The organism is Gluconobacter sp. Dm-44 (genome assembly GCF_018256175.1).
GTDB lineage: Bacteria > Pseudomonadota > Alphaproteobacteria > Acetobacterales > Acetobacteraceae > Gluconobacter > Gluconobacter cadivus.
On sequence record NZ_JAERLZ010000012.1, the window covers coordinates 1 to 57,671 of the forward strand.

Genomic DNA, 57,671 nt, shown 5'->3' on the forward strand with positions numbered 1-57,671 from the left:
AGGCCTACCCTCCATCGGTAAGCCTGTGAATCACAACCTCTCGCTCAGTTCAATAAATTAATAGGTCCTGAGCCTAGTGGAGAACGCATTGCCAGTGCCGACACTGAACACCGGCGCGTCAGCTTTGGGGGTGGATTGCAGTCTGTCTGCTTTGCAGGACACATATTCAGAAGCGGACCCGTCTAACAATCTCGACGCGGTTCAGCCTCGTATCGGCGGCAGGAAGCAACAATGGGCCGGTTAGATGGCAAAATTGGAAACGGGTTACCAGTGATTAGATTGCGCCTACTCCCGCCGTTCCCAGTCTTGGCTCAGGCGCTCCGGAGCGGACATTGCCAATACAGGAAAGTTTTGAGTTGAGCGAAGCGCCGCTGCGCTCCTTTTGGTAGTCGTTGCTCTCCTCCGAATACTGCCTGTTTTTTATTGACCGTAACGTCATTACACCGTACCGTCATTACGGTGAAACGCGCTTACGGAGGCTTATTGCCATGGCTGATCAAACAGTTGTCGCCCGTTTGAAGCGACAGCGCGAGTTGCGCGCCGCTGAAGGGTGGCGCGAAGTGAAAGTTTGGGTGCCTACCGAACAAGATGCTGAAGACATTCGTAAACTCGCCGAGGAGCGTCGTGCCAAAGCCGAAGCACTTCATGGCCTTTCTAAAGAGGTTCCCACTGTGACTCCCGAACTAGAAGACCGCATCGCCAAAGCAATTGCAGAACACGGTTCCGCTGCGTACACGACCTCGACCGGGGCAGTCCTTGATCTTATGACCCATTTGGCTGAAGAAAATGATCTACTTGGTTTTTCGCGGGCCGTCATCGTCTTGGCCCGCGCCAAACCTGCTAATGCCCATTTCGTAACAGAGGCCGTTCCAGGAAAAATCACCAACTTCCTCATAAGTCACCGTCACGTTGACCCCTCACGCCTAGTGAGTTGGACCACTCAAAATCGGGGATGGGCAGATAGTTTGAAGAGCGCCGTGCGCGAACCGGAACGGTTCGCACAAGTTGTCGAGACAATGGCGGTTTCTATCAATGAGCCCGAAGATTGATTCTTGGTGATATCAGACAGCGGACGTACACCGCTCACGGCCACTAGTAAGAAGAATATGATGAAATCTGAAGTGATCGTGCAAGGAAAGATAAAGATCCATTTTAGATCACTTCGCACTCCACAAAAAGATTTCTGAGAAAATATAGAGGTTAATTTTCGTATCGATCCTACGAACAGGCACGTTCCTAGCACCCTAAAAGGCTGGGGATTTCTTGCTTAATTGAACCTAAATTCTTAGCTGACCTCTCGTGAGCAGGAGCATCAACTCCACCTGCCGACATGAAAGTCATGTTTGATGCTGAGTGGTTCGCTGTTTGGTTCTTTGTAATCGACGATGCTACGTGTAAATTTTGAATTTTAACAAGCGATAAGCGAATAGGATAGGTAGAATGGCTTTCGACGGAACACGAAAAGCACTTAAACGTCTGGCAAATACTAACCCTATTGACCTTGGTGCGAGTCACATAGTTAGTAATCTGAAAAATGAAAGCGACAGAAGTGTCATTGTTCTCCTCGGAAGTATAATTGAGGATTGTCTTAAGAGAAGAATAGAGGAAAAACTAACTGGTCTAGCAGGAGAAAAAGACTCATTTTTTGATTTTAACGGTGTTGCCGGCACGTTTTCATCCAAAATAATGCTAGCTAAGGCTCTGGAGATTATCGACCCTAATACAAGAAATCGGCTCGATCTTCTAAGAGAGATGCGTAATTGTAGCGCCCATGCTACAGAAAATGTGACCTTTTCGAAGCAAGAAATGCTTGATGCGGCAATCCTATTCGCGCCAGACGAAGCTCAAAACGCTATGAAGGGAATGGAAACACAAAATTTACGTAATAGCTTTATTTTGATATGCACAGCCATGATCGCCCAAATCGATGGTGATGGTGGCACCGATGCAATGGAACAAGCAATTTCGATGATTAAGGTGGCTGGAACGCCATGAATTTCATGCATATCCGTGTTTCTTATGTCAGCTATGTGAAAAGCGATTAAACATCAAGAATGTCCAATATGAAGGCGAAGGCGGCAGGTCCGCTTACGCCTTCATCCCAGACATCCGCTCAGCCATAGCCCGTTCCGCAAAGCAGACATGGAAACAGGCCGCTCAGGAATAGGTCCCTGCCAATCCCGGGGTGGCTCAAGCATTAGTACGTGATGTTAGGGAGTGAGCCCGCCCCGGTAGTGGCTACTGCACCGATCGAAGCTGTTGTCTCGGCGGAGGCTGGCGCGCAAGATGCAGTATGATTACTCATCGACATCCCGGAACAGATCGGCGGAATTAGTTGTAGGCGCTTTCGGCGAGCTAGAGGAATATGACGTGCTTTCCGGCTCCTCGTATTCCTGCTCCATCGCTCGAACGGCTCTACGCACGAACGTGTTTAATGCAAGTAAAGGGGCTGGCTCCTTTTCGCCTGGGGCAATTAGCTCACAAAGAGTTCTCATGGAGCTTTCCAGTTCGGCAAACTGGTCGTCTGGCGCTAGCTCTCCATCCCACGCCGAACGTACCTGATCCACATATTCATCAATACGGGGGATAACCTCTTCGAAGGCAAGGAGTATGTAGTTCTCCATTTCTTGTAGTGTCAGAACCTCCCGCAGGTAGGCAACTTCCAAGAACGTTGCATCGGCATGCTCGACCAGAGCCTCCCTGACGGAGTTTACGAAGTTCAAGCGCAGCTCTTCGGGAAGTATTTTTTGTCGGTGCAATGCTGCAAATAATGTGGAATCGGAATCTCCCTTTATCGGAGCACAGAAATGGCTCATTCCTGACAGCAGGTCCGGACGCTGATCCAGTATAATTTTGCTGAACACTGCATTGGATCGGTAGGATAGGAAGAGTTTCAGCTGATGCCGATCCATTTTGACGATCCTGCTCGCGAGCAAATCATTGAAGGTGGTGCAAACGACGAGCGAGCCTTGGATTGTCACTCCAGCACAAACCACTTCGTAAACTATCGATTCCGGCCGTGCGCCGCGCAGGTAGAGTTCGACCAACTCGGGACTGGTAGCAAGATATTTTGAGAATGCATCGCTGACGGTGGGGTGCTTGTAGGACCAGTAAGGCCCGTTCTCATCCTGCGCGAGCAGGAGCAGGCTGCCGTCAAGGGCGTCGAGTTGATCGCGGACCAACGAAGGTGCGACCCCGAATGCATCAGCGCCAGATGATAGCTCCTTGGCCGATACGGGTGATCTGATCTTGCCGCCGTTGAGAAAAACGACCGCGATGGCAGCGCGACATTCGGGTGCCAATCCTGTGATGATGCCCTGCATAAAGGCGAGCGGTTCAGCGAAAAACTTGTGCAGGATATTCGGCTCTGGTGATAGTTCGGCTGCGAAAAAAATCGATCCCAAGCGCCTCGCTGTTTCGGGCAAGAAATCTTTGCGCTCAGCGAGCGCTGGTAAAAACGGTTTGATCTTGCCGCGAAATTTGGCGGGTTGATCACCCATTTTGATGTGGTTGTATAAGATTTGCGCACGCTCTGAGGCAGATATTTTTTGAACGTCGATCACCACCTGGCTTTTATTCAGCACGGGGAGAGCACTCAATTTGAGATCGTTTTTGGCGGCTCGCCATATGTAGTCACGCGAGGTGATAAGGAACCTCGTTCCCTTCTTCATTGCGCTATGCATGAAGGGGAATATCTGATTCCACTCTTCAGCAGTTTGCTTTTGATATTGGGTGTTTCCCCAAGCGTCATCGATCCAGAAGAACTGATCGCCTTTGGGACTAAGATGCTTTTGAATATCGGTGGGTGATGTCGCTCTGATCGTATTACACTGCCAACGATCGGCTGCGCCGACGGCAATGCTAGCCCCGATGGTAGACTTTCCGGCGGCGGGAGCGCCAAGTAAGAGGACCAGATTATGTTCGCTGATCGCGCGAACGCTTTTTGTGTGTGGAGCCGTCACAACAAGGCGCTGTAGGTCATCACCCATGGCGCTGAGTATCAACTGTGCCTGTTCGTAGGCGCGGCCATCTAGCAGATCGTGAAGATCGCCCATCCCATAGAGGCGGGGGACGAGCATACGTAGTTTTGCAGATGCTCGAATTTGGCCGGTAATCCAATCCGCGCCGAACACACGACAACAGCCCACACCAGCCTTCTCAAATGCCGCTTTTATCTGAAGTTCGCTCTGCCCTGTGACGGGATGATTGGTCAGGATGATGTAATCTTGGGCGAGACCCTTTGCCGCCAAAAACGTCGCCTTCGTCAGTTCGTCCCTAAGTGAAGATACCGTGAGGTTCGACGATGGCTTGGAAGTGAATTTGCACTGGATCGTCGATTGCCCTGATTGCGGACTACCATCCTCCCAACGTCCTACAAAAGCGCCGTCACGGCCTGCGTCGTTGGTCGGCAGGAAGCTTTGAACGGGGCGTTGCAAGCAAACCTCGGCCACGCTGACACATAGGTCCTGAAACGCCTTCCACCCTAATAGATGGAGCGGATAAGGGGCGAGTGCTTCGATCAACGTTTGTGTTTGTGCAGTCAATTCGTTCACTCGGTAACATTACCAGAACAAAAAAAATGAGGAAGCCTTCGCTATCTTGCGATCCAGCGGTCGTCATTCATCGAACTGACCGAGTGCGACAGGAAGCGCGTCGAGCTGAAGTCACAATTCGGAACACCGAACATAATGGAATGGTTTACCATGTTTTCACCGTCAAACTTTTCGCACAGTAATATTCGAGATGAGTTTCCACGGTTGTCTGATATAGGTGCAGGCCCTCTGGGCGAGGACGCTGACATGTATGGCGACACCCTGAATGAAGCTATCCAGGAGGGACCAAACCGGCATGACCTGCGGTTCAACCTAGAGGCGATCCAGGAACTGCAAAATCTCCTGTCGTTTACTGACGAGCAGATCGACCGTATTACCCAAACTTGGGTCTTGCTCTCGATCGACCCGATCGCAGATGATTCCGAGGCGACATTCAAAGGTCGGTATCCGACATACCGGGCGTTTTGGGAGGCAGTCCTGCATGCTTTCAAGAACGATCCCAGAGTTCAGGAGCATATGGGAACCTAACCTCAGTCCATGATCAAGCGATGTCGGCTAACCAAATTCAAAATTCCGAAACCAGACATTCTGCTTTCCCTTACTAATTCGCCTGTCTGCTCAAGGGAATCAGAGCAGACAGGCCGCAGCCGCCTTCATTTCAGACATTCAATCGAGCTTCATTGCATTCTAAAATCAGACATAGCCTGAAGGCATCCTACCCAATCTGTTTGGAAGATCACGCTAGCATGGCGAACGAAGCACTCTACCGGCAGGTCGATCACGTGGTTCCATCCACATTTTCAACGATTGGTATGAGAATATCGAGATACTATCGGACTGGGTCTACAAGGCGATAGTCGACGGAAGTGAAGAAGCTTATCGCGGATTGCCCTTTGGAAATGTTCCGATCATCAAAGCCTCTCTTAGTGCTACGAGCGACCACGAATGTCGTCTGCCATGTTGTCAAACAAGGGCCCGGTGTTTGACAACTGTAATGCAGCATCTCAACATCTGAGCCCAATCCAAGACGGGAAGCGAGCTATGGGCGAATTCAATCCGATGACCATCGTGGCTGCAGCGGAGGTGATATCGGACACCCATTCCCACAGCGACATCAATGTCTTGGAGGTGCAATGGGCCATCTCCGATCGGGGAGGCGGCAGCAGCAAGTCGGCTCGGGTATCGAATTTGGCAAAGGCTGCTTTAAGCGGCGGACCTCCTGTTCATACCGAGGCGGGTCTTGTAACCCTCGAACGCGCGCTGGTGGAAACTGCACTTTCGTATTCATCACGGGTTCAGAACGAGACCTCTTGGCGAAGACTGAAGGCCGGCCTCCGCCAAGACGGATTCGAGGTCCTCGAACGCCCCATGGATGAGAACCACAGCGGATGGGTGCTACAGACGAAACAACCAGATGTTACACTGATCAGAATGCTACCTTCCGATGTCCCCGGGCTGGATATGAGGGAAGCGGAAAGTGAAGTCGTTCAGTTGCTGCGAAAGCATGGTCTGGTTGTAGCGGACGGCCACTTATCCCGCGCCGTTTCTGCGTTCCAGCGCGGAGAATGGTCCGGTGCAAACGGCGAGCTCCGGAATTTTCTCGAAAGCTACCTGAACGAGATCGCGATCAAATTTGGCTGCGATCAAATGGCGGACAGTCGACAGAAGCGGGACTTCCTAGGCTCGGGCGTAAAACCGCCTTTTCTGCTTACTGAATACAACGAGTGGAATGCGGGCGGTCAGAAAACCCCCTTCGTACAGGCCTTGTTGAGTCGACTTCATCCGCACGGGGGACATCCCGGATTGTCGGAGGAGGAGGACGCCACTTTCAGGCTTCAGATTAATCTGGTCACAGCCAGACTGTTTCTGCGACGTCTAGACCGTGGTTCTTACTGACGAGGATACCCCATGCGACCCGCCGCCAAAATTCGCCGTAGAATGAAGTGCCAATTGAATTCGGGGGCCGACTGATTGCGGTCCGTGCCCTGCTGCCCGGAAACGTTCAGGCAGCAATCGCCCTCATGCAAGATATGCGACATCACGATTTGATACCCGCATAGTGGATAATAGGGGAATGTTGAGAAACCGGTACTTTCCCTAACCACGTCGCAAAAGCGCATCAGAGACTATCCGAAGTCCATTCGTCGAGTTATCATTCACGTCAAGTTTTCAACGTCCCGGTTGTGTCAATGAAACAGCAGATCGGCTACGAATGGGACTTCACGGAGGACCCGCATCTGGACTTGCCGCGCGATACGCTTCAGGAGGCGGATGGCATGCATGTCATCTACGAAGAACGCAGCGTGTGCGAGAAGCTGCTCGAGCGGCTCCAAACCCAAGTTACGGGAAAAGCACCATGATACGGTGTATCTCGCACAACGTTTTGCAATATCGGGTTCGTAACTCCGAGTTTCTTGTAAGCTTTCGTGCTTTTTTCTCGGGATTTCGGGGATTTTGATGACGTATTTCCGCGTCCTGCCAGTTGGTACACGACCATCCGCTCAAGCGCGAAATCGCGCCTATTTGCTGACGGATGACTGGGACGATTGGTTTAAATTTTCTACCCTCTATACGCTCGTTATCTATGATGAGGATGGCGAGCGCCACAGCATCGGTGGAGTAAAGATCGGCCAGTTCGCAATGGCGGATGACCAGCGTCGTCCGAATATTCCCAATGATTTCGACGAGCTTGATGATCGTTTTTTTTCACTCGGCCAAGATGACAGCTACTATGACGCGCTCAATAAAATTGGATCAGAAATTCGCGATCGCGTTCTTAGTGGGCTTCGGGATGTCGCAAATGACCCTGCCTTGTTTGATCGTGCGCTCGGTGAAAAAGTTACCGGAACATCTTTGCTGCGATCAGTTGATCGATCTACCGTAACTGGTCAATTCCATCGGATCGCACAAGGCGGTGCCCGGCTAACTAACTATGAGTTTAGTTATACAGCTCGGAGACGGTCACGCCGCATCGGGCCAATGAGCCTCGCTTTTACGGTCGCACCGGAATCTTATCCTCCCACCAACGTGCATGTCTTGATCGGACGTAACGGAGTGGGTAAGACTACATTGCTTAACGATATGACACGGGCGATCGTTGACCGAGATGCAGAGGCGAATGAAGTCGGTGCTTTTACTACTGATCTTAACGAAGAACTATTCACCAGTCTCGTCTCTGTAACGTTTAGTGCTTTCGATCCGTTTGAACCTCTCCCCAATCGGCAGGATAAGTCTCAGGGCGTCCGATATGCTTATATTGGGCTGAAACTGATAGGGAAAGATAAGGAGGGCAAGCCGAAACCTCCCAAAAATCCTGATGCACTATCTGTCGATTTCGTCAGCAGCGTGCTGATTTGTCGGCAAAGTGGGAAAGTCTCTCGCTGGGAACGAGCACTCAATATGTTGCAGGCTGATCCGATTTTTCGTGACGCGAATGTTTCGGCTCTCGCACGTTCAGATATGGACGCAGACGAACTAAAATCCGCAGCACGTAAGCTTTTCAGGAATCTCAGCTCAGGTCACAAGATCGTTCTTTTAACAATCACACGTTTGGTTGAGACCGTTGAAGAAAAGACTCTTGTTCTGCTGGATGAGCCTGAAGCGCATTTACATCCGCCGTTGCTTTCAGCTTTTGTAAGAGCATTATCAGATTTGTTAATAAACCGGAACGGAGTTGCTATTATCGCTACACACTCGCCGGTAGTGCTGCAGGAAGTGCCGACTAGTTGTGTTTGGATGGTGCGCCGGACAGGCTTGCGCTCGGTGGCCGAGAGACCCGAGATCCAAACGTTCGGTGAAAACGTTGGTCTGCTAACGCGCGAGGTATTCGGGCTGGAAGTTACTCAGTCAGGTTTTCATAAGATGCTTCGGGAGGCGGTGGCCGAACTCCCCAACTATAACAGTGTGGTGCGCCGTTTCGACGGCGAACTTGGAGACGAAGCGCGGGCAATTGTGCAGGGGCTTTTGGCGGCACGCGGCGATCTTGAGGACGATGATTTCTAATGTGGTCACTGAAGCGCCCGGCTTTATCGGCCCTGTCTACCTTCAGTACTTGCATAAGCAGAGTGCGCAATCCGGGACTTGCCGACCGTCTTGCTCTTGCTAAGCCTGCAATTGTAGTCGCCTCGACACAATTCGATAAAGCCGCACGCGTTCATGCGCTTCATAGTATCGCTACCCATGATGTCGTCGCACCAGACATCACTGTAAGCGAAATGGAGAAGGTCTACACGCAGCGTATGGCAAAGAACGGCTCACCCGGACGCGACACCTACGACGAGATACTTGCTTCGGCACCGGGCGGGCGTTGCCCGTTATGCATGCAGCGCTCTGCGGCAACGCTCGATCATCATTTGCCAAAAGCACACTATCCCGCATTGGCGGTTGCCCCGCTCAACCTGATCCCGGCCTGCTCCGACTGCAATAAGGCAAAGTTAGACGCCGTGCCAGTTATGGCTGAGGATGTACCACTTCATCCGTATTATGATGACCTTGGGAAGGAGGTTTGGCTTACCGCGACAGTAGTTGAACGGCAGCCGACCGCCCTGAAATTTGCTATTGCTCGGTCGAATGCGTGGGACGATACGCTGTATGCGCGGGTTAACAATCATTTCCGCTCACTCGGTCTAGCTGCACTCTTCGCGTCTGAAGCTGCGGAAGAGCTTCTTAATATCCGGCACCAACTTCAGATCTTGCGAGACGCCGAGCCAATGGACGGGGTGCGTGACGAGCTTGAACGGCGTGCCCAAAGCTGCGCGGCTGCTCGGGTCAATAGTTGGAGAACGGCTGCATATCGGGCATGGAGCGATAGTGATTGGTTTTGTGAGGGTGGTTTTTTGCCCGGAGGCTAAAACGAAGTCATCGCGTTTAGATGTAAGCGGTGAATTATCTACCCTATTTGGAGAAAATAAGGGTCGGTTTTGGTCCGTATGAATGTCTGGTAATTTGAGTTCTACGCCAAAACCAGTCCTTCTGCTCTCCTCCCCCCTTAATCGCCGGCCTGCTCAATGAATTTGAAGCAGACGGGCGACAGTCGCCTTCAATAGGCTTCTATTTAACCTTCCGCATAGCGGACTGGATCGACTCAGTGCTTAGTGCCTAAGTGGAGTTCAGGAATCGGACACAGACAGAGTTTTAGTGAGAAATAGACGATTATGCTATGCTGGTCGTGACCAGCGGACACGTTCAAGCGCTCTCTTTCTGCCCGCGACCGTCTTTCACTTTCCAATAGATCCAGTTTAGAAAGGCATCGGTTTCGGAGAAATTTGCTCCCCCAATCCGTCTGCCGAGCGCGTGTATTGTAACGCAGAGCTTCTCGTATCGTGGCGGGGAGATGGCCCGGAAATTTGGGTGCGTCGGGGCTGTGATGCCGAGTGCGTTCAGCGCACCCACGGTGTTCCCGTTATAGACCGCATAGTGGTCGGGCGCGAAGGTACAGAGGATCTCGGTTGCCATGTTGAGGCCGACCCCTGGGATTGGTTCCCCTGCCTTGCGTATGACATCATAGCCATCACGCGGCGGCATGGCGGCTGCTGATCGACCGACGACGAATAAGTCAATGACCTCCTTTGGGTGGTCGAGGGCCTCGCTGCCGCGCCGGTGGATATCGCCAGAACCCCAGAGGTGTCGGCCGCCATTGCTGGTCATAAGGTCGCGGAAGTGCGCTTGGAATGTCGCTTTCGTCGTTGCGTTGAGCCGGGTCCCCGCAAGGGCAGCGATGGCAGTCTGGACGCGAAGCGCGTCGACGCGCCGTTGCTTGCGTTCCGTTAGGTCTGACATCGCCTTAGCATCCGCTCGATAGAGCCGATACCAATTCTCGATGACGCGGAGATCGAATGCGGAAGGGAGTGCGTTGTCCCTCGCTTTCTCATACTTTTTACGCTCACGCGCATCGATTGCGTGACTGGAAGCATATTGCTCAAGAACAAGAGAGTCCAACTCTTGGAATCGCGGTGATTTTCTGTAGCGATCAAAGGTGGCTATCAACTGGGTTGTGAGCGGGTCATCGACGCTATGGTCCACGCACAGCGAAAGCTCCTCGTTGGTGCTGAGCGCACCACCCGTAAGGTTCGCCGAGCCGATCAGGCTACGATACTGGTCGCCCCGTCGCGACACATACGCCTTTGGGTGAAAAGTCGCGGTCGCACGGTCGGCAACACGAATCTTGCAGGCTCGGTGACGGTCTTTCAACGCCAAGAAGCTTTCGAGCGCGGCTGGGTCCGTAAGGAAGAAGTCTGTTCCGATAAAGAGCTCGACGTTCGCGCCCATTGCGAGGCGCTTTTCTAGCAGCGGTGCAATGAGATCAGCGCCTGCGCGCTTCAGGAACGCCACTGCGATGAAAATCTCGTCGGCGTTTTTGATGATGTCCGGGATAAATACTGAGTGATCGGCCTTTCCCGTGTTCGCGACGAGCATTCATTCCCTTTCTTCATAAGCAAGGGATACTAATCGTCGTGCGAACCAATCCCCTACACGGGTTGTAGCGGATTGATCCGTTGTATGGATACCGGAATATTTTGATACCTCGAAAAATGACGACCTTTAAGTCGCAGATATGGCCGAGGTGATGATGTCATAGAATAGTCGGTAGCTTCCATTTTGACCGGACGGTTCTCGGAGCTGAAATGAATAACCGGGCTCGATCGTAAGTCGTCATGAGCGTGAACGCTGCAAATGGCTTGTTTCGGTCATCCCTTCCCAATAACCGACCTTCTGTTCACCCCCTAAACAGTCTATCTGCTCAACGAATGGCAGCGGACAGGCTGTAGTCGCCTTCACCTCGGACATTCGGACGTTCATGGTAATTGCCTGAAAGCGGACATTACTAAACTAAGCTTGATAGACTGAGTTTGAGACAAAGCGGCCATTCCCGCTGAGCTATTCGAACGTCCGGATCTCCCGGAACCGGCCGGTCACAGGATCAGGGACTACGCATCTTGCCGGCCTGATGATCGTCGGCTTGGGGCGCCGGCCCCGACCGGCGCGGTGTGACCGGGGCGAGGTGGGAGCTCCAGAAGGATTAAGGCGGAGCTTCGTCCAGAACCCTGGGAGCCCCGACTGGCCCGCTTGCCGAGTTCAGATCTCTGGAAGGTTATGGTCTGGATGTTGATCCAGCCAAGCCGACACTGCACCGTCGCGATCATCGGGCAGTTCCTTGGCTGTGGTGTTCATCAAGCCAGCGCGCCGCAGATATCGGAATGCGGCTCGACCACCGGGGATCATGTTGAGGCGCCTAGCATCCTTCCAATGCCCTCGCACCATCGCCTCTTCCGACGCGTATAGCGCGTCCACGTCGGTCGTTACGGCCATCACCTTGTGGTGGATGTAGGTAACACGCTTACCTTCCAGCTCCTCTCTCAGCTTACGGTGGAACAGCAAGTTGCTGCCCTTGCGCATTGCTCGCCGATGCTCTGCCCAACGCGTCTTCCAGCTGCGCGTCGTGATGCCGACGTAGAAGTAGCCGTCGACCGGATACGACGCGCCTTCGCCGAAGATGTGCTGGTAGAGCACGAACGACTTTTTCGGCCAGCCGGACGGGAATAGGAGCAAGTGAGCGGGGGCCGAGAACAGTAAGCTAGGCTCGCCGATGGCGGACGAAGGCACGTTGATATCGAACCGTCGGGCAGCGTCCAGGAAAGCCGAATCCGCGACCCAATCGATCCGGATGATCGGTGAGAGGATGAGTTCGTCGGCCTGCGGGGGTTTGCCGGATCGATAGCCTTCGCTCCCGACAGATACGCATCGATGTCCGGGGCGCATCGTCTCCTGCGGGGCGACGAAGCGGGGTCCGTTCCGCATGAACATCATGTGGAAGTCGGGTATCGCCTGTCCAGACTTCACGCGGATCACGCCACCAGGCTCCCGCGCGCTACTCAACCAGTGCGCGCCATATTCCGTCTTGCACCAAGCCCGCAGCCGCCGCTCGACTTCGCTGCGCAGCTTGTGCATCGGCGTCGGCGTCAGATGCTCCCACCAGGCTTTGTCGATCGTGATCTGCGCTTCCGCACCGGCCGACTTCGGTTTCACCGCGCAGGTTGCTCCATCAGAGCGGCGGCCGTCGCGTGTTCGGCGGGAGCCTCGTCATCGTTAACGTCATCTACGCGCATCATCATGCGGTAGTGCGCACCCTGTCCGGTCTTCTCAAACACCTGTTCGAACACACGCAGATATCCCTCCACCGCGTTCTCATCGATGGCGACGTAGATGTCGTCGTGGGCGCTGTGGGAGCCGTCGTTGATCCAGGAGAACAGCGATGCGCAGATCTGAGAATCGCGTCCATCGAACTTCGCGACGATCTCGTCTTGCTTGAGGCCGCCCAGTACGATGAGGTAGTTCTCGACGATCCTGCGCATCGTGTTCTGGATCGTCAGGCTCGCCCGGTTAGGATTTCGGACATCCTCCCACAACAGCTCGTAGGAGGTCTTCACCGGGTTCTGCTCGTAGCGATGGAGTGACGAGACGTTGTCGCGCTTGCGGACGACCCAGAAGGTTTCGAAGGCGCGCACGCCTGTGAGTGGTCGACGACGGTCGTAACTGACCTCCTTGTGGAAGTAGATGTTATGCGTGAGCACGAACACCTGCTTAATGTTTCCACGGTCATCCGAGGTGTCGGAAATCACCCTTCGTATCAGCGCGCTGACGATGAACAGCACATCGGCGTCGAGGCTCGACACCGGATCGTCGAACACGACGATTCGCTCGGCCGTGGTGTTGTTGCTTGAAAGGCTACCGGCCAGGCGATGGTAGAAATACAGGAACGTGATGAACGAGCGCTCACCCTCGCTAAGTGTACGTGCGGCGTCCGTGCCGTCGAGCCGCACGATCCGGTACATGTCGCTACGTTCACCCGCGACCTCGAGCTTGAAGTTCAAGAATCCGAATGAGGCGAGGATGCTGTTGATGGTGTCGACCGTAGGCCGGACGCTGGTGATCGATTCTTCGATCTGCCTGCGTTCCCGGTCCTTCTCAGTCCTGAGAGCCGCCTTATTGGTGATGCTCGCCTGGAGGCCGGTGATCGTACGTTGAATGCCGCTGGTGGCCGTCGTGAAGGTGTCGAGGTCGGTCCGGCGCTCCTCTACCACAAACCGCCAGACTTCTGCGATCAGCCTGCGCTTCGCGTTGCCGAGATCACGAATGGTCTTGTTATATCCCTCTGCCGCCTCATTGGCGGCCGTGATCATCGCAGATATGGCAGCTGACTGTGTAGACGTCGGCTCTAGGTTAACCACATTACTAGGTTCGCGCTGCTTGGCATCGATACGGCTCTGGTTCAGCGCCAGCACCGTCTTCAATGCAGTGTAGTGTTCTTCGAGGACCGAAGCGTCGATGAACCTGCTCGGAGCAGACAGCATGGCATCGATCCGCGCGCAGATCGTATCGACGGCTGCCGTGTAGTCGCGCTTGAGGCCCGCGATCGCCTCCACGTCCCTCAGATACTGCTCGTCGAAGAACTCGTTCAGGTCACGCGTCAGGTCGGGCGGCGTGGGTTGCTGGCAGAAGGGGCATCTCCCGCTCGCTACGTCGAGGTATCCCACGCCCTGCTTCACCCAGTCGCTATTCCCGAGCCGGCGGATCAACTCGGCCACGACGACGTCGTCGCGACCGACCACTTGGCGGGCCAGGATCGCCGCCCCGTCCAACCCCGTCAGTCGATCGAAGGAGATCGCGGGGATCGACGTTTCCACTGGTGCCGCCGACTGGAAGACTGTCTCGGCGTGGGCGATAAGCTCTTCGAGGGTCTTGAGATCAACGCCCTCGACGGCTGCCTCCTGCAATACCTTATCGCAGAAGGCCACTCGACCACCCCGATGGCCCGTGAATGCTGCCTCGAATTTGTCCTTGTGGTCCTGCTGAGATTTCCAACAGGCATGCTCCAGCGCAGTCCGTGCCGCAGCGAGTTCTCCCTGGCGTCCGCTATTGCCATCGTCGCCCTGGAGCTGCACCCGCAGTCCGGCCAACTGGCGGTCGATGGCCTCGATCTCCTGCGACAGGCGCGCGATATCAGCAGCAGCTTGCGTAGACTCTTCGCCCAGCGTGAAGATGCCGGGCATCTGCTCGCCGAAATTGTGCTCGGCGAAGTCCCTGTTGTAGACGAGTGTCTCAAGCGTGCGCCCGTTCGCCCATATCACTTTGAAACCGGCACGGGACGCGGCGTCATTCACAGCCCGCGAGATCGTCGTTTTCCCGCATCCGTTGTGGCCGAACAAATAGTTGACTTTCTTCAGGTCCGTCAGCCGCTCGCCGGCGGCCGGATAGGTCGCCTCGCCGGCGATCTCGATCGCGGTAATCAAGCCTCTTCTCCCAAATTCCCCCTAAAGAAGATAGTATCTCGATCCCGCGATCTTCGCCACAAAATCGGGTCAGTTCCAACCGCTCCGAACCCCTCGCGTCATCGACGTGGTCACCGGTCGAGTGACCGACAACATGCAAACTTTCGGATAATTGCCGTTGTCGTTCGGAGGCTTCGCGCCGAGCAAATGACTGCCTCTTACGGAAGCTGCCAGTCAAAGCTCGATCGGCGAGCGACGCATTCTGGTCGAAAGCTGCAAATGTCAGCATTCAGTTATTTCTTCCCTATAACCGACATTCCACTTACCCCCCCTTGGCGGACATTACATGTTGCTTCTGGTGCGGGTTAAAAGATCAGAGATCCATTCAGATAAAGCTCCTGAAGCCTTTGTCTTAGGACGCCAATGTTGTCATGGGAGCGTCGGCTGTGCGCATGTGAATTCTCCCCTGGGTTTCACAGGGGGGGGAGGAATTGAGGAGGAAGAATCCTCTACCTTCAAGTCTTTACGTCACCTCCCGGGATTTTCCTGAGCAACGAGTGGACAACCAGTCTGCCTGTCCGGTGCAAATTGGCATTGACTTGCGCAATCACATGAGAACAAAATAAGAACATATAGTCTTGAAATTCTGCCAGACAAGGGGCGGCGGACCTGTGCAATGAGTGCTTCTTCCAACACGAAACCAGCGCTGGAGACGTTGCGTGCTGCCATCAGCCGTCTGGAAGGTCATACGAACCGGCGTCGGTCCGTTCTGCCTTTTGGTGTGAGGGAGATCGATAGTCGTCTGCCAGGGGGAGGGCTCGCGCTGGGGGCTCTCCATGAAGTGGCCGGTGGCGGCAATGATGCGCTGCATGGTGCGGCAGCCGGACAGTTCGTTGCCGGGATCGCGGCCCGGACACGCGGCAAAGTGTTGTGGATCGTCACCCGTCAGGATGTGTTTGGTCCCGCGCTCAAACAGGCCGGTTTGTCCGGCCGAAGGGTCATTTATGTCGAGGCCGCCGCGGAGGCTGACGTTCTGGCATGTTTCGAAGAGGGGCTGCGGCATGGCGGTCTCGGGGCCGTGGTCGCAGATGTGGCGCGTCTGTCGATGACGGCGTCCCGTCGCCTGCAACTGGCTGCTGAAACATCCGGTGCGCTTGGCCTCGCGATCCGGCGCTGGCGCCGTCAGACCGAGGCCGCCGATTTTGGTCAGCCGACGGCGAGTGCCACGCGCTGGCGGGTGTCCGTATTGCCCTCGGTTGGGTTGCCGGTGCCGGGAGTGGGTCGACCCCGCTGGTTGCTGGAACTGATCCGAGCCCGTGCGGGCGAATGTGCTGATTTTGAAGTGGAGGCCTGCGATGCCAAAGGGAGGCTCGCCTACAGGAGTTGTCTCGCGGGTGGTCTCGCTTTACCTGCCGCTCTGGCCAACAGACCGGATCAGGAAGCGGTTGGGGCACGACGCGCCAGCGCCTGATCTCCCTCTGGCGCTGGTAGGGCGGGAGGGGCGTCGTCGCGTTGTGCTGTCGGTTGATCTGGCGGCCCGCAGGCTGGGTCTGCGTCCTGGCACACCGGTCGCCAAGGCGCAGGCGCTCTATCCGGATCTGGTCCTCATGGATGCCGATCCCGAAGGCGACCGGCAGGGGCTGGAAAAGCTGGCCTTGTGGTTCCAGCACCGGATTTCCCCTCTCGTCGCAACCGATCCGCCGGATGGCCTGATTCTGAACACCACGGGTGCTGACCATCTTCATGGTGGTGAGTGCACCATGCTCACGGACATGATCCATCGTCTGTCCAGTTCCGGCCTCAGAGCAAAAGTAGCCATAGCCGAAACGTGGGGCGCCGCTCACGCGCTCGCACGTTATGGCCAAGCGTCGCTGACTATCGTGCCGCAGGGGGACGTGGCTTCCGTCCTTTCTGACTTACCCATTGAAGCCCTGCGTCTGCCCCCCAGGAGTATCGAAGGGCTGATAGCGCTAGGGGTGTCGCGGATTGGCCCACTCGCTGCGATGCCGCGGGCCCCGCTGACGCTACGCTTTGGCCCCGACATAGCCCGTAGACTGGATCAGGCCTTCGGTCGCGTGAGTGAGGCCATCATCCCGATCCGGCCTGTTGACCCGGTGCAGGTGGTGCAAAACTTTGCCGAGCCGATAGCTGCGGGGGAGACCATCGCCCGCTATATTGGCAAGCTGGTTCCTGTGCTGTGTAAAAAGCTGGACGAGCGCGGGCAGGGTGTGCGGCGTCTTGATCTACTGCTGCACCGCGTCGACAGCCGCACCGAAGCTGTCCGCGTGGCCACGGCGACGCCGGTGCGGGACGTCAAGCGCCTGACCCGGCTGCTGTGCGAGAAGATCGAGACCATCGATCCCGGTTTCGGCATTGAGCGTATGGTGCTGATTGCCTCGCTGGCCGAGCCGATGGACCGGCGTCAAACCGTCTCCTCCCTGACCGAAGAGGAAGAAAGCGATGTTTCCGACCTGATCGACACGCTGGCCAATCGGGTCGGCACCCATGCGCTTTATCGGTTTGCCGCGGTGGAGAGCGATCTCCCCGAAAGGTCTTTCTGCCGCGTGCCGGCTCTTGCCCCGGAAGAGGCAAAGGATTGGCCCAATCACTGGCCACGTCCGACACGTCTGCTGCCGCGTCCCGAACCGGTGCAGGCCATGGCAGAACTCCCCGACCAGCCGCCGTTGTTCTTCATCTGGCGTGGCGTCCGGCGCAAGGTGAAATGCGCGGATGGCCCCGAACGGGTTTTCGGGGAGTGGTGGAAGGATGACACCGAACTGACCATCGCCCGGGACTATTTCCGGGTGGAGGACACGAGCGGAGAGCGGTTCTGGCTCTACCGCGCGGGGGATGGTGAGCATGGCGAGACCGGATCGCAGGCCTGGTTTCTGCATGGCATTTTCGGGTGACGTCCTCGGTACCTCCTTATGCCGAGTTGCAGGTCACAACGTATTTCTCGTTCCTGCGCGGGGCCTCATCGCCCATCGAGTTGTTCGAGGAGGCGAAAGCGCTTGGGATTGAGGCGCTGGGGATCTGTGACCGCAATTCTCTGGCTGGCATGGTGCAGGCCCATGTTGCGGCGAAAGTGGCCGGAATCCGGCTGGTCGTCGGGTGTCGCCTCGACTTTGCTGATTTTCCGTCGGTGCTGGCCTATCCGACCGACCGCGCCGCTTATGGACGGTTGTGTCGGCTGCTTACCATCGGCAAGGCCCGCGCCGGGAAGGGCAAGTGCCATCTACTCTGGGAAGATCTGGTTCATTGGGGCGAGGGGCTGCTTGTCATCCTGATCCCAGACGTGGCTGATGACGCATGCGCTCTGCATCTGCGAAAGCTGAAAGACATCTTCGCCGATCGCGCTTTCATGGCGCTGACGCTGCTCCGACGTCCCAATGACCAGATGCGGATTTATGAACTGGCGCACCTGGCGCATCAGACAAGAGTGCCAACGGTCGTAACTAATGACGTGCTGTTTCATACCTACGACCGGCGCATCCTGCAGGATGTCGTCACCTGTATCCGGCACAACACCACCATCGACGACGCCGGGTTTGCCCGTGAACGTCATGCGGATCGCTACCTGAAACCGCCTGAAGAAATGGCCCGACTGTTCAGCCGGTATCCGGAAGCCGTGGCGCGGTCCGTCACCATCATGAACCGTTGCAGGTTCAGTCTTGATGATCTGGCCTATCAGTATCCGGATGAAGTTTCGGTCCCGGGTCAGACGCCGCAGCAGGCCCTTGAAGCCCTGACGTGGGAAGGGGCAGACAGTTTCTATCCCGAGGGGATCCCTGACGAGGTTCGCAGGAGCCTCCATCATGAACTCGCCCTGATCGCGCGCATGGATTACGCGCCTTACTTTCTGACAGTGCACAGTATCGTCCGTTACGCCCGTTCCCGAGGTATTCTGTGTCAGGGTCGGGGTTCGGCCGCCAATAGTGCCGTTTGCTACGTGCTGGGTGTCACGGCCATCGATCCGGCCCGGAACAACCTGTTGTTCGAGCGCTTCATCAGTGAGGAGCGACGCGAGCCACCGGATATTGACGTAGACTTTGAACATGCGCGCCGGGAGGAGGTGCTCCAGTGGGTTTACAGTCATTATGGCCGGGACCGCGCAGCCCTGACGGCTGTCGTGACGCGTTATCGCGCCAAGGGTGCATTGCGGGATGTCGGCAAGGTCATGGGATTGCCTGAAGATCTGATCCGTACGCTCTCCGGGCAGATCTGGGGCTGGGGGCGAAAGCTGGAAACAGACACGCTGACGGACACCGGCATCGATCTCTCTGATCGCCGCATTCGTCTGACCTTGGATCTGGCCCGCTGCCTGATGGGCGTGCCACGCCATCTTTCCCAGCATCCCGGTGGCTTCGTGCTGACCCATGACCGGCTGGATGAACTGGTCCCGGTGGAGCCAGCGGCCATGGACAACCGGCAGATCATCGAGTGGGACAAGGATGATATCGACGTCCTGAAATTCATGAAGGTCGACTGTCTGGCGCTGGGGATGCTGACCTGCATGAAGAAAGGGCTCGACCTTCTGGCCGAACACAAAGGCCAGCATTTTACGCTGGCGACCATTCCGGCTGAGGATCCGCGCACATATGGAATGATCCGCAAGGCCGATACGATCGGGGTGTTTCAGATCGAGAGCCGGGCGCAGATGTCCATGCTGCCGCGCCTCAAGCCTCGCGTTTTCTATGATCTGGTCATTGAAGTTGCGATCGTGCGGCCTGGTCCCATTCAAGGGGATATGGTCCATCCTTACCTGAGACGGCGCGAGGGACTTGAACCGGAGGAGTATCCGACACCTGAACTGGAGAAGGTGCTGAAAAAGACCCTTGGCATCCCGCTGTTTCAGGAGCAGGCGATGCAGGTCGCGATGGTCTGTGCGGGATTTTCAGCCAGCGAGGCGGATCAGCTGCGCCGCGCCATGGCGACGTTCAAGAATACTGGCACGGTCTCCCAGTTTCAGGCCCGGCTGGTCGAAGGCATGAAGCGCAAAGGATACTCGGAAGAGTTTGCCGAACGGATTTACCAGCAGCTTGAGGGCTTTGGGTCGTACGGTTTCCCGGAGAGTCATGCGGCAAGTTTCGCAATTCTTGTCTATTCTTCGTCCTGGATGAAATGCAGACATCCCGATGTGTTTCTGGCGTCCCTGCTCAATTCCCAGCCGATGGGGTTTTATGCACCGGCCCAGCTTGTGCGGGACGCGCGCGAGCATGGCGTTGAGATCAGGCCAATCTGTATCAACGCGTCACGATGGGACAGTACGCTTGAAGGGCCAGAGACAGGAGAGGGCAGATTTGCTGTCCGGCTGGGCATGAGCCTGGTGAAGGGACTTGCCAATGATGAGGCCGCACGGATCGTTATCGCGCGGGGGGCAAAACCGTTCACATCAGTAGACGATCTGTGGCGTCGGGCAGGGGTGAAGGCAGCCTCGTTGACGCATCTTGCCGAGGCGGACGCCTTCCGGCCGACTTTCGGTCTCGCAAGACGTGAGGCTCTTTGGGCTATCAGAGCCCTGCGTGACGAGCCCTTGCCGCTGTTTGCTGCGGCCATGGTCGAACACGAGGCAGAGGAACCCGATATGTTGCTCCGGCCCATGCAGGAGGGGGCCGAAGTGACACGCGATTACAACCGGACCGGCCTGACCCTGCGGGACCATCCACTCGCCTTCCTGCGCAGCGATTTGTCCGAACAGGGCATCGTGTCCTGCCGACAGGCACTGGATGCAAAGGACGGACGCAGACTGACTGCGGCAGGGCTTGTGCTGGTGCGGCAGCGTCCGGGCTCGGCGGAGGGTGTGGTGTTCGTCACTCTGGAAGATGAGACCGCCGCGCTGAATGTCATCGTCTGGCCGGACATGTTCGAGAAATACCGACGCGTCGTGCTGTCCAGTCAGATGTTGGGCGTAAAGGGTCGTCTTCAGAAGGAAGGCGAGGTCGTGCATCTCGTCGCCCGCGAGATCATCGATTTCTCTGCGCTTTTGGCTGATGTCGGGAACCGTTCTCTGCACAGCGTTGGCAGAGAACGGCAGGAAACACAGTCCGAGAAGATCGTCGTGGCATCACGAAATTTCCACTGATCTGTGTAATGATGGTCTAATCTCAGGGTGACCTGATCAATGGGTCGCGTTAGAAATGAATGCCGCATGTTGCCAAGCCAAGGAAATAGATGCTCTCTACGCGCTCTATGACAGCTGATGTTGCATTTATTCTTCTGGTTACTGTGGCCATCAGCACTACCGAGGGGGCGAAAAACGGTCCCTCCTGACAAGCTGAGAGTGCAGGATGGCGATAAGCAAAAACCTGGAATGGATGCCTTCAAAATGGGGGCTGATCTTCATGGGCTCATCTGAATGGCGGCTTCAACTCGAAGGTGAAGCATTCGTCCATACGTCTTTGTAGCCATTCTGCTCTGTTGCATCGCTCTCGCAATGGCCCCGGTCCTGTATGCCTGCCGAAGTGCATAAATAGACCGAAATTCGATATAATCGAGGTATTTGAAAAAAGCTGAGGGAGAAATCAAAGTCTCTCTGATCTGGCGTAGATCCTCGAATTTCATTCGGGTCAGGGCAATCGCGTCCTCTAACTTCGCCTTATTCCCCTGAACACCCGCAATTCCTAACTCGTGCTTCAGCACTTTCCGGCTGCGGGCCCTGGTTCTGGCTTTCGCGCGCCGTAAGGCGTCTTCATAAGCCAGTTCCGATGCCCGATATGTCCAGGAAACCGTAGCGTTGGTCCAGCTTGAGAGCGGTGTTCGCGGCATTTCCGGCTGCGCACTCCGCCGGTTTTGCCTGATGAGGTGCGATTCATAATACAGGCAATCCGTCATTTCGGCCTCGCGGCAAAAAGTCTGAGCAGGATTACAAAGATTCTTATCTTTTTTAAGACGACTACCAGAGGGGGGAAGCGTCTTACCGGTCGAGGCTGTCGTCGCCCTTGACAAAAGCCGCAAGTATTTCCGCGCGGTACTCTCGCACATCCCGGCTTTTTCGGACACCGCTTTCGCTGTGAGCTTTACACTCGCTGGCCACGTGCGGACGGTGTCGAGGACCCGTTTGCGAAATTGTTCAGAGACGCGTCGTGCACTTTCCGGTCCTGCTGCCGCCTGTCGCTCCTTACCCGGGATACTGTCGCGAGCATCCTTCTTGGCCTGGAATTCCCGATAGGCATGAATACGCTCGCACATCTGCCGGACATTCGCGCGCTTTAAGGGAGACGTAAAACGTCTGTTTTCCTGATAAGCAAAGCGTACAATAGTCTTATACGACGCGACTTTCCGAAACCGGAAACGCACGATATCAAAGAGCAGCTTGTTTCTCTCAGGAATCGACAAACCTTCGTCGAGACGTTCATTAAGGATGGGCTGCTCTGCGAGAAGGTTCAATAATGCACAATTGAGAAAGTGCAGATCGACCGGTGCGGTTCCGGAAGTGGTTTCAACATGTGTCCCCCAAGGCGTAGGGATGAGTGTTTCAGGGGGCTGCGGTATGGCTCCCAGGAATTTTCCTATCAGACTCTCCGCGAGATCCGCATAACATTGCGGCGCCTTTCTGGCCCGTTTTCCTAGGATGACGGGATCCTCAAGCCACAGGACTGCAAAAACCTTTTCGGTCACGCCATCTCTGATGATCCAGGGGCGGATAGAGGTCGGGAGCAGGTCAAGGCGCGTCTCCCAGCCCGGGTTGAGCAGCCAGGTCAGACCATTACGTGCTTGCCGTGTATTCGCACACAGGTAGTTTTGATGAACTGCGTCTGGTAGCGGAACGCGCCTAACCTGCTCGTTTAAGGCGCTACATGTCTCCGTCCAGCGCGGAAAGCGAGGCAACAGCGTTTGAGCGATGGTGCGTTGAGCCAGTTCAAAATTTCCAGCTTCTGAAAGAGCGGCCTGCAGGATGTGAGGCGTCTCCACGTGCCAATGCGGGAGGCCGTCCAAAGGATTAGGATTGGCACTGCTTATAGCTTTGGAGACGCTCATGATTGAAGCTCACTCTTTCCGGGACAACGAGGACTTTTTCAGGAAAACAAAAGACTGATCATGCATCCGGCCATAGCCAGGGCGAGCAGAAGACTGGCCTTTGCATAAAAGGAGACCGGCATGAGGACGATCTGGCCTGTGGAGCGGGGCCGACCTCTCTTGCGCTTTAGGGCGACGGGGTTCAGGTCAGACCCTGCAGAAACCCCTTTGGCGTGGCCCGGGTCTGAAACGCGGTCGTCGTATTGAACGCGCGAGGCAAGAAATGCATCAAGGTCTTGCTTGCGAAAGCGCAGTCGTCTGCCGAGTGCAATAAAGACGGCAGGTCCCTGACCACGCGATCGCATCGTCCGGAAACCATCATACGATATCCGGAGGTATTCTGCGGCCTCCTTCGAAGTCATGACCGCAAGGGAGGCGTCGTAATCCGGTCTGTCCACGTCCGTGTCTCACTGCTGGTCTGTATATTCCTCAAAGTAAGAAGACGTGTTTATAAATCAAACAGGAAAACGACCCCGAGAATTTTGAGGTCGTCACGAAATCTACTTCCGAAAAGCATTTCCTGTTTCTGGCTAGAGAGATTTTCCGCACATGGATAAATATGACAAATCATGTCAAGCGGAGAGATGTCCTGTGTTCGTATGCATGTTTGGCGTGTCGCATCTATTTGATAGCGCTTTCTTCCCGATCGTAGATGTATCCAAGCAGACGAGCGCGCTCTTCTGCGTCCTCAGCAAGGGTTGTCAGTACGGGCTGGTAGTAGCGATCCAGGCTTTTGAGATCGCGATGCCCGGTGACCTTGCACAGATCCAGGGGATTGGGGAAAAATCTGGCAAGACGGCTAGTGGCTTCATACCGGAGGTCGTGAAACGTCAGATCGTCAAGCCCTGCTTTTTTAACACGCCGACCGTATCGCACTGAAAAAGCCCGTTCATCGCCGATCTGAAAGATCAGGTCATCCGGATCAGGTGAAGCAGAAAGCGTGTTCAGCTTGTCGTAGAGCAATGCTCGCGCCCCGGGCATCAGCGGGCGCAGTTCCGGGCCCTTTTCCTCGGCAAGATGCAGGGTCTTGGTGTGCCGAAGCGAAATTGTTCGTGCCATAAGATTGATATCGCGCCAGCGCAGGGATGCGGCTTCGCCTAATCGGGTGGCCTGCTCAATGGCCCATCTCACAAACCAGACGTCGTCCGGATGGCTTTCGGACGTCACTGCGGCAAGCAGCCGGTCATATTCGCTGGCTTCTGTCGTGTTGGGAACAGTAGGAGGCGTTGGGCTCTCCGGGGCGTCTTCCACCAGTCGTCGGTTGCGCTTGCGATCGGCTCCTGTCGGCCGCTTGACGACTGTCGCAGGGGCCAGATCCTTGCCCTGCCGGTCGCGAAAGCCGCGAACGGCTGGAACCGTCAGGCGAGAGAGCTTCAGGTCTGCGATGGGATCGCGAAGCAGTGCTGGAATATGCCCTGTCCGGTCAGCGTCGCGGTGAGCCATGCATTCGTCACGGTAGCGCTCAATCAGGGTTCTAAGCACGAGACCGTCCAGGGCCCGGACGTCGATATGACGCCCTTCACGCACTTTGACCGAGGTTTTCTCGAGCCAGGCGCGGGCGAGGCGGGCGGTGTCAAATGTTCTGATGATCCGCTGGCCGTTGACCAGCTTGCGGGCCCTGTATTGCCTGTGCCCGCGGCAACTCACGCCATCAGGCAGCGGACGTCCCGTGGCGGGATCTTTGGCATTCTCGGCGGACTTTATACGGGCCATGAGACGAACTCCGAAATGAGACGGAATCGTCATTGGTCCAGAATTGGTCCAAAATCGCTACTTAATTTTTGTAATGGAGGGCCTAGTTTGGCGGTAAGTGCTTGATAGCATTGCCAAATAAATTTGGTGTCCCATAGGGGATTCGAACCCCTGTTGCCGCCGTGAGAGGGCAGTGTCCTAGGCCTCTAGACGAATGGGACGAGGCGAAGGGCTTAATAGGGTGCCCTTCGGATCTTTGCAAGCGTTATTTAGGAGGTTTTTTGTGTCAGCAGAGGGCCGAGGCTTTTTCCGCCGAACAGATGAACATGGAAATGGGGGACTTCCTGTCCGGAATTAGGCCCGGAATTGCTGATGAGGCGGAAGCCTTCTTGGGTCAGGCTTTCGTCTTCGGCGACTTTTGAGACTGCACGCCAGAAGCCTGTGATTTCCTCTGGAGAGGCTGTTGCGCCAAAATCTGCGATGGAGACGTAAGGACCTTTGGGGATGACCAGAACATGGATCGGCGCCTGAGGGGCAATATCGTGAAAGGCGAGCACGAAATCATCTTCATAGACCGTGCGTGAGGGGATTTCCTTACGCAGGATGCGGGCGAAGATGTTGTTGGGATCGTATGCCATGGGCAGGCTCCTGTTCAGCCGATCTTTTCCTTGGGGCGGGCAGCTTTTTCTGCGATGCCGCTGGTGCCTTCGCGGCGCTTGAGTTCCGTCCAGACGTCTTCAGGGGAGACGCCAGCGTCCACCCACATAACGATCAAGTGGTACAGAACATCCGCGCTTTCGCCGATCAGCTCCTTGCGGTTGCCGTTGACGGCTTCAATCAGGCACTCAACCGCTTCCTCACCGAATTTCTGGGCGATTTTGTTGCGGCCGCGGGACATCAGGCGTGCGGAATGGCTGAGAGACGGGTCGGTACCGCGACGGGACTGGACCGTGTCATACAGGCGCTGGAGAATCTGTTCCTGCAGGAGGTCGGATTTCTTGTCATCCTGCTGTTTTGAGGGCTTCGGAGCCGGTTTGGTGGCGGGTTTACCCATGATCTTATTCTCCAAGCCTGACCGGCAGACCGGCCTTGTTCAGCGCGTTCTTGACTTCATCGATGCGGAACTGGCCGAAGTGGAACACACTTGCCGCCAGAAGGCCACTTGCGCCAACTTCCGCGCCCTCCACGAAATGCTGTAATTCGCCCACGCCGCCCGAGGCAACAACCGGAACAGTCACGGCGTTGCAGACCGCGCGCAGCAGATCGAGGTCAAAACCTGCGCGGGTGCCGTCGCGGTCCATGCTGGTCAGCAGGATTTCACCTGCGCCGAGATCCTGCATTTTCCGTGCCCATTCCACGACATCCAGACCTGTGGGTTCGCGGCCGCCCTTGGCATAGACTTCCCATCCACCCTGGCCATTGGAGCGCGCATCGATGGCAACGACGATGCACTGACTGCCGAAACGTTCAGAGGCCTCACGGATCAGGTCCGGGTTTTTGATAGCAGCCGAGTTGACGGCGCATTTGTCGGCACCGGCGAGCAGCAGACGGCGCATGTCTTCGCAGGTGCGGACACCACCACCTACGGTCAGGGGCAGACAGATGGCTTCAGCCGTGCGGCGAACGACGTCGAGAATGGTATCCCGGTTTTCAACGCTGGCGGTGATGTCCAGAAAGGTGAGTTCGTCGGCACCGGCGGCGTCGTAAAGTTTGGCCTGTTCGACCGGATCACCCGCGTCGCGCAGGGAGACGAAGTTCACCCCTTTAACGACGCGACCGTCCTTGACGTCCAGGCAGGGGATGACGCGGAGTTTCAGCATGACCCGAGGACGTCCAGTGCGTCTTTGAGCGCGATACGGCCGTCGTAAAGCGCGCGTCCGACGATCGCGCCGGAAATGCCCGGAACGTCGCGGGCGACATCGCGCAGGGCTTTGAGATGCTCCAGAGTTCCGACACCGCCGCTGGCGATGACGGGAATGGACAGGCGGCGTGCCATGTCTGCGGTCTGTTCGAGGTCAAGCCCGGCCAGCATTCCGTCGCGGGTGATCTCGGTGAAGATCACGGCGGCGACACCGGCGTCTTCCATGCGCAGGGCCAGATCGTTGGCTTCCAGTTCCGACACTTCTGCCCAGCCTTCGGTGGCGACGCGTCCCTGTCTGGCGTCGATGCCAGCAACGATACGGCCCGGGAAGGCACGGGCGGCCTGACGCACGAGTTCGGGGTCCTTGACGGCCACGGAACCCAGAATGACGCGTGAGACGCCCGCTTCGAGCCAGCGTTCAATCGCGGCCATATCCCGGATGCCGCCGCCGAGCTGTACGGGAAGGCTGGTGGCTTTCACGATGGATTCGATCGCCGGAATATTGGTCGAACGGCCTGCAAAAGCACCATTCAGGTCCACGACATGGATGTGACGGCATCCGGCTTCGGCGAACATGCGGGCCTGGGCACCGGGATCGTCAGAGTAATGGGTGGCGTCTTCCATTTCGCCGCGACGCAGGCGGACGCAGGCGCCGTCCTTGAGGTCGATGGCCGGGTAGAGCGTCAGGCCGTGTGTCGCAGTCCGGGTTACGGGCTCGGGTGCCACACCGGAGGCGGAACTGCTTGCGTCAGGCATGGCGATGCTGGACTGCCAGCGGGCGGCCTCGTTCTCGTTCGCCAGAAGTTTTGAGAGAAAAAGTCCGCGCACCGTCTGCCCTCCGATCCGTGCATAATAAGGATGCGTGCCCCAGTGTTCGAACTCGAATGACCGGAACAGCCCGATAGCGGCGACATGCGTTTCGCGGATGTCGCAGTTTACAACCTTGCACCCAATGGCTTTTGCGCCCTTGAGCATGGCTTCCAGAAGCGCGCGTCCCAGACCGCGGCCTCGGGCATAGGGCGCTACGAAAAAGCCGGTCAGGTTGGCGGTCGCTGCGTGGGCTTCATAGCTTGCAGGCGGCCGGACAAGCTGGCCCGCCCCGCAGATCGTGCCGCTGTCACGCACGACATACAGGCTGCGTTCCGGCACAAGCAGCAGGCCCTCGAAATAGCGCGCCAATGCTTGATGGCCGGGAGGCTGAAGCCAGCCGAAACCGCCGCCGTCCAGAATACCCGCCGATGTGGCCTCGATCAGAGCGTCCAGATCTTCGGACGATAGTGACGAGACGACCCGTTCGCAGGTGATCGTCATGAAGTCCACCGTAGGAAGTTGCCGAGGATGGTCAGGCCGACATCCTGGCTTTTTTCGACGTGGAACTGCGTGCCGCAGCGGTTTCCGCGGGCAACGATGGCCGGAACCTGCGTGCCGTACTGCGCGGTGGCGACCAGATCGCTCTCTGCGCCATCATGCAGGGCATAGGAGTGAACGAAATAACCGTGATTGCCCGGCGTGAGGCCGTCCGTCAGGAGATGCGCGCCGGGTGTGAAATCCAGCGTGTTCCAGCCCATATGGGGTAGGCGCAGACCGGCATTCGCAGCCTCGTCCATGCGGCGGATATTGCCGGAAATCCAGCCCAGCCCTTCGGTGCGGCCATGTTCGAGGCCATATTCGCTCATGAGCTGCATGCCGACGCAGATGCCGAGAAACGGGGTGCCATTGGCGGTTGCGGTTTCAAGCATGGCGCGCAGTTCGGGGCCAAGACCCTGCGCGCAGTCCGCGAATGCGCCCTGACCGGGGAGGATCAGACGGTCTGCGGTGAGGATGTCGTCTGCGTCGCGGGAAATGACGACGTCGGCTTCGATCCCCTTGCGTGTCGCGGCCTTGCGGGCTGCCTGTGCGGCCGAGGCGAGATTTCCGCCATTGTAGTCAATTACGACGACGCGCATGGAAACTCCGGGGATGTGCCGTAGGAAGGGGCGTATTGCTGCTGGTCCATCCAGCGCAGGAGCGCGATGTCCCGGCTGGGTGCGGCGATGGGCGTACCGGGAACGCGGCCGTTCAGGCGCTGTTCCCACAGCCGGATCTCAGCCGTAAAGCTGGCGAGGACAGCGTGAATGGCTACGACCAGATCAAGCCGGGGCCAGAACCCTTTCAGGACATGCAGAACGATCATGGTGACGGCGGCAGCCAGAAGGGCGGAAATCCATGCGCCATAGGTCAGCAGGCCAAACCAGCCGAAAAACAGGACGCGCCATGAAAAACCGTCCTGCACCATCACGGGGATCTGCGGGCCGGGAGCATCGGGCTTCGTGCAGGGAATATAGAGCTTCACAGCACGCCTTTGGTGGAAGGAATAGCGCCCGCCGAGCGCGGATCGTGCGAAACGGCAACTTTCAACGCGCGGGCAACGGCCTTGAAGCCGCTTTCAGCGATGTGATGAGCATTGGTGCCAGCCTTGCAGGTCAGATGCAGGGCGATATGGGCGGACATGGCGAAGGCGCGGAAAAACTCTTCGAACAGTTCCGTGTCCATCGTCCCGATCTTCTCCCGCGGAAAGACGACATTCCACGCAAGATAAGGGCGGCCGGAAATATCCACCACGGCTTCGCACAGGGCTTCGTCCAGCGGGACAAGCGCATGACCGAAACGTTCGATCCCACGCTTGTCTCCGATGGCCTGACGAAAGGCCTGTCCGAAAACGATGCCGACATCCTCGACGGTATGATGCCCGTCGATATGCAGGTCTCCCTTGGCCTTCAGGTCAAGGTTGAAGCCGCCATGTTTGGCCAGCGCCGTCAGCATATGATCGAAAAAGCCAATGCCGCTGTCCACGTCGGAACGGCCTTCGCCGTCGAGTGTGAGGGCAAGGGTGATGTCGGTTTCGCTGGTGGCGCGATGCAGGCTAGCGTGGCGGATGTCGTTCATGACCTCTCTGCTACACCAGCATGGCGCGGATTTCCACGCTATCCGGCTAAGATGCGTGCAAAATCCGTCCGTTTGCAGAAAGAAAAAGCCGGAGCGGGAAAAGCGTGTTCCCGGAGGAAACCGTACGAAAGCACGTCACGTTTCCTTGAAGTGGGCCGTGTCAGGAAATTGCCCTTGGCGAGGAAGAAAGATCGGCCCATATTTCCTGATTATGGCACATCATCATTCCCCCCTCGACGTCCTTCTCTCCCGCGCCTCGACGGACCATCTCGTCGAGCCTCCGCCGAAGGGGGATGATATCCGCACCATTCTCTCTGCTGGCCTGCGGGCGCCAGATCACGGGAAAATGCGGCCCTGGCGCTATACGGTGATCAAGGGCAAGCATCGCGAGGCCTTCGCCGATCTCGTGGTGGAAGCGATGGGGCGGCAGGAGCCCGATGCGCCTGAAGCCAAGAAGACCAAGCGTCATCATCGCTTCTCCAACATGCCAATGATCATCGCACTTGGGATGCATCTTAAGCCTGAAGGAAAAATCCCGGTCATCGAACAGGAAATGGCTGTGGCCGCAGGAGCGATGAATGTTCTGAATGCGCTTCACGCATCCGGTTTCGGCGGTATGTGGGTAACGGGTCCGTTCTGTGAAGACCGTATTCTGTTAACAGCTCTGGGGCTGCCCGAGCCGCATCGTCTCGCCGGTTTCCTGTTCGTCGGAACGCCCGCGAAGCATTCCGATGAGCGCAAGCGTCCCGAAATCGACGATTACATGGCGGTCTGGAAGGGCGATGCCATCAAGTTCGCCGCGGATGCCGGCTGAACAGATGCGTTACGACGTTATCATCGCGGGTGGTGGTCCGGTCGGGTTGGCTGCGGCCATTTCGTTTGCGCGGGACGGACGTAAGGTCTGCCTTGTCGAGCGGTCATCTGCGGATGTACTGGCCGATCCGCCTTTTGACGGGCGGGAAATCGCGCTGACACATCATGCCTCGGAATGGCTGAAAGCTGTCGGTGCGTGGGACGAGATCCCGGCTGGTAGCATCTGCCCGATGTATACAGCCCGGATTGAGACCGGGAAGACTGGAAATCCGCCACTTCTCTTTGATGCACCCGCCGATGGCCCTGATGCGCTGGGGCATATGGTGGCGAATCATCTGATCCGCCGGGCGCTTTATCGCGTGGTTTCGAGAACGCCGGGTATAGACCTCAAAGCCGGGGAAGGCATTGCCAGTTCGTGGCACGATACGCGGTCGGCAGGCGTCATTCTGGCCAATGGCGAACGTCTTGAGGCCGATCTGCTCGTGGCGGCGGATGGGCGTTTTTCACGCCTGCGGACCGAAGCCGGGATCGGGGCGATCGTTCACGATTTCCAGCGGAACATCATGGTCTGCCGGATGCGGCATCCCGAGCCGCATGCCAATACGGCGCTTCAATGGTTCGATGAAGGGCAGACGATTGCTCTGCTTCCGGTCGCAGCGGATGATCGTCCGGGGTCCTGTTCATCGCTGGTTCTGACGCTGGAGCCAGACGAGATCGCGCGTCTCAAGGCGCTCGATGGGAAGGCGTTCAGCGAGGATATCACCGCCCGTACGCAGGGGCGTATGGGGCCGATGACGCTGGAGAGCGCGCGTTGCGTGTATCCGCTCAAGGCCGTTTACGCCCATCGCTTTCAGGCGCCGCGTCTGGCCCTGATCGGGGATGCCGCGGTGGGAATGCATCCGATTACGGCGCACGGGTTCAATCTTGGCCTTAAGGGACAGGAAGTTCTGGCCAAGGCGATTGCAGATGGTCCCGGTGATGCGGGTGATCCGTCCGTTCTGTCGCGTTTCGAGCGGACGCACCGTCTGGCGACGGCGCCGCTCTTTGCGGCCACCAATGCCATTGCGACCGTTTATACCCGTGACGAAGCCCCGTTCCTGATGGCGCGTCGGGCCGGGCTGGCAGTGGCCAACCGGCTTCTGCCCTTCAAGGCTGCCGTGACGAATATGCTGATGGATCGTCAGGGCTGAGGCCCTGACCATCTTTCAGTTGAAATGTGCTCGCAGCAGCGGTGTTGACGAAATGCAGAGCATGATCAGCCCGAACAGCGCCATAACCTTGATAATAAAAAAGCAGGCATGGTGGCGGGCATCCGCCCCGGTTGCCAGCATCATGAACGGGTCTGGATCAGGAAAGCCGGTCTTGCTGTTGATCTGCACGAGTTCCAGGGCCCGCTGACGGCTGGGCGCCGCCTGCGCCCGGCGGCGCGCCATTTCCGTGCCGGATATATCGGCTTTTTCGTGCAGGGCGGTAAGATAGAGTTCCAGATCTTCGCGACGATACGCGATTTTGCCATCCGGGCCCTGCGTGTGTGCAGGCCCCGTGCCGAGGAGGGACAGCAGCTTCATTCTGCGTTCCGGTAGCGCGAGATGGGCGGCTGCTTCCGCTCTTGAGAGCGTTTTTGAGCGTACAGGCAGATGAAAGACCTGTCCGCCTGACTTTTCACCGGGAATATGTGTCGGAGACGGCATTGGTCTGAATCCTGATTTCTCTGGACGGACTGACATTATGGTCAGTCCGTTCGGAAATCGAGTATTTCCCGGAGTCCCACTCCTTATTTTTGATCAGGCTGTTGTGATGGCGATGCCTTCGGAACGGAACCGGCGGAAGACGTCAAAGAGAATGGCGTCCTGCACGCTGCTGGCGTCGCGCGCGGAGGTGAGGGCGACACTCAGGGTCACAGTCAGGCTGTCTGCGGTAATGGCACTGACCCGGACTTTGGGGGCGGGTGTTGCGAGGACGTCGTCGCGATGTGCGGCAACTTCCAGCAGCATGGATTTTGCTCTTTCCGGATGGGTCGCCACCGGAACCTGAAATGTCAGGGTCAGGGTGCCCGTCGCACCGCTCAGCGTGGCGTTTTTGACGCTTGTGGTGATGAACTGAGAGTTCGGAACGATCATGGTCGAACCGTCGCTCAGCCCGATATCGGTCGCGCGGATACTGATGCGTTTGATATCGCCCCGTGTACCAGCGATTTCGACCATGTCTCCAACGCGCACTGGCCGTTCGGCCATAAGAATAACGCCAGAGACGAAGTTCTGCACGATGGATTGCAGGCCAAAACCGATACCGACCGAGAGAGCACTGACCACCCAAGTCAGGTTCTGCACAGACACCCCGGCGATGGAGAGAATGCCAAGGCCGACGAGGATCCACGAGCAATAGGTGAAAATGCTGAGGATCGACGTCCGGCTGCCGATATCGAGGCGGGTGGTCGGGAAAAACCGGTCCCTGATCCAGCTTCGGGTCTGGCGGATGGCGTAATAGGCGACCACGGCCAGCACGATGACCAGGACGACCGTATCGAGAGAAATCTTCACGCCGTGAATGGTGTTGCCGACGAACAGCAGCCAGAGGCGTGTGGTGATATCCGTGACGCTGAAGCTGCCATCTGTCTGGGCAATGGAAAACAGTAGCAGAAGCAGTAGGATATTTCCAAGCCCGGAGAGGATCACTCCGATCTGCGACAGGCGCGGCTGGGGGAGGCCAAGCTGCATCAGGCGGAGGCTGAAGAAACTGCCTTCCGAAAACAGCCGCTCCAGAACATCGCGCCAGCACAGACCCAGAAGGGCCACGATGGCCACGCCCGTGCCCAGCGACAGCAGCCAGCCATTGAGCGTGAAGGCGAAGGCCACATAGCCCAGCAGGATGGAAATGACCGTGACCGTCAGAAGCAGGCTGGACACACCCAGCGCAGACGGCGCAAAGCCGCGCGTATCGTTCTGGTTGCCCAGTCGGCGGAACGTATCCACGGCACACAGGCCGATGGCGATGGAGAACGCGATTTCCAGCAGGATCTGAAGCGTCTGCCCAAAAGCATCCTGAGCTTGAAAGGCGCGCAGCAGATCCAGAAGAAGAATGCTGATCGCCAGAATCCAGTCCACACCCCGAAGCGCTTTGCGCTCCCCGGGATTGCCCTGCGCGAGAACACCGCTCCGCCCAAAAACAGGCAGTCCGGCGCCAATAATGAAGCCGCAGACAGGAACGGTCTCGCCGATGATCGCACCAATCGGGCCGCCGCCATCGGGCAGGGCAGCCGCAGCCCAGATGAACCATGTCAGTGTAGCGATCAGGGCTTCCAGCGCACCGTTCAGCGTAATGGCAATGACGCTGGCGGAGAGCGCCTCTTTCACGCTGTCTTCGGTAGCGGGCCGGAAATGGGCGCCACAGCGCTTGAGAAGACGCAGGATCAAAGGAGAACTGAGGCCGATGACCGCGAAAGTGATCGCGCAGCCGATCAGAAGGTGGAGCCAGTTCGCCAGAACGCCGCCTTCATGAAACGAAGAGTGGTTTTCGGCGCGCTCGGTCAGGAGCGTGTTCCAGAAGCGCGGAGCCAGCGGTGAAACCGTATGCTCAGACAGGGCCGCGTGTTGCAACTGCGTCCGGCGGGCGTTGATGGCCGTGTTGAGCTGCTGGGCCTGAAGATTATAGAGTCTGGCGCGGATCAGGGCCGATTTCACGGACTGCGCATTCTGTTGCATTCGCTGCCGCTGTGCCGTGACGGACGGGTCTTCATTTTCCGCCGCGCTGGTGCCGAGGATCTTCAGAAAAGATTCGGTGATGTTGTCGTAGGACTGGATCTGCGTGACGGCATCCTGCGTGTTCTGCTGGACCTTCTGGATCCGGGACGACAGGCTGTCGAGCTCGCTGTTGCCCGTATTTTCGTCTTTGCGGTTCAGAACGGCGAAGACCTGGCGCAGAGTGGTGGCGCTGTCGTCGAGTTGGTGAGCGATGGTGCTGGAAACCGCAGCCCAGCCAAGGCCGGATGTGGTGGGATCGGACTGCGCGTCGTTTCCAATGCCTTTAGGCATGGCTTTGGAAGGGGCCGTGTTCGTTTGGGCTGTAGCCTGAGGCGCGGCATGTGCAGCGGGAGGAACCAGTCCTGCAAAAACAAGTGTGAAAGCGACGGACAGAACACTCAGAACACGTCCGCAAACGGCTCCAGACCGCTGTTGTTTAAGAGATGAAGAGGCGCGCGCGGCAGGCCATGTGGTCATGCGTCGGGTGTTCCGTTCAGTGTCTTGATGGGTTTTCAACGGTTTGCAGGGACAGGGGTTCGATTGCGGCGGAGAACACGGATATGAAAAAGGCATCTTTTCCCAGAGAGAAAAGATGCCCGGGAGGCGTAAAGTGCTGCGGAGGATCAGTCCTTCCAGTCCACTCCATGCGCGTCCGCAATCGACTCGAAGCCGTCGCGACGCATGGCGTCCAGAAGTTCCTGTTTCATGCGGCTCAGGATGCCGGGGCCCTGAAGCACGAAGGAGGAATAGATCTGCACCATGTCCGCGCCCATGCGGATGCGGGCCAGAATGTCCTCGCCTGTTTCAATGCCGCCGCAGGAAATCAGCGCCAGCCGGCCCTTGTTCAGTCCGGAGACGATCCGCAGCACATCCCGCGAACGGGCCGCCAGAGGGCGCCCGGACAGGCCGCCGGTTTCGCGGGCTGCCGGATCGCGCAGGCTGCCGGGACGGGCGATGGTCGTGTTGGTCAGGATCAGGCCCTGCGCACCACCTTCGATGGCTGCTTCAAGGATTGGTTCGTAGGAGCTGTCATCCAGATCCGGTGCGAGCTTGACCAGAAGTGGGGGCCGTTCGGGATTGCGCGTGTTGATCGCTGCCAGAAGCTCTTTCAGCATCGCCGCCGACTGAAGATCCCGCAGGCCCGGCGTATTGGGCGACGACAGATTCATCGTGATGTAGTCGGCATAAGGACGCACACGGGCAACGAGTTCCGGATAATCCCGAAGCGGGTCGGAACCGGTCTTGTTGATACCGATATTCACGCCCAATGGAACGATCGGGCCGCGCGTCCGGCCATTGGGCATCGGACGGTGCAGACGGGCGAGACGTCGGCAGAAGCGGTTCACGCCACAGCCGTTGAACCCCATGCGGTTGATGATCGCACCGTCCTCGACCAGCCGAAACAGGCGCGGGCCCGGATTGCCGGGCTGGGGGCGGGGCGTCACGGTTCCGGCCTCGATATGCCCGAAGCCCAGCTTTGCGAGCGGGCGAATGGCGCGGGCATCCTTGTCGAACCCGGCGGCCAGGCCGATCGGATTGGGAAAGCGCAGGCCGAGCACACGGGTCGAGAGGGCCGGGACGTCTTTTGCCGCCTGACCGCCGAGGCCAAGAGCGAGAGAGTGAATGGCAAGTTCATGCGCCGTTTCGGTGTCGAAGCGGTGCAGGAGAGGAGTGACGAGCGTTCCGAGATCGATCATGAGTCGTTTCCATACCCTAATCCGTGCGGTGAAGCATCCACCTCACAGCTTTGGGCGATGTCTGGTGGCGTTTTATCTTGGCGGTAACGCAAGGACACGATAGACGCGAATGCATGTCCGATGTCCCTGCTTCTGAATCCTATGACGAGCCTTACCTTGAGACGTGTTGCCGCTCGACGCTGCACCGGCTCCTGCTCTGTGCCGCCACAGGCCGTCCGACCGGATTGAAAGACCAGCCCTGTCTGGAGCGGTTGGAGCGGCTGGGCTTGTCCGAACTGCGTGATGACGGGCGTTTCGTGATTACGCAGGACGGTTCGAAGCGGCATAGTGAAGAAATCGGCCCAACAGGCTGAGCTCAGCTTTTCAGAAACTCCAGAACCGCACGGTTGAACTTTTCAGTTTCGTCCAGAAAAACCATGTGAGCACTGTCTTTGAAGTCCATGCTGGTACAGTTGGGCATGTGCTGTGCGACCCAGGCGGGACCTTCGGGGTCCAGTATCGTATCTTTTCGGGCCACCATCATCAGGGCCGGAAGCGTGAGATGCGGCAGGACATCGCGCCAGTCCTGCGTGGTGTGATCGGCCATCATGGCGCTGCGGGCATGGGCGGGACTTTGTGCCATCTCCCGAAGCAGGAAGGCTTTTTCTTCGTCTGGAAGGGGATGGCAGATGCAGTTTTCCAGATTGGCCCGGTCGAAGTCTTCCGGGGTGAGGGTTAGTTGCTGCTGTACGGCCGTCAGGCCCGCCTGATCGTAACAGTCGGCATGGCCGAGCTTCCAGTCAGCAGAATAATACTGTTTCGGGGTCTGCTGGACGAATATGGCATTACGGATGCGCTCTGATCCGAACAGTTCCAGATACGACCAGATGACCGGACAGCCGATCGACCAGCCCAGAATCGTGACGTCCCGCAGGTTCAGCACCACCAGCAGGTCCCGTAGATCGGCGGCCAGACGGGCGATCCTGTAACCGTGTGACGGTTTTTCCGAACGCCCATGGCCGCGCAGGTCCACAGTGATGACGCGGGCCTGTTCGGAGATCGGGCCGACATTGCGATGAAAGAAGCGTCCCGAAAACGTCCAGCCATGAATCATGACGATGGGCCGTCCGTGTCCCTGTTCCTCGTAATGGATGCGGATTCCGTCACTGGTCGTGATATGCGGCATGGTCTTCTCCGTAAAAACACTGGCCGGATGGGGTGTGGACATTGTCGGAGGCCATAGCGCGCGGACCATAAGGCGGGTTGCGTTCAAAGGAGCGTTTGCGCTTGCGGGGGCAGGGCGGTAAATTGGAAGGGCCATGACTGTTTCCTCACCTTCCGTCACGCCTGACGCGCCTGAAACCGCCCCTCCGAACCGTGTTCTGAAACCCATTGATCTGGGGCAGGGCGTGGTGATCGAGGACCCGGTAATTCTTGCCCCTCTCTCGGGGGTGACGGATCTGCCGTTCCGCCAGCTCGCGCGCGATCTGGGAGCAGGGCTTGTCGTGTCGGAAATGATCGCTTCCTGGGCGATGATCCGTGAGAACGAAAACACCATGCGCATGGCGCGGATGGCCGAGCGCGGGCCCAATGCGGTTCAGCTTGCCGGGTGTGATCCCGAAGCCATGGCGCAGGCAGCGAAGATTTCGGTCGATGGGGGGGCGAACCTCATCGACATCAATTTTGGCTGTCCGGTCAAGAAAGTGGCGATCGGGCAGATGGCTGGCTCCGCACTGATGCGCGACGAGGTTTTGGCCGGGAAGCTGCTGGAAGCCACGGCGCGGGCCGTGAATGTGCCGGTGACGCTCAAGATGCGCATGGGCTGGGACCATAACTCCCTCAATGCGCCGCGTCTGGCGAAAATCGCGGAAGAGAGCGGAATCCGGCTTGTGACGGTCCATGGTCGCACCCGGCAGATGTTCTATAACGGTACGGCGGACTGGCGTTTCGTCAAAACGGTAAAGGACGCGGTCTCGCTGCCAGTCATCGTCAATGGTGACATCAACACCATTCGCGATGCGCGTGAGGCGCTGCACCAGTCTCAGGCCGATGGCGTCATGATCGGGCGCGGCTGCTACGGACGACCGTGGTTCACGGCGCAGGTAGCGCAGTCCCTGCGGACCGGCGAGGATGTGCCGGACCCGGATCTGGCGACCGAAAAAGAGATCGCCCTTCGTCATTACCGCATGATGCTCGACCATTTCGGCGAACGTCCGGGACTGCGCCTCGCGCGCAAACATGTCTCCTGGTATTCCGCTGGGCTGCCGGGGTCTGCGACGTTCCGCTCTACGATCAATAATGTTGATAACGCTGCTGAAGCCATTGCACTGCTCGAAGGCTTCTATGGCCGTCATATCGAAGCCGGTGTTGTGCGGAACCGCGAAGCCGGACCGGCAGGCAGTCTGAGCCGCGATGGCACGCGTGAGGCGGCCTGACATTATGCGCCGTTCATGACGGAAGTGTCCGTATCCGGTCTGGTCGAGCAGGGCTGTCATCCGGTTTTCCTTTACGGAGCCTCTCGGCTGGATCGGCAGGACGTGGCCCGTAGGCTCCACGGCCACAGTCCGCGCGCGCAGCATCCTTTCGTGGTTGCGGCCCTGACCGCCACCCCGCGTGCTCTGCGCGAGGTGGCACTGTTTGGAGGCGTCGAGGCGGGCTGGATCCAGCAGGCACAGGGCGGAACTCTTCTGCTGGATGAAATCGACTGTCTGTGTCCCACGATGCAGGACCGGTTCGTGGACTGTCTTGCGCAGACGGATCTGCGCGTCATCGCCGGAAGCCGTCACGATCCGCTCCTGCTTCTGCGGCAGGGGGGGCTGGCGGCAGGGCTGCACCAGTGGCTGTCGGCGCTGCCGTCGGCGCAGCGGATGGGGCCTGAACGCATCGGCGCGGTCTGTCGTCTGGCGGCAGGTACGGGCACGGCACGTCCTCGCGGACTGGAGCGTGCGCTGGAGCGGCCTTTGTCCGAATATCTTGAAGGTGATCTGGAAAACGGCGCGGGCGATCTGCATGCCTGTGTGGTGGGCGAAGTCGAACGGCCGCTAATTACAATGGTCCTGCGCCGGACCTGCGGCAACCAGCTGCGGGCTGCTTCCATTCTGGGAGTGAACCGCAACACCCTGCGCAAACGTATCCGCGAACTGGACATCACGATCCCGAAAGGCATCGACGAGTGAAATTTCGTTCCCTGAGGCGCCTGTTTGCAAGGCTGACGAGTGCCAACGGGGCGGTTCTTCTGACAGTTCTGGCGCTCGTACTGGCCTTTGCGACGTTCGTCGTACTGTCAGGCGGCATGTCTCTGGCGCACCGTCCGCAGGTTCAGGCAATCGTCTTCCTGCTCGATTTCATCACGCTTATGCTGATTGCGGCAGCGGCCGTGGTGCAGATCGGGCGGATGGTGGCCGAACGCAGGCTTGGTCTGGCGGGTGCGCGTCTGCATGTGCGGCTCATTACGTTGTTCGGCATCGTTGCGGTCGCCCCGACCATCGTCGTGGGGGCAGTCGCGACGCTGTTCTTTCACTATGGTGTGGAAATCTGGTTCTCCAACCGTGTGAATGATGCCCTGACGGAGGCACGATCGGTCGCAGTCGGTTATCTGCAGGAGCATAACGACAACGCCCGAACCGAAGCTTTCGCGCTCGCGAACACGCTGATTACGGTCCAGAACGACGAGCTTTTCTCTCGCGGGACTGATCTTTTCCATGACCCGGCGCGCCTTCAGGAATTTCTGGACGACGAAGTGACGGAGCGGGGCCTGACGGATGCGGAGGTCTTCGATCCCCTGACTTCTAAAGTTCTGGCCGTCGGTGGCCTTCTGGGCAGCGATGCGGATATGTCCACGGCCCCGCCACTTCCTCCGAAATCGGTTGTGGAACTGGCCCGGCATGGCGAAGCCGTGATTCTTGATCGCCCGGATCAGCGCAAAGTGCGGGCCGTGGTGGCGCTGGGTGGCAATTCGGGGCTCATGCTGGTCATTACCCGGCCGGTCGATCCGGATGTGGTGGAGCACATGCGCCGGACGGATACTCTGGTTGCGGATTATCAGCGGCTGATTGCCAATCGTGGCAAGACGCAGGTTCTGTTTGCAGTCATTTTCGCGCTGATGGGCCTGCTGGTTCTGGCGGTGGGAATGCTGACCGGTCTGGCGCTGGCCAACCGGATCGCTAATCCGCTGGGGCTTCTCATTCTGGCCGCCCAGCGGATTTCCAAGGGGGATCTGGGCGTTCGGGTTCCGGTTCCGGAAGACGCGGGGCAGGAAAAGGACGACGAGGTGACGGGGCTGTCGCGTGCGTTCAACAGCATGACGGATCAGCTCGAAAGCCAGCGTTCCGAGTTGATGCAGGCCTATGATCAGATCAACGAGCGCCGCCGCTTTACCGAAACCGTACTTGCTGGTGTCTCGGCAGGCGTGATCGGGCTGGACCGGGCGCAGGTGATCGAACTGCCGAACCGTGCAGCCTCCAGTGTGCTCCAGCGCGACCTCCAGCCCGCCATCGGCCGGAAACTGACGGAGCGTGTGCCGGAGTTCTCCGCCCTGCTGGAGGCGGCACGCATGGCGCCAGAGCGCGTCCATACGGCCGAAATCCAGGTGGATACCGAAGGCGCGCAGCGTCCGGGTGGACCGGGCGAGGGCGCAGGTGCGGGGGCGGGGCGCACGTTGCTTGTGCGGGTCGTGGCGGAACTGCGCGGGCAGGATGTCGCGGGCTATGTCGTGACCTTCGATGACATTACGGATCTTCAGTCCGCTCAGCGCAAGGCTGCGTGGGCCGACGTTGCACGTCGTGTGGCGCATGAGATCAAGAATCCACTGACCCCGATCCAGCTGGCGGCAGAGCGTCTGAAACGGCGCTTCCTCAAGGAAATCCACTCTGATCCTGAGACCTATACGCAGCTTGTCGATACGATCGTGCGACAGGTTGGGGATATCGGACGGATGGTTGACGAGTTCTCCGCCTTTGCGCGGATGCCACAGCCCGTCATGCAGCCGGAGGACTTCTCGAGGTTGTGTCGGGAGGCGCTGGTGCTCCAGCGTAATGCCCATCCCGAAATTGTGTTCGAGACCACTGGACTGCCTCCCTCAGGGCCAATTGTGCGGTGTGACCGGCGACTCATCGGTCAGGCACTGACAAACCTTTTACAGAATGCAGCCGATGCTATCAGCATGGCAGGCCGCGGAAAACCGGGAGAAACTGCTTCCGGACAGCCCGCAGGGCAGGCAGTGCAGCCAATAGGACACATTGTGGTGGGCTTGCACATTCGCGGCGGGCATGTCCTGCTAGACATAGAAGATGACGGGATCGGCCTGCCGACGGTGGAACGCCACCGGCTGACCGAGCCTTATGTAACCCACAAGGCGAAGGGCACCGGCCTCGGCCTTGCGATCGTCAAGAAGATCATGGAGGACCATTCCGGGATGCTTCAGCTCACTGATCGGGAACCAGACCTTTCCCGTGGCCCGACATGCGGGCAGCGGGGAACGCGCGTCACCCTGTCCCTGCCGTTATGGGAGCAGGAGAGCCATGTCCCGGGGGAAACGGACCTTCAGACTATGAGGACAGCAGATGGAACATGAGATCCTGATCGTCGATGACGAACCGGACATCCGGTTCCTCATCGAGGGTATTCTGAACGATGAGGGCTACAGAACCCGGACAGCCGGCAACTCGGATCAGGCGCTCGAACTCTTTCGCGCGCATCGTCCGTCGCTGGCAATTCTGGACATCTGGCTTCAGGGCTCCCGGCTGGATGGAATCGAACTGCTCAAGATTTTCCAGACCGAGGAACCCGGCCTGCCGACGCTCATGATCTCGGGTCACGGCACCATCGAGACGGCAGTGTCGAGCCTCAAGCTTGGCGCCTATGACTTCATCGAAAAACCGTTCCAGTCGGACCGGCTGCTGGTGGTGGTGCGGCGCGCGCTTGAAGCCGCGCGCCTGCAACGTGAGAATGCGGAACTGCGCCTGAGGGCTGGCCCGGAAACGACCCTTTCGGGAGAGGGTGCCGTCATTTCGGCCATCCGTGCCCAGATTGAACGTGTTGCCCCCACCAATTCCCGTGTGCTGATCAGCGGTCCGGCCGGGGCAGGTAAGGAAGTGGCAGCGCGGATGATCCATGCGCGCTCCCGCCGTGCGGAAGGTCCGTTCATTGCCCTGAACTGTGCGACGCTCGCGCCCAACCGCTTCGAAGAGGAGCTGTTCGGTCTTGAGGGCGAGGACGGCCAGCCGATGCGTCGTGGCGTGTTAGAGCGTGCCCATCGTGGCACGCTGCTGCTTGATGAAGTCGCGGATATGCCGCCTGAAACGCAGGGCAAGATCGTCCGCGCGCTTCAGGACCAGACCTTCGAGCGTCTGGGCGGTAATACGCGGGTGAAGGTGGATATCCGTGTCATCGCGACCACCAACCGTGATCTTCAGTCAGAGATCGCCGCACACCGGTTTCGGGAAGACCTGTACTACCGGCTTGCGGTCGTCCCGCTGCGGATTCCTTCGCTGCGCGAACGGCGCGAAGACATTCCGGGTCTTGCGCGGCACTTCCTTGACCGCTGCGCCGAGTCTTCGGGCCTGCCGGTGCGGGAGCTGTCGGTGGACGCTCTTGCCGCGCTGCAATCCTATGAGTGGCCGGGCAATGTGCGGGAGTTGCGCAACCTGATGGAGCGGCTGCTGATCATGATGCCGGGGACGGGCAATGATCCGATTCGCGCGGACATGCTGCCCTCCACCATCAGTCAGGGTGCGCCGTCCATGACACGCCTCAATTCGGGTGCGGATGTCATGAGCCTGCCGCTGCGTGAGGCACGGGATCTGTTCGAAACGCAGTATCTTCAGGTGCAGCTCATGCGCTTTGGCGGTAATATCAGCCGGACGGCCAGCTTCGTCTGCATGGAACGCAGTGCGTTGCATCGCAAACTCAAGCAGCTTGGCGTGACAACCAATGAAGATCGTGCGCCTGCTTCATCCACGCCGGTGAGTGGCTGAAATGACGCGCCGGTTTTCCTTCTCTTTCCTCTGTCGACTGATAACAGCGTGACTTCAGAACATTCCTCTCCTGTCGGCCCTCGTGCCGTTCAGGAGGCCTTTCTCGATCATCTGCGCCGGACGGAAGCCTCCGTGACGGTTTTTCTGGTCAATGGCGTGAAGCTTCAGGGAATCCTGGCCCAGTCGGATGCGCAGACCCTGTTGCTGCGGCGGGATGGCCATGTGCAGCTTGTTTACAAACATGCCGTCAGCACGATCATGCCGGTCACGGCGATGAATTTTGTGGAAGAAGAACTTTGAGCGGTTTCGACACCAAAAAACCCGCAACACGCGCCGCCGTTATTCTGCCGTGGGAAAAGTCGGGGCCGCAGGAAGAAATCCGGGCGGCCGATGCACGGCTTGAGGAAGCCGTCGGTCTGACGGCGTCTATCGGACTTGTCGTGGTGCGTCAGGCCGCAATCCTGCTGCGTGCCCGTCGCCCCGCGACCCTTCTGGGAAGCGGTCAGGTCGAGCAGCTCGCCGAGGCGGTCAAGCTCGACGATGTGGATGTGGTCGTCATTGATGCGCGGCTGTCGCCCGGTCAGCAGCGCAATCTTGAAAAGGCGCTGGCCTGCAAGGTTGTGGACCGGACGGGGCTGATCCTTGATATTTTCGGCGCGCGTGCCGCCACCCGTGAAGGTGTGTTGCAGGTCGAACTGGCCCATCTGGAATACCAGCGTTCGCGCCTCGTCCGGTTGTGGACCCATCTTGAGCGTCAGCGGGGCGGCTTTGGCTTCCTTGGCGGTCCGGGTGAGACGCAGATGGAAGCCGACCGCCGGATGCTGGCTGAGCGGATCGGCAAGATCCGCAAAGAACTGGAACAGGTGCGCCGGACACGCGGCCTGCATCGTGAATCCCGCAAGCGCGTCCCGTTCCCGGTCGTGGCCCTCGTCGGCTACACCAATGCGGGCAAGTCCACGCTGTTCAATGCCCTGACCGGGGCGTCCGTTCATGCGCAGGACCAGCTTTTCGCTACGCTGGACCCGACCATGCGCGGCATGCGCCTGCCGTCCGGGCGGAATGTGATCCTGTCCGACACCGTGGGATTCATCAGTGAACTGCCGACCGAACTGATCGCGGCTTTCCGGGCGACGCTTGAAGAAGTGGCGCAGGCGGACGTGATCCTGCATGTCCGCGATATTTCGCATCCCGACAGCGTGGCCCAGCGGGCAGACGTCCTGAACGTGTTGGATGGCATGGTGCGGGACGGTGTGCTGGATTCACACTGGTCGGACCGCACGATCGAGGTTCTGAACAAGGCCGATCTGGTGGGCGGTGTCGAGGCTGTTCCGAAGCGGGAGAATGCTGTCGCGATTTCCGCCATCACAGGCGAAGGTCTGCCGGACCTCTTCGAGGTTCTGGACCAGTATCTGACGCGCTCCATGAAATCCGTCGATGTGCGTCTGCCCATTACGGATGGCGCGGCGCTGGCATGGCTTTACCAGCATGGCGAAGTGGTCGGCCGGACAGACCGGGACGATGGAATGGATGTGCAGGTCCGTCTGTTCTCGGCGGATCTGGAGCGTTTCGAACTGCTTCATCCAGACCGGATCGTGCAGCCGGACGCCTGAGTTTTTCTACTCGGACGCCGGTGTCGCCGGAGCTGCGCTGCGTGAAGAGGCGCGGGCGGCTCTGGCGCGCTGGCGGACACGGTCCAACGGTATGGCCAGCGCGTAGGTCAGACCGAGGCCGACCACATTCATCACAAGCTGTTCCCACAGGTTGATGCCGAAGCTGGCGAACATCAGCCGTCCCAGAAGGTCTAGCACCGTGCTGCAGGCAAAGACTTCTAGGGAATTCCGGCCGAGCAGGGCAAGGCTCTGGCCGATGCGGTCTGCGGAGATGCGGCGCAGCGCAGCGGAAGACTGCACAAGATAGAAGATCGCCATGATGTCCAGCAGCCGCCAGATGGCCAGCGTGGATTTGCCCATATTGGGCGGGGCTGGAAAAATCCGCAAAAACGGGACGTGCCAGTATTCGTAGGGAAAGCACAGCACAAACGCGCCTGCGAGATAGGCCAGACACAGAGCTTTGGCCCAGGGACGATACGGCAGATCGCCGTTGTTTTTCGCGGCCCAGACAGCCCCCAGAATCCCAAGAATATAGAGAAACTGCCAGCCGAACGGATTGAGATACCATCCACTGGGATCGAGCCAGTTGGGAATGGTGAGGTGCGGGTCCAGATTGGCGATGGCCCAGATACCGACGCTGAGCGCAACAAGCAGCCACAGGCTGCGCTTGAGAATCCAGTAAATCAACGGAAACAGCGCCAGAAGCACGACGTAAAGCGGCAGGATGTTCAGGTAGCTTGGAAGCGCATCGAAAGTCAGGATACGCCACAGCCAGCTATAGCCGTGCGCGAGCTGCGGCTCGATCGTATATTCGGGCAACGGCTGATAGTGCCGCCACTGCCGAACCGTCCAGACGAACACCAGCGTCATGCCGGTCTGGTACAGGTACAGCTTCAGGCAGCGGGCCAGAATACGGTGAATACCGGTTTTCCAGCCTTCGCGGTCGATCAGGCGCCCATAAGCCAGATAGGAGGCGTAACCCGCCAGCATGACGAAAATCTCGGCGGCATCGGCAAATCCGAAATTGCGGATCGTGATGCGATTGAGCAGATCATCCGGAACATGGTCCACCAGCATCATCAGCAGCGCAAGACCGCGTAGGGCATCCACGCGATGATCGCGGGAAATCTTTCGCGTTAAAGCTGATGGGGAGGGTTGGGGCGGCTCCATAATCTCTTCTTACCGTCAGAGCGTGGGCAGGGGTATGGGGCCAGATTACGGCCACATTAAAGATTGGACGGAATTCATCCCCAATCTGCCCCGCCCGGATCGTCTTTTATAGCGCGAGCAGGGCTTCGTTCGACTGGCTTGCCAGAATGCCATGTCGTTCGGGATGCAGCCCCATAACTTCGACAGTACGACCGCGCGCGCGCAGTTTGCCGATAATTTTTTCCAGAACCTGAACGGACGTGATGTCCCACAGACGGGCCTCGCTCAGATCCAGCACAACAATAGGGGCGTCAGTATGGTAGTCGATCGCATCGGAGAGGCTGTCTGCGGACGCAAAAAAGACCTGACCGGACGCGCTATATGTCAGCACATCGCCGGAACGCTTTTCCGTGACGCGCAGCAGGTTCGCGGCGTGCCAGGCGAAGAACACGCCTGAAAGCATGACGCCAACCGCAACGCCTGCGGCCAGATCGTGGGTCATGACGACCACGGCCACGGTGACGAGCATGGTCAGGCTGGACAGGCGCGGATGGCGGGCCAGATCGCGCAGGCTTCCCCAGGAGAACGTGCTGGCGGAAACCATGATCATGATGGCGACAAGAGCGGCCATCGGAACCTGCCCGACCCAGCGGTGCAGCAGTACCATGAGAGCCAGCAGGAATGCGCCTGCGGTGAAGGTGGACAGACGCCCGCGTCCGCCATAGCGCAGATTGCCAACGGTCTGGCCAATCATGCCACAGCCCGCGATGCCCCCGAACGCACCGACGAAAATGTTGGAAATGCCGAGGCCTGTGCATTCCATGCGCTGGTCGCCGTGAGTATCGGTGATGTCATCGACAACAGAGGCCGTCATCATGGATTCCAGCAGGCCCACAGCGGCCATAGCCAGAGCATAGGGCAGCACAACGGACCATGTGGCCCAGTCCAGCGCGATATGCGGAAAGGTCAGTCTGGGCAGACCGGTCGGGAGGTCGCCGAGATCGGAGACGGTATGAACCGGCATCGGATAAAACATCGTGATGGCAGTGAGAACCACGATGCAGATCAATGGAGAAGGAATGGCATCGGACAGGCGGGGCAACAGATAGATAATGACAAGGCCCAGCGCGATCAGCGCATAGGTGTGCCAGCTCACCCCCAGCATCTGCGGGACCTGTGCGGAGAAGATCATGATGGCCAGAGCATTGACGAAACCGGTCCGGACCTCGGCGGGAACGAACCGCATGACGGCCTGAAGCCGCAGCAGACCAAACAGGATCTGAAACCCGCCAGCAACCAGTGTGGCAAGAAGCATGGCCTGAACGCCATGGGCGTGAACCAGTGGTGCGGCCACCAGAGCCACAGACCCCGCGGCCCCCGAGATCATCCCCGGACGCCCGCCGAAAATGGCGATCGAAACGGAAATGACGAAGGACGCGAACAGCGAGACTGCTGGCGAAACACCGGCGATATAGGAGAATGCAATGACCTCGGGAATGAGGGCAAAGGTTCCGACCATTCCGGCCAGCACTTCGCGCAGAGGGTTCTGTGCCCACTGGCGACGATAGAGAGCGGGAGTCATGAAAATCCTTGAGGGCAGGGCGTGAACGGGGTGCGACGTATTCAGGCCCGGCGCGGCAATGATGCATGCAGTGTAACCCGGCTGGCCTCAGGATTGAAGAGATGGAATTGCCGGGAGAACCGACATCAGCGCGGGTGGAAGCGGCCAAAAAAAAATCAGGAGTGTGAAAAAAAATGCGTCAAAAGACTGGACGAATGCCCCAACCTTCCTCTAGAGAGTGCGTCGCTGTGTGGCGGATGTAGCTCAGTCGGTAGAGCGCCGGTTTGTGGTACCGGTTGTCGCGGGTTCGATCCCCGTCATTCGCCCCAGCACTTCTTCTGAAAATCTGAATAAGCGTTCAACTGGGCTTTGCGGTCTCAGCCGGGTGGTTGTGTCTGTGCTCCCAGCGTTCTTCCAGCGCCATGCGCTCGAAGCGCAGTTTCTGTCGGATCCAGTTCAGCATGCCCGACAGCGTCACGACGATGATTCCCATGAATGTCCAGTTGTCCAATGGCTGATGAAACAGCAGGTAGCTGAACGCGACGGCCCAGACCATCTGGCTGTATTGCGGCAGCGCGACCCGGTTCGCGGGGGCGACGGCTGTGGCCATCATCATGAAGAGTTGCCCCAGAGCGGCCAGAAAACCGTATCCGAACAGAAGGGCCCAGACCCGCAGCCCATGTGGCCATGAGGCATGGGTGATCATGAGAAGGCCGTCGCCGATCAGCGGTCCGAACAGGCTTGATCCGAACAGGGAAAGCCGTGCGCTTTTGTCTCCGGCCAGTCGATAAGACACGACGCTGCTGGCATTGGCGAGCGCGGCGACGATGGCGCAGACATGGCCGAGGTGAAATGCCCGGGCGCCGGGACGCAGGACGATCAACACGCCCAGAAAACCGATTCCAACCGAAAGCCACGTCCAGAACGAAACCTTTTCCTTCAGGATCGTCACGGAAATGATGGTGACGAAGAACGGCATCAGAAACATCAGCGACAGCGCTTCTGGCATGGGAAGCAGCATGAAAGCCATGACGCTGGCGGCTGTTGAGACGAATGTTGAAACAGCGCGCAGAATCCACATGCCCGGCCGGTTCGTCGCGAAAATATCGGAATAGGGTTCGTCTGGTCGGCGTATGAAGGGCAGCAGCAGAAAGCCGAAAACGCCGCCTGAAAAAGCGACTTCGAAAGAATCGAGGTGCCCCGCAAGCCCTTTGGAGCAGGCATCGCTGATGGCAAAGGCGGCGTATCCGAGAAGTGCCAGCAGGATGCCTGAGGAGAAAATGTTCTGTCTCATGGATCTGTTTCTCCGCAGGCGAGGCTGTTTCCCGTGCGGAGACAAGAAGACCTGCTACTGTCGGTAGTCAATCTCTACCGCTTTCCGGACTCCTTTTTGTGCGTTGTAATCATTAATATTAAATCAATATTGGATTTGGCGAAAGTATCTGTAAAGCAAAATTGGAATAGCTCTCACCTTCATGTATGGTGCCGGTCATTCGGGTAGGCTGTATGGCCCCCATCTCCTGGATGAAAAAGCGTGAGCCCCCTTATGTCTCAGAAGATTGTTCCAGTCATTCTCTCCGGTGGATCAGGCAGCCGCCTCTGGCCAGTGTCGCGCAGCAGCTATCCCAAACAGTTCTGGCCTCTCCTGACGGAACGGACTCTGATTCAGGAAACCGCTCTGCGCGGTGTCCGTGCGGAACTCTCGGCACCGATCGTGATCTGTAATTCCGAGCATCGCTTTATCGTGGCGGAACAACTGCGGGATGTCGGTGTCGATAATGCCCGGATCATGCTCGAACCCGTCGGACGCAATTCCGCGCCCGCCATTGCGGCAGCAGCTTTCCTCGTGGCCGAGACCGATCCGGATGCCATTCTGTGGATCATGGCCGCGGATGCCGCGATTACCGACGAAGCTGCGCTTTATGCGTCTCTGGGACAGGCCGTCTCTGCGGCAGCCGAAGGGCGGATCGTGACATTCGGCATGAAGCCGACGCGCGTTGAAACCGGCTATGGCTATATTGAGAGCGGCGCGCCTCTTCCGGGGCTGGATGGTGTTTTCGAAGTGTCGCGCTTTGTCGAGAAGCCTGATGCCGCAACCGCAGAGGCTTTCTTCCGCGATGGCCGGTATCTGTGGAATTCCGGCATGTTCGTGACGCAGGCCAGCGTTTTCCTCTCTGAAATCAAGACGTTCGAGCCGGACATCTATGAGCATGTCGGACAGGCCGTTCAGGCCCGTCACAGCGATCTGGACTTCGACCGGCTGGATGATGCGAGCTTCCGTCAGGCTCCGGATATCTCCGTGGATTACGCCGTTGCCGAGCGTACCAAGCGTGCGGCTGTGGTGCCGGGCACGTTCGGATGGTCCGATATCGGAAGCTGGGACGCGCTCTGGGATCTGTCTTCCAAGGACGATGCGGGCAATGCCACGTTTGGTGATGTGTTCCTTGATGGTGCCAAGAACTGTTACGTTCGGTCGGACGGAATCGTTGCCACGGTCACTGGCGTTGAAGATCTGGTCGTCGTTGTGACGCAGGATGCTGTCATGGTGTCGCATCGTGACCGCGCGCAGGACGTCAAGCACATGGTCAACCGTCTGAAGAAGGCGGGCCGTAAGGAGGCTGTGGCGCATAACCGCATGTATCGCCCGTGGGGCTTCTATGAGAGCCTGATCCAGGCAGACCGTTTCCAGGTGAAGCGCATTGTCGTGGAGCCGGGTCAGAAGCTCTCGCTGCAGAAGCACTTCCATCGTGCCGAGCACTGGGTCGTCGTTGGCGGGACGGCGCTTGTGACGCGCGATACGGACCAGATCATGGTTCGTGAAAATGAGAGCGTCTATCTGCCGCTGGGCTGTGTGCACCGTCTTGAGAATCCGGGCCGCATTCCGCTGACGCTCATCGAAGTCCAGTCCGGCCCCTATCTGGGCGAAGACGACATCGTGCGTATCGAAGACGTTTACGCCCGCAACTGAGGCAGGCCGTAAACCCTGATCCGTTGAGGATCAGGGTTTACGCTTCTCCGGAGTGCGGCGCCCGAACAGATGGTGAAGCCCGTTGGCAAGCGGAATGGGCGTCACCCCCAAACGATGTTCCATCGGGCCAATATCGAAGTTCTTGTCTTCCAGAAGTCTGCGGATTTCTTCCGGCGCGATCTGGGGCAGCCCGCGGATATGGCGCGTGACATGAGACAGCGCCATGAGCATCCATCCCGGTAGGGACATGATGGGACGGCCGCCAAGCTCCGCAAAATACAGCACCATACGAACGAATGTCCGGTATGCCACAGCGGTCGGGCCTGCGATGACGATACTCTCGGGGCCTGAGACATCTCCGCTCTGAATGAGGCGGATGGCTGCGACGACGCACCGTGTTACGTCGCGCTGGTCGATGGGCTGCACAAGGGCGCGCCCTCCGCCCGGCAGCGGAATGACCGGCAGACGTTCCAGCAGCTTGGCCAGCCTCTGCACGTTGTCTTCGCCCTGAGCGCCGTAAATCATGGTCGGATGCAGCAGAATCGAAGGGCGACCATCTGCCTGGAGTGCAGCCTCACCGGCCAGAACGCCGCGTCCGTGATCGTCCGGCCAGTTCGTGAACTTGCGCGTGCTGCCCAGCGCGACGATGGGCGCGGTCGTGGCGGCGAGAATAGCGGGCAGATGGCGCGCATGGGCCGTATTCACGACAATCGCGGCATCTTCGAAGGCCAGCGGCAGCGTGGCGGGGTCTGTCAGATCGGCAATTCGGACGGCCTGACAGGCCTGTGCGATGTCCGGCGCCAGATTGCCATGACTGCGGAGGACGGCAATGATCTTCTGCCCTTGCGCCAGAAGGGTACGGCACAGGGCCGCTCCTGAGCGTCCGCTGGCGCCGATGATGCAGACCGGGCCGTTACTGAGTGGCGTGTGAGGTGTGATGTCCTCGGGCATCATTGTGCAAAAGCCTTCAGATCGGGGGAGGCGAGAAACGTCAACATTGCAGCGGGTGAAGACATGGCCGCATTGAGCGCCGTCAGGGACATTGGCGTTGCGGAAGCGTAAGTGACCGTCAGAGTACGGCCTGCGGGATGTTCCACATAATCCGGAATCGCTGCGAGAGCCGGATTGGCGGAAAGGCCCGCCTGCAGGACCTGTGCGGTCTGTTCGCGGATCTGCTCTGCGGTGGTGCCGTTTCCGATCTGTCGCGCTGCAAGAAGAAAACCGGCATCAAGAAGCCGATCGCCCTGCAAGGAGATTGTGATGTTCTGCAGAGCCGTGGACTGAAGCAACTGCTGTTGTGACGGGTGTCTCTCTGTGAAGTCTGTCTGGATGGTGCGCGCATCGGCGGTGAGGGTCATGAAACCCGGAACTGCCAGGGTGGCATTGGTTCGTGACGTGTGATCCGCGAGGTTTGAGACCTGCACATAATGCGCGGTCGAGCCCGCACCGTTGATATGGAAGGGTAGTTTTTCGTCGCTTTGGAAGTGAAAGCCTTTCAGATCCTGTGTCACGGTCGCGATCTGGTTTTCCAGAGTGCCTGTCCCGTGCAGATCGTCCAGCCGGAACAGGCCAGAAGTCATGTTCAGTCTGAAATTATGGGCCGCAAAGCTCTGGGGAGGCGCTATCTGTGATGGGAGAGGAAGATGGTCCCAGAGCGCTGCGACCTGCGCTGCGAGATCGACCTGTTTCAGATCGAGCCGTTCCAGACTGGCCTGGCCGCTGACAAGCTGTGGATCATGGCCGGGGGCCTGAAGCGTGCGTTCGTAAGCTACTGTTGCAGCATCGGCCCGCAGGGTTGTGAGCAGGGCCGGTCCGTAATTGTCCACTATCAGGCGTCGGGTGAAGAGACTGTGAACGTTCACGGGGGCGGGGGGAGAGGACTGCGCGAGATTCTGGATCGAAAGCTGTTCAATCTGCCCGTGGGCAAGGGTGACATGCGCCAGATCGATGCGGGAATGGCCTTCTGCTGCCTCCCGTGCTTTCGGCAGGATCAGTTTCCGCAGGCTGAGCGTGCTACCGTGAATGATCTGGGTCGGTGTCTGAAGAAAGGGTTCACGGACTTCTACGCCGCGGATGGAAAGCCTGCCATCTGGCATCGGGCGGGGGTGCCCCAGCCGCATCCGGGAGGCGCGCAGGGTGATGGATCCGTCACGCAGAGTGATATCTGTCAGGGTGGCGCCGAGAGCGAGGATGGACGGTGTGGCGGTTCCGTAAGTGAATGTGGTTCCGGGCGGAAGGGCCGCCCGGAAGCTCGAAAGACCGCGGACCAGCTCCATATGGGCTTCGTGATGAACACCGGCCAGGCCGATCACAGCCGTTACTGAAATCAGGCTCGCCGCGAGCCAGGGTTTTTTCACGTTGATGTTCCTGTCTAAACGGCCCCGCACAGGCGTCGGGCGTGAACGTTCTGTGTGGCCGCAGGATACCATTGTCGTGACATGGAGCAATGCGGACCTCGTTTTTGTTGCGGTAATGGGATACCATATTGCCAAAAATGGCTGAAAACTGCTGCGAATCACATAATTCAATGTGTGAACGGGGCTTGACGCGCGCGCCGCAGACGGCAATAAGGCCCCACCTGATCCGCCTCGTGGGGAAGGAGGGTGTCTTCGGACATCGTTTTGACCGCAGGCGCCATCCACGGTGCGGCCTTTGTGGGCGCACCCCAAGCTGGAATGTCACTAATGAAGACCACACGTTCGCTGAAGCCAGCGGAGGTGACGAAGAACTGGGTGCTGATCGACGCCGAAGGGCTCGTTCTCGGCCGTCTCGCCACCATCATCGCCACCCGCCTGCGCGGAAAGCACAAGCCGCAGTTCACCCCGCACGTTGATTGCGGCGACAACATCGTCGTCATCAACGCCGAGAAGGTTGTCCTTACGGGCAACAAGGTCGGGCAGAAGCTGTTCCACTACCACACGGGTCACCCGGGTGGAATCAAGGAGCGCACCATCACGCAGCGTCTCACGGGCAAGCACCCGGGTGAAGTTGTCGAGAAGGCTGTCGAGCGCATGATCACCCGTGGTCCTCTGCAGCGCGCCCAGATGAAGCACCTGTATGTCTATGCCGGTTCCGAGCACCCGCATGACGGCCAGAAGCCCGTCAAGCTGGACGTTGCTGCGATGAACCGCAAAAACACCGTAACCCACGAGTCGTAAGGCCTGTATCATGTCCGAGACCCAAGAGCGCACCGGCACGCTGCAGGACCTTGCGAGCGTTGCTCCTGCCGTTACCTCCAACGCTGCCCCGGTTCACGAAGTCAAGCGTGACGCCCAGGGCCGTTCCTACGCAACCGGCCGTCGTAAGGACGCCGTGGCCCGCGTATGGATCAAGCCTGGCAAGGGTGACATCATCGTCAACGGCCGTCCGGTCACGACGTATTTTGCCCGCCCGGTCCTGCGTATGCTTCTCACGCAGCCGTTCCTGATTTCCGATCGTTACAACCAGTTCGACGTGTATTGCACGGTCGCTGGTGGCGGTCTGTCCGGTCAGGCTGGCGCCGTCCGTCACGGTATCTCCCGTGCGCTGACGTATTACGAGCCGAGCCTGCGCGGCATTCTGAAGGCTGCTGGCTTCCTGACGCGTGACAGCCGTATCGTCGAGCGTAAGAAGTACGGCCGTGCGAAGGCACGTCGTTCTTTCCAGTTCTCGAAGCGCTAATTTTTCAGTCTTCCCGGACGACGAAAAGCCCGGCCAGAAATGGCCGGGTTTTTTTGTGCTCTGATTTTGGGGGTGGTAGATATTTTAATTTCGTAAAAAAATCTAAAAAAGAAATAATCTTCCGTATCGCCAGCGTGAGCCATGTATGGCAGAGTGCGTCCGCTGTTTTAAAAGACCATAATCTTCGGAAGTGTTTTCCCATGACGCCTTTCATCATCGAAAAAACCGAAACCCCGACCGATCCCGTGAAGCGGACGGAACTGCTGGCCAATCCGTCCTTTGGGCGTGTCTTTACCGACCACATGGCCATCATCCGCTATTCCGCAGACAAGGGTTGGCATGATGCGAAAATCACGCCGCGCCGCCCCCTGAGCATTGATCCGGCCTCGACGGTTCTGCATTACGGGCAGGAGATCTTCGAGGGCATGAAGGCCTATCGGGAAAAGGACGGCCATGTCGCCACGTTCCGCCCGGAAGCCAACGCAGCGCGCTTTGCCGAATCCGCACGTCGTATGGGAATGGCGGAACTGCCAGAAGACCTGTTTGTGCAGGCCGTTGATGAACTGGTGCGCGTGGACCAGGACTGGGTGCCGTCTGGAGAGGGGCAGAGCCTCTATCTGCGGCCGTTCATGATTTCCAACGAGGTCTTCCTCGGCGTGAAGCCAGCGAACGAATATCTGTTCATCGTCATCGCCTGTCCGGTCGGAGCTTATTTCGGTTCCGGTTGTGTGTCCGTCTGGGTGTCTGAAAACTATACGCGGGCTGCGATCGGTGGCACGGGTGAAGCCAAGTGCGGCGGCAACTACGCCGGCAGCCTGATCGCTCAGGCTGAAGCGAAGGAGAAGGGCTGCGATCAGGTCCTCTTCCTTGATGCGCGCGAGCGTCGTTTCGTCGAGGAAATGGGCGGCATGAACGTGATGTTCGTTCGCAAGGACGGCAAGATCGTCACGCCGCCTCTGGGCGGGACCATTCTGCGCGGTATCACCCGTAACAGCCTGATCCAGCTTGCTGCCGATCAGGGAATTGAGGTGATTGAAGAGCCTGTCGAGATCGACGAGCTTTTTGAAGGTGCGGCCTCGGGCAAATATACGGAAGCGTTTGCCTGCGGCACGGCGGCGGTTCTCTCGCCGATCGGCAGGTTCGTCCGTCCGTCGGGCGAGGCTGTGTTCGGGGATGGAACAACGCCCGGCCCGATCTCCCAGAAGCTCAAGAAAACCCTGACGGATGTGCAGGGCGGCCGGACGAATGACGTCCATGGCTGGATTCACCGTATTTCCTGAAGTCTGCCAGCCGGGTTCATAACGAGCCCGGCTTTTCAGTCTCGATCAATCCATCCCGCCCGGATCGCAGCATCAAGCTGCTCGGGCGTGTCGATGTCGAAGCCGAGTTCGGGAGCGTGGAGGAAAGCCGGTGTGGTTGCGCCGTTTTTCCAGATCTGGCGCAGGCCGGTATCACCGCGCAGATCGGCAAGGCGTAGTTGCGTTGCAGGGCTGAGCAGGACTGGGATGCCTCGACCTTCCTCTCCATAAGCTGTGACGACATCCGTATGATTGTTGCCCTGTCTGACAAGGGTGTTGAGATGCTCGCATGTCAGACATGGCTGATCCGTGCCGGCAATCAACAGGAGGCCCGGATCTGTTCCAAGCGCCTGGTATCCGCATTGGAGCGAAGACGCCATGCCGGTTTTCCAGTCGTCATTCTGCACAAGAACACTGTCGAGACCCGCGAGAGCCTGACCTGTCTCTGTGGCCGCGCCACCCGTCACGACAACAAGGCGCTCCGGCCCTGTTGCTAGTAGGAGTTCTGCGATATGGCGCACCAGTGGGACGCCATTGACCGTCAGAAGCTGCTTGGGCCGTCCGAGCCGTGTGCTGCCCCCTGCGGCCAGAAGAAGAGCCGAGTGGCGGTTCATTGAGGCTGCTTTGCGATCATCTGGGCCAGAATGGAGAGTGCGATTTCCATGGGAGCCTGTGCGCTGATCTCCAGCCCGGCGGGCAGGTGCAGTCGGTCAAAGGCTTCGGCAGGGACGCCCGCTGCTCTTAGCGCCTCAAGGCGCCCGGGAATTTTGCGGCGACTGCCGAGAATACTGACGCAGAAAGCGTCTGATTTCAGCGCATGTGCCGTCAGCATCAAATCGGAATGAGCATCGTGGGTGAGGCTGTAAACCGCCGTCCATCGGTCCAGTGGCAGCGTAGGGAGGGCAGCCTCCAGATTTCCCCGCAAATAACGGGTCGGGGGCAGTCCCGGAGGAGGTTCGGGCGGTCCGTAGGGCCGGATCAGAATGGTTTCGAGTCCCATGATGGTGGACAGGCTCAGGATCGCGAGCGTGACCGGATCTCCCCCTGCCAGAACCAGTTTTATGGGCGGCAGGTAGGAACGGAAGAAACGGCCTGCTTCCTGTCCTGTAGGGCGCCCTTCGTCCCGGAACGTCATGCTTCCGCTGTCGAGATCCGTGACAAGGGTGATGGGGCGGCGGTTATCCCGTGCGGTTTTGCGGGCAGCAACATGAGCAGCGAGATCAGGGATCGTGCGCACGAAAATACCGATCCGCCCGCCACAGGTCAGCTGGATGTCCAGAACCGGACTGCCTGCGCCATAATCCAAAGTTCGGGGCTGTCCATCCTTCAGACATTCCAGCGCCTCGACGCGCACGGCTGCTTCTACACAGCCGCCCGACACATAGCCCTGGACCTCTCCGTCTTCGCAGATCGCCATTTCACTTCCCAGCGGGCGGGGCGAAGAGCCCGTGATGCTGACCAGTGTTGCCAGAGCCGCCCTTTTCCCGTCTGCGACCCAGCGTTCCAGTGTGGGAAGCAGATCGTCTGTCAGACCATAGTCCGGCCACTGGGGAAGGGGAGAGAGCTGTGCCGCGTCCGTCATGGGGGTCCCTGATGCGCTTTGAAGGCGTCAGGGTAACGCCAAAGACGATTATGACATACCCTTTCACCCACAGACTGTTGATCCGTGGGCCATGAGGTCTATATCGGCAAGGAACGCGGCGTCGGCATTTCAGCCAGCGCAACACACGCGCCAGCGACCGGAGCGGAAATGAGTGATCTCCTGAGCGTTACACGGGCCATGGAACTGCTGCTGGATTATGGCGGCAGCTTCGGGACCGAGACCGTGGATCTGACGATGGCGGCCGGTCGCGTCCTTCAGCAGACGATCCATGCCGAGCGCGCCCAGCCGCCTTATGATCGTGTGATGATGGACGGCATTGCCTATCGTCACGGCAGCGGCCAGACGCTGGTCTCGCACGGGATTCAGCGCGCCGGTGCACCGGGGCAGGTCTTGCCGGACGGTCCTGTCTGTCTGGAAGTGATGACGGGCGCGGTCTTGCCGGAAGGGGCGGATACCGTCGTTCCGGTCGAGCGTCTTGTCCGTGAAGGACGGCTGATCCGATTTGAAGAGGGCTATGAGCCGCGCAAGGGCCAGTTCATCCATCGCCGGGGTTCCGATTGTGCCGCTGGCACGGAACTTCTGACGCCGGGGCGTCGGCTGGATGGTCCGGCGCTGGCAGTTCTTGCGGGGAATGGGCATGCGCAGGTCAGCGTGTCGCGGATTCCTTCCATCGGGATCGTGGCGACGGGCGACGAACTCGTGGATGTGGGCGCTCCTGTGCGGGACTGGGAAATCCGCCGCTCCAACGAATTCGCCTTGACCGGCGCGCTCCTGTCACGCGGGTTCAACTGCATTGAACGCTCCGTCGTTCCCGACGATCTCGCGGAGACAATCGTGGCGTTGCGCGAACAGCTCTCGCGGCATGATGTTCTGATCCTGAGCGGAGGCGTTTCGATGGGGGCGTTCGATCACGTCCCCAAGGCACTGTCGAAGATCGGGGTCGAGCGGGTGTTCCACAAGGTGGCGCAGCGTCCGGGCAAGCCGTTATGGTTCGGGGTCGGGCCGGAAGGGCAGCGCGTTTTCGGACTGCCGGGTAACCCGGTTTCCGCCACGACCTGTGGAGTGCGTTACGTCATGCCGATGCTTCTGGCCGGGCAGGGGCTGAGCCGCCCCGAACCCTACAGGGTCATGCTGGACGCCGATGCCGAACTGATCCCGACGCTGACGCGTTTTCTGCCTGTAAAACTCCATCATGATGCGACGGGGCAGGCACGCGCAACGCCGTGTCCAATGCCAACATCCGGGGATTTCAGCTTTCTAGCTTCAACGGACGGGTTTGTGGAACTGTCGCGCGGGGATGGTGT

The 57,671-nt window shown here is 58.6% G+C and carries 49 protein-coding genes and 2 tRNA genes (1 of these 51 running past the window's edge); 25 read left to right on the top strand and 26 right to left on the bottom strand.

Translation table 11 applies throughout. The features are described from left to right. Nucleotides 1–488: 488 nt before the first annotated feature. Complete coding sequence (locus JK213_RS12665) at nt 489–1,049, top strand: hypothetical protein (RefSeq protein ID WP_194262220.1); 561 nt, start codon at nt 489–491, stop codon at nt 1,047–1,049. Between the two features lie 391 nt (nt 1,050–1,440). Then, a complete protein-coding gene (locus tag JK213_RS12670) occupies nt 1,441–1,995 on the top strand; it encodes a DUF4145 domain-containing protein (protein WP_194262221.1) in 555 nt (184 codons plus the stop codon). A gap of 302 nt (nt 1,996–2,297) precedes the next feature. Here JK213_RS12670 and JK213_RS12675 read toward each other — a convergent pair whose 3' ends face one another. Further along, nucleotides 2,298–4,553 (bottom strand): hypothetical protein, encoded by a 2,256-nt coding sequence (locus JK213_RS12675; protein WP_194262222.1) that lies wholly within the window; start codon nt 4,551–4,553, stop codon nt 2,298–2,300. Nucleotides 4,554–4,688: 135 nt separating this feature from the next. Here JK213_RS12675 and JK213_RS12680 point away from each other — a divergent pair, with 135 nt between their 5' ends. The 5 genes from JK213_RS12680 (at nt 4,689) to JK213_RS12700 (ending at nt 9,403) form a co-directional block, all read left to right on the top strand. After that, a complete protein-coding gene (locus tag JK213_RS12680; RefSeq protein WP_228125460.1) occupies nt 4,689–5,081 on the top strand; it encodes a hypothetical protein in 393 nt (130 codons plus the stop codon). Between the two features lie 513 nt (nt 5,082–5,594). Next, nucleotides 5,595–6,449, top strand: a complete 855-nt coding sequence (locus JK213_RS12685; RefSeq protein WP_194262223.1) for a hypothetical protein — start codon at nt 5,595–5,597, stop codon at nt 6,447–6,449. 293 nt (nt 6,450–6,742) lie between these two features. Beyond that, on the top strand, nt 6,743–6,913 hold the full coding sequence (locus JK213_RS12690) for a hypothetical protein (protein WP_194262224.1): 171 nt from the start codon (nt 6,743–6,745) through the stop codon (nt 6,911–6,913). Between the two features lie 97 nt (nt 6,914–7,010). Beyond that, nucleotides 7,011–8,555: an AAA family ATPase gene (locus JK213_RS12695; RefSeq protein ID WP_194262225.1), complete on the top strand. Its 1,545-nt coding sequence runs from the start codon at nt 7,011–7,013 to the stop codon at nt 8,553–8,555. Beyond that, on the top strand, nt 8,555–9,403 hold the full coding sequence (locus JK213_RS12700; RefSeq protein ID WP_194262226.1) for an HNH endonuclease: 849 nt from the start codon (nt 8,555–8,557) through the stop codon (nt 9,401–9,403). The genes JK213_RS12695 and JK213_RS12700 overlap by 1 nt, the downstream gene beginning before the upstream one ends. Before the next feature lie 334 nt (nt 9,404–9,737). Here JK213_RS12700 and JK213_RS12705 read toward each other — a convergent pair whose 3' ends face one another. The 3 genes from JK213_RS12705 to JK213_RS12715 form a co-directional block, all read right to left on the bottom strand. Then, the gene (locus JK213_RS12705) at nt 9,738–10,967 is read right to left on the bottom strand and encodes a phospholipase D-like domain-containing protein (protein WP_194262227.1); all 1,230 of its coding nucleotides are present in this window, start codon (nt 10,965–10,967) and stop codon (nt 9,738–9,740) included. Between the two features lie 660 nt (nt 10,968–11,627). Next, on the bottom strand, nt 11,628–12,578 hold the full coding sequence (locus JK213_RS12710; protein WP_194262228.1) for a hypothetical protein: 951 nt from the start codon (nt 12,576–12,578) through the stop codon (nt 11,628–11,630). Further along, nucleotides 12,575–14,842: an AAA family ATPase gene (locus tag JK213_RS12715; protein WP_194262229.1), complete on the bottom strand. Its 2,268-nt coding sequence runs from the start codon at nt 14,840–14,842 to the stop codon at nt 12,575–12,577. Before JK213_RS12715 ends, JK213_RS12710 begins: the two co-directional genes overlap by 4 nt. Before the next feature lie 655 nt (nt 14,843–15,497). Between JK213_RS12715 and JK213_RS12720 the strand changes: the two genes are divergently transcribed. Genes JK213_RS12720 through JK213_RS12730 form a run of 3 tightly spaced genes read left to right on the top strand, consistent with a single transcriptional unit; the run spans nt 15,498 to nt 20,903 of the window. Then, on the top strand, nt 15,498–16,292 hold the full coding sequence (locus JK213_RS12720) for an ImuA family protein (RefSeq protein ID WP_194262230.1): 795 nt from the start codon (nt 15,498–15,500) through the stop codon (nt 16,290–16,292). Continuing rightward, nucleotides 16,177–17,730 carry a DNA polymerase Y family protein gene (locus JK213_RS12725; protein WP_228125461.1) on the top strand — a complete coding sequence of 518 codons (1,554 nt, stop codon included), beginning with the start codon at nt 16,177–16,179 and terminating at the stop codon, nt 17,728–17,730. Before JK213_RS12720 ends, JK213_RS12725 begins: the two co-directional genes overlap by 116 nt. Beyond that, the gene (locus JK213_RS12730; protein ID WP_194262231.1) at nt 17,727–20,903 is read left to right on the top strand and encodes an error-prone DNA polymerase; all 3,177 of its coding nucleotides are present in this window, start codon (nt 17,727–17,729) and stop codon (nt 20,901–20,903) included. Before JK213_RS12725 ends, JK213_RS12730 begins: the two co-directional genes overlap by 4 nt. Nucleotides 20,904–21,160: 257 nt before the next feature. Here the strand turns inward: JK213_RS12730 and JK213_RS12735 are convergent, their stop codons facing one another. From JK213_RS12735 to hisB, 11 genes are all read right to left on the bottom strand, one after another. Next, nucleotides 21,161–22,798 carry a hypothetical protein gene (locus JK213_RS12735; RefSeq protein WP_194262232.1) on the bottom strand — a complete coding sequence of 546 codons (1,638 nt, stop codon included), beginning with the start codon at nt 22,796–22,798 and terminating at the stop codon, nt 21,161–21,163. Nucleotides 22,799–22,836: 38 nt separating this feature from the next. After that, nucleotides 22,837–23,199, bottom strand: a complete 363-nt coding sequence (locus tag JK213_RS12740) for a helix-turn-helix domain-containing protein (protein WP_194262401.1) — start codon at nt 23,197–23,199, stop codon at nt 22,837–22,839. Between the two features lie 259 nt (nt 23,200–23,458). Continuing rightward, nucleotides 23,459–24,583 (bottom strand): site-specific integrase, encoded by a 1,125-nt coding sequence (locus JK213_RS12745; protein WP_194262233.1) that lies wholly within the window; start codon nt 24,581–24,583, stop codon nt 23,459–23,461. A 91-nt stretch (nt 24,584–24,674) separates the two neighbouring features. After that, a tRNA-Glu gene (locus JK213_RS12750) sits at nt 24,675–24,750 on the bottom strand. Between the two features lie 48 nt (nt 24,751–24,798). Then, nucleotides 24,799–25,167: a histidine triad nucleotide-binding protein gene (locus JK213_RS12755; RefSeq protein ID WP_194262234.1), complete on the bottom strand. Its 369-nt coding sequence runs from the start codon at nt 25,165–25,167 to the stop codon at nt 24,799–24,801. A gap of 14 nt (nt 25,168–25,181) precedes the next feature. After that, the gene (locus JK213_RS12760) at nt 25,182–25,583 is read right to left on the bottom strand and encodes a phosphoribosyl-ATP diphosphatase (protein ID WP_194262235.1); all 402 of its coding nucleotides are present in this window, start codon (nt 25,581–25,583) and stop codon (nt 25,182–25,184) included. Between the two features lie 4 nt (nt 25,584–25,587). Beyond that, nucleotides 25,588–26,349, bottom strand: coding sequence for an imidazole glycerol phosphate synthase subunit HisF (gene hisF, locus JK213_RS12765; RefSeq protein ID WP_194262236.1), 762 nt, complete (start codon nt 26,347–26,349; stop codon nt 25,588–25,590). Then, on the bottom strand, nt 26,343–27,701 hold the full coding sequence (gene hisA / locus JK213_RS12770; protein WP_194262237.1) for a 1-(5-phosphoribosyl)-5-[(5-phosphoribosylamino)methylideneamino]imidazole-4-carboxamide isomerase: 1,359 nt from the start codon (nt 27,699–27,701) through the stop codon (nt 26,343–26,345). Before hisA ends, hisF begins: the two co-directional genes overlap by 7 nt. After that, entirely contained in the window at nt 27,698–28,336 is a 639-nt protein-coding gene (gene hisH / locus JK213_RS12775; RefSeq protein WP_194262238.1) for an imidazole glycerol phosphate synthase subunit HisH, read from the bottom strand. The genes hisA and hisH overlap by 4 nt, the downstream gene beginning before the upstream one ends. Further along, nucleotides 28,321–28,722, bottom strand: a complete 402-nt coding sequence (locus JK213_RS12780; RefSeq protein WP_194262239.1) for a hypothetical protein — start codon at nt 28,720–28,722, stop codon at nt 28,321–28,323. Before JK213_RS12780 ends, hisH begins: the two co-directional genes overlap by 16 nt. Next, nucleotides 28,719–29,315 (bottom strand): imidazoleglycerol-phosphate dehydratase HisB, encoded by a 597-nt coding sequence (gene hisB / locus JK213_RS12785; RefSeq protein ID WP_086648118.1) that lies wholly within the window; start codon nt 29,313–29,315, stop codon nt 28,719–28,721. The genes JK213_RS12780 and hisB overlap by 4 nt, the downstream gene beginning before the upstream one ends. A 211-nt stretch (nt 29,316–29,526) precedes the next feature. Here hisB and JK213_RS12790 point away from each other — a divergent pair, with 211 nt between their 5' ends. After that, nucleotides 29,527–30,129 (top strand): nitroreductase, encoded by a 603-nt coding sequence (locus tag JK213_RS12790; RefSeq protein ID WP_194262240.1) that lies wholly within the window; start codon nt 29,527–29,529, stop codon nt 30,127–30,129. Between the two features lie 4 nt (nt 30,130–30,133). Further along, entirely contained in the window at nt 30,134–31,318 is a 1,185-nt protein-coding gene (ubiM, locus tag JK213_RS12795; RefSeq protein ID WP_194262241.1) for a 5-demethoxyubiquinol-8 5-hydroxylase UbiM, read from the top strand. A gap of 15 nt (nt 31,319–31,333) precedes the next feature. Here the strand turns inward: ubiM and JK213_RS12800 are convergent, their stop codons facing one another. From JK213_RS12800 to JK213_RS12810, 3 genes are all read right to left on the bottom strand, one after another. Beyond that, nucleotides 31,334–31,819 carry a hypothetical protein gene (locus tag JK213_RS12800; protein WP_194262242.1) on the bottom strand — a complete coding sequence of 162 codons (486 nt, stop codon included), beginning with the start codon at nt 31,817–31,819 and terminating at the stop codon, nt 31,334–31,336. Nucleotides 31,820–31,912: 93 nt separating this feature from the next. Next, the gene (locus JK213_RS12805; RefSeq protein ID WP_194262243.1) at nt 31,913–34,345 is read right to left on the bottom strand and encodes a DUF3772 domain-containing protein; all 2,433 of its coding nucleotides are present in this window, start codon (nt 34,343–34,345) and stop codon (nt 31,913–31,915) included. Between the two features lie 146 nt (nt 34,346–34,491). Beyond that, nucleotides 34,492–35,565 carry a quinone-dependent dihydroorotate dehydrogenase gene (locus JK213_RS12810; protein WP_194262244.1) on the bottom strand — a complete coding sequence of 358 codons (1,074 nt, stop codon included), beginning with the start codon at nt 35,563–35,565 and terminating at the stop codon, nt 34,492–34,494. A 113-nt stretch (nt 35,566–35,678) separates the two neighbouring features. Here JK213_RS12810 and JK213_RS12815 point away from each other — a divergent pair, with 113 nt between their 5' ends. Further along, nucleotides 35,679–35,918: a hypothetical protein gene (locus JK213_RS12815; protein ID WP_194262245.1), complete on the top strand. Its 240-nt coding sequence runs from the start codon at nt 35,679–35,681 to the stop codon at nt 35,916–35,918. A 2-nt stretch (nt 35,919–35,920) separates the two neighbouring features. Here JK213_RS12815 and JK213_RS12820 read toward each other — a convergent pair whose 3' ends face one another. Next, a complete protein-coding gene (locus tag JK213_RS12820; RefSeq protein WP_228125462.1) occupies nt 35,921–36,865 on the bottom strand; it encodes an alpha/beta fold hydrolase in 945 nt (314 codons plus the stop codon). On the opposite strand from JK213_RS12820, the gene dusB reads away from it, so the two are divergent. Genes dusB through hflX form a run of 6 tightly spaced genes read left to right on the top strand, consistent with a single transcriptional unit; the run spans nt 36,864 to nt 44,128 of the window. Then, on the top strand, nt 36,864–37,979 hold the full coding sequence (dusB, locus tag JK213_RS12825; RefSeq protein ID WP_194262246.1) for a tRNA dihydrouridine synthase DusB: 1,116 nt from the start codon (nt 36,864–36,866) through the stop codon (nt 37,977–37,979). The two genes, JK213_RS12820 and dusB, sit on opposite strands and share 2 nt — an antisense overlap. Before the next feature lie 15 nt (nt 37,980–37,994). Next, the gene (locus JK213_RS12830) at nt 37,995–38,720 is read left to right on the top strand and encodes a sigma 54-interacting transcriptional regulator (RefSeq protein WP_194262247.1); all 726 of its coding nucleotides are present in this window, start codon (nt 37,995–37,997) and stop codon (nt 38,718–38,720) included. Further along, nucleotides 38,717–41,116, top strand: a complete 2,400-nt coding sequence (locus JK213_RS12835; protein WP_194262248.1) for a PAS domain-containing sensor histidine kinase — start codon at nt 38,717–38,719, stop codon at nt 41,114–41,116. Before JK213_RS12830 ends, JK213_RS12835 begins: the two co-directional genes overlap by 4 nt. Next, the gene (locus tag JK213_RS12840; protein WP_194262249.1) at nt 41,106–42,518 is read left to right on the top strand and encodes a sigma-54 dependent transcriptional regulator; all 1,413 of its coding nucleotides are present in this window, start codon (nt 41,106–41,108) and stop codon (nt 42,516–42,518) included. Before JK213_RS12835 ends, JK213_RS12840 begins: the two co-directional genes overlap by 11 nt. Before the next feature lie 48 nt (nt 42,519–42,566). After that, nucleotides 42,567–42,818, top strand: coding sequence for an RNA chaperone Hfq (gene hfq, locus JK213_RS12845; RefSeq protein ID WP_194262250.1), 252 nt, complete (start codon nt 42,567–42,569; stop codon nt 42,816–42,818). Continuing rightward, nucleotides 42,815–44,128: a GTPase HflX gene (gene hflX / locus JK213_RS12850; protein WP_194262251.1), complete on the top strand. Its 1,314-nt coding sequence runs from the start codon at nt 42,815–42,817 to the stop codon at nt 44,126–44,128. The genes hfq and hflX overlap by 4 nt, the downstream gene beginning before the upstream one ends. 6 nt (nt 44,129–44,134) lie before the next feature. Here hflX and JK213_RS12855 read toward each other — a convergent pair whose 3' ends face one another. Both JK213_RS12855 and JK213_RS12860 read right to left on the bottom strand, forming a co-directional pair. Then, nucleotides 44,135–45,298 carry an OpgC family protein gene (locus tag JK213_RS12855; protein ID WP_194262252.1) on the bottom strand — a complete coding sequence of 388 codons (1,164 nt, stop codon included), beginning with the start codon at nt 45,296–45,298 and terminating at the stop codon, nt 44,135–44,137. A gap of 106 nt (nt 45,299–45,404) precedes the next feature. Continuing rightward, complete coding sequence (locus JK213_RS12860) at nt 45,405–46,859, bottom strand: SulP family inorganic anion transporter (RefSeq protein WP_194262253.1); 1,455 nt, start codon at nt 46,857–46,859, stop codon at nt 45,405–45,407. A 232-nt stretch (nt 46,860–47,091) separates the two neighbouring features. On the opposite strand from JK213_RS12860, the gene JK213_RS12865 reads away from it, so the two are divergent. Continuing rightward, nucleotides 47,092–47,167, top strand: a tRNA-His gene (locus JK213_RS12865). Between the two features lie 29 nt (nt 47,168–47,196). Here the strand turns inward: JK213_RS12865 and JK213_RS12870 are convergent. Beyond that, nucleotides 47,197–48,132, bottom strand: a complete 936-nt coding sequence (locus tag JK213_RS12870) for a DMT family transporter (protein ID WP_194262254.1) — start codon at nt 48,130–48,132, stop codon at nt 47,197–47,199. A gap of 252 nt (nt 48,133–48,384) precedes the next feature. Here JK213_RS12870 and JK213_RS12875 point away from each other — a divergent pair, with 252 nt between their 5' ends. Continuing rightward, a complete protein-coding gene (locus JK213_RS12875) occupies nt 48,385–49,806 on the top strand; it encodes a mannose-1-phosphate guanylyltransferase/mannose-6-phosphate isomerase (RefSeq protein ID WP_194262255.1) in 1,422 nt (473 codons plus the stop codon). Nucleotides 49,807–49,836: 30 nt separating this feature from the next. Here the strand turns inward: JK213_RS12875 and JK213_RS12880 are convergent, their stop codons facing one another. Together JK213_RS12880 and JK213_RS12885 are read right to left on the bottom strand one after the other, a co-directional pair. Further along, entirely contained in the window at nt 49,837–50,760 is a 924-nt protein-coding gene (locus JK213_RS12880) for an SDR family oxidoreductase (protein WP_228125463.1), read from the bottom strand. Further along, nucleotides 50,757–52,163 (bottom strand): hypothetical protein, encoded by a 1,407-nt coding sequence (locus JK213_RS12885; protein ID WP_194262256.1) that lies wholly within the window; start codon nt 52,161–52,163, stop codon nt 50,757–50,759. The genes JK213_RS12880 and JK213_RS12885 overlap by 4 nt, the downstream gene beginning before the upstream one ends. Nucleotides 52,164–52,490: 327 nt before the next feature. On the opposite strand from JK213_RS12885, the gene rplM reads away from it, so the two are divergent. The 3 genes from rplM (at nt 52,491) to JK213_RS12900 (ending at nt 54,746) form a co-directional block, all read left to right on the top strand. Beyond that, nucleotides 52,491–52,964, top strand: a complete 474-nt coding sequence (gene rplM / locus JK213_RS12890) for a 50S ribosomal protein L13 (protein WP_062028977.1) — start codon at nt 52,491–52,493, stop codon at nt 52,962–52,964. Nucleotides 52,965–52,974: 10 nt separating this feature from the next. After that, nucleotides 52,975–53,466: a 30S ribosomal protein S9 gene (gene rpsI, locus JK213_RS12895; protein ID WP_062028979.1), complete on the top strand. Its 492-nt coding sequence runs from the start codon at nt 52,975–52,977 to the stop codon at nt 53,464–53,466. Nucleotides 53,467–53,666: 200 nt separating this feature from the next. Continuing rightward, complete coding sequence (locus JK213_RS12900; RefSeq protein WP_194262257.1) at nt 53,667–54,746, top strand: branched-chain amino acid aminotransferase; 1,080 nt, start codon at nt 53,667–53,669, stop codon at nt 54,744–54,746. Between the two features lie 35 nt (nt 54,747–54,781). Here the strand turns inward: JK213_RS12900 and JK213_RS12905 are convergent, their stop codons facing one another. Then, nucleotides 54,782–55,378 carry an NTP transferase domain-containing protein gene (locus tag JK213_RS12905; RefSeq protein WP_194262258.1) on the bottom strand — a complete coding sequence of 199 codons (597 nt, stop codon included), beginning with the start codon at nt 55,376–55,378 and terminating at the stop codon, nt 54,782–54,784. Next, nucleotides 55,375–56,346, bottom strand: a complete 972-nt coding sequence (locus tag JK213_RS12910) for an XdhC family protein (RefSeq protein WP_194262259.1) — start codon at nt 56,344–56,346, stop codon at nt 55,375–55,377. The genes JK213_RS12905 and JK213_RS12910 overlap by 4 nt, the downstream gene beginning before the upstream one ends. 168 nt (nt 56,347–56,514) lie before the next feature. Between JK213_RS12910 and JK213_RS12915 the strand changes: the two genes are divergently transcribed. Continuing rightward, on the top strand, nt 56,515–57,671 hold the 5' portion of the coding sequence (locus tag JK213_RS12915) for a molybdopterin molybdotransferase MoeA (RefSeq protein ID WP_194262260.1). The gene runs 40 nt beyond the window's last position; the window shows 1,157 of its 1,197 coding nt (coding positions 1–1,157); it begins with the start codon at nt 56,515–56,517; the stop codon falls past the right edge of the window.

Coding starts and splice junctions, on each gene's coding strand:
- JK213_RS12665 (WP_194262220.1), top strand. CDS start 489: ATGGCTGATCAAACAGTTGTCGCCCGTTTGAAGCGACAGCGCGAGTTG.
- JK213_RS12670 (WP_194262221.1), top strand. CDS start 1,441: ATGGCTTTCGACGGAACACGAAAAGCACTTAAACGTCTGGCAAATACT.
- JK213_RS12680 (WP_228125460.1), top strand. CDS start 4,689: ATGGAATGGTTTACCATGTTTTCACCGTCAAACTTTTCGCACAGTAAT.
- JK213_RS12685 (WP_194262223.1), top strand. CDS start 5,595: ATGGGCGAATTCAATCCGATGACCATCGTGGCTGCAGCGGAGGTGATA.
- JK213_RS12690 (WP_194262224.1), top strand. CDS start 6,743: ATGAAACAGCAGATCGGCTACGAATGGGACTTCACGGAGGACCCGCAT.
- JK213_RS12695 (WP_194262225.1), top strand. CDS start 7,011: ATGACGTATTTCCGCGTCCTGCCAGTTGGTACACGACCATCCGCTCAA.
- JK213_RS12700 (WP_194262226.1), top strand. CDS start 8,555: ATGTGGTCACTGAAGCGCCCGGCTTTATCGGCCCTGTCTACCTTCAGT.
- JK213_RS12705 (WP_194262227.1), bottom strand. CDS start 10,967: ATGCTCGTCGCGAACACGGGAAAGGCCGATCACTCAGTATTTATCCCG.
- JK213_RS12720 (WP_194262230.1), top strand. CDS start 15,498: ATGAGTGCTTCTTCCAACACGAAACCAGCGCTGGAGACGTTGCGTGCT.
- JK213_RS12725 (WP_228125461.1), top strand. CDS start 16,177: ATGCCAAAGGGAGGCTCGCCTACAGGAGTTGTCTCGCGGGTGGTCTCG.
- JK213_RS12735 (WP_194262232.1), bottom strand. CDS start 22,798: ATGAGCGTCTCCAAAGCTATAAGCAGTGCCAATCCTAATCCTTTGGAC.
- JK213_RS12740 (WP_194262401.1), bottom strand. CDS start 23,199: ATGACTTCGAAGGAGGCCGCAGAATACCTCCGGATATCGTATGATGGT.
- JK213_RS12745 (WP_194262233.1), bottom strand. CDS start 24,583: ATGACGATTCCGTCTCATTTCGGAGTTCGTCTCATGGCCCGTATAAAG.
- JK213_RS12755 (WP_194262234.1), bottom strand. CDS start 25,167: ATGGCATACGATCCCAACAACATCTTCGCCCGCATCCTGCGTAAGGAA.
- JK213_RS12760 (WP_194262235.1), bottom strand. CDS start 25,583: ATGGGTAAACCCGCCACCAAACCGGCTCCGAAGCCCTCAAAACAGCAG.
- hisF (WP_194262236.1), bottom strand. CDS start 26,349: ATGCTGAAACTCCGCGTCATCCCCTGCCTGGACGTCAAGGACGGTCGC.
- hisA (WP_194262237.1), bottom strand. CDS start 27,701: ATGACGATCACCTGCGAACGGGTCGTCTCGTCACTATCGTCCGAAGAT.
- hisH (WP_194262238.1), bottom strand. CDS start 28,336: ATGCGCGTCGTCGTAATTGACTACAATGGCGGAAATCTCGCCTCGGCC.
- hisB (WP_086648118.1), bottom strand. CDS start 29,315: ATGAACGACATCCGCCACGCTAGCCTGCATCGCGCCACCAGCGAAACC.
- JK213_RS12790 (WP_194262240.1), top strand. CDS start 29,527: ATGGCACATCATCATTCCCCCCTCGACGTCCTTCTCTCCCGCGCCTCG.
- ubiM (WP_194262241.1), top strand. CDS start 30,134: ATGCGTTACGACGTTATCATCGCGGGTGGTGGTCCGGTCGGGTTGGCT.
- JK213_RS12800 (WP_194262242.1), bottom strand. CDS start 31,819: ATGCCGTCTCCGACACATATTCCCGGTGAAAAGTCAGGCGGACAGGTC.
- JK213_RS12805 (WP_194262243.1), bottom strand. CDS start 34,345: ATGACCACATGGCCTGCCGCGCGCGCCTCTTCATCTCTTAAACAACAG.
- JK213_RS12810 (WP_194262244.1), bottom strand. CDS start 35,565: ATGATCGATCTCGGAACGCTCGTCACTCCTCTCCTGCACCGCTTCGAC.
- JK213_RS12815 (WP_194262245.1), top strand. CDS start 35,679: ATGTCCGATGTCCCTGCTTCTGAATCCTATGACGAGCCTTACCTTGAG.
- dusB (WP_194262246.1), top strand. CDS start 36,864: ATGACTGTTTCCTCACCTTCCGTCACGCCTGACGCGCCTGAAACCGCC.
- JK213_RS12820 (WP_228125462.1), bottom strand. CDS start 36,865: ATGGCCCTTCCAATTTACCGCCCTGCCCCCGCAAGCGCAAACGCTCCT.
- JK213_RS12830 (WP_194262247.1), top strand. CDS start 37,995: ATGACGGAAGTGTCCGTATCCGGTCTGGTCGAGCAGGGCTGTCATCCG.
- JK213_RS12840 (WP_194262249.1), top strand. CDS start 41,106: ATGGAACATGAGATCCTGATCGTCGATGACGAACCGGACATCCGGTTC.
- JK213_RS12855 (WP_194262252.1), bottom strand. CDS start 45,298: ATGGAGCCGCCCCAACCCTCCCCATCAGCTTTAACGCGAAAGATTTCC.
- JK213_RS12860 (WP_194262253.1), bottom strand. CDS start 46,859: ATGACTCCCGCTCTCTATCGTCGCCAGTGGGCACAGAACCCTCTGCGC.
- JK213_RS12870 (WP_194262254.1), bottom strand. CDS start 48,132: ATGAGACAGAACATTTTCTCCTCAGGCATCCTGCTGGCACTTCTCGGA.
- JK213_RS12875 (WP_194262255.1), top strand. CDS start 48,385: ATGTCTCAGAAGATTGTTCCAGTCATTCTCTCCGGTGGATCAGGCAGC.
- JK213_RS12880 (WP_228125463.1), bottom strand. CDS start 50,760: ATGATGCCCGAGGACATCACACCTCACACGCCACTCAGTAACGGCCCG.
- rplM (WP_062028977.1), top strand. CDS start 52,491: ATGAAGACCACACGTTCGCTGAAGCCAGCGGAGGTGACGAAGAACTGG.
- rpsI (WP_062028979.1), top strand. CDS start 52,975: ATGTCCGAGACCCAAGAGCGCACCGGCACGCTGCAGGACCTTGCGAGC.
- JK213_RS12900 (WP_194262257.1), top strand. CDS start 53,667: ATGACGCCTTTCATCATCGAAAAAACCGAAACCCCGACCGATCCCGTG.
- JK213_RS12905 (WP_194262258.1), bottom strand. CDS start 55,378: ATGAACCGCCACTCGGCTCTTCTTCTGGCCGCAGGGGGCAGCACACGG.
- JK213_RS12910 (WP_194262259.1), bottom strand. CDS start 56,346: ATGACGGACGCGGCACAGCTCTCTCCCCTTCCCCAGTGGCCGGACTAT.